This is a genomic window from Pseudomonas sp. YQ_5, assembly GCF_043103305.1.
Lineage (GTDB): Bacteria > Pseudomonadota > Gammaproteobacteria > Pseudomonadales > Pseudomonadaceae > Aquipseudomonas > Aquipseudomonas putida_Y.
The window spans coordinates 1-40,958 of the sequence record NZ_JBICJS010000013.1 but is presented as its reverse complement, the minus strand read 5'-3'; the positions used below and the strand labels follow the sequence as shown (position 1 = coordinate 40,958).

At 62.2% G+C, this 40,958-nt stretch carries 37 protein-coding genes and 1 tRNA gene; 22 read left to right on the top strand and 16 right to left on the bottom strand.

Annotated elements, in window-relative coordinates; all coding sequences use genetic code 11:
• Positions 1–419 precede the first annotated feature (419 nt).
• Both ACF8EA_RS02700 and ACF8EA_RS02695 read left to right on the top strand, forming a co-directional pair.
• Positions 420–662 (top strand): hypothetical protein, encoded by a 243-nt coding sequence (locus tag ACF8EA_RS02700; RefSeq protein WP_021782622.1) that lies wholly within the window; start codon positions 420–422, stop codon positions 660–662.
• Positions 663–760: 98 nt separating this feature from the next.
• Positions 761–836 (top strand) — tRNA-Thr (locus tag ACF8EA_RS02695).
• A 328-nt stretch (positions 837–1,164) separates the two neighbouring features.
• Here the strand turns inward: ACF8EA_RS02695 and ACF8EA_RS02690 are convergent.
• The 3 genes from ACF8EA_RS02690 to ACF8EA_RS02680 all read right to left on the bottom strand — a co-directional run bounded on the left by ACF8EA_RS02690 (position 1,165) and on the right by ACF8EA_RS02680 (position 3,569).
• Positions 1,165–1,617, bottom strand: coding sequence for a DUF2442 domain-containing protein (locus ACF8EA_RS02690; RefSeq protein WP_103443315.1), 453 nt, complete (start codon positions 1,615–1,617; stop codon positions 1,165–1,167).
• Positions 1,605–1,835, bottom strand: coding sequence for a DUF4160 domain-containing protein (locus ACF8EA_RS02685; protein ID WP_081237919.1), 231 nt, complete (start codon positions 1,833–1,835; stop codon positions 1,605–1,607). The genes ACF8EA_RS02690 and ACF8EA_RS02685 overlap by 13 nt, the downstream gene beginning before the upstream one ends.
• A 123-nt stretch (positions 1,836–1,958) precedes the next feature.
• Positions 1,959–3,569, bottom strand: coding sequence for a diguanylate cyclase domain-containing protein (locus ACF8EA_RS02680; protein ID WP_392521061.1), 1,611 nt, complete (start codon positions 3,567–3,569; stop codon positions 1,959–1,961).
• A gap of 182 nt (positions 3,570–3,751) precedes the next feature.
• Between ACF8EA_RS02680 and ACF8EA_RS02675 the strand changes: the two genes are divergently transcribed.
• Positions 3,752–3,958 carry a DUF3079 domain-containing protein gene (locus tag ACF8EA_RS02675; RefSeq protein WP_103443313.1) on the top strand — a complete coding sequence of 69 codons (207 nt, stop codon included), beginning with the start codon at positions 3,752–3,754 and terminating at the stop codon, positions 3,956–3,958.
• 166 nt (positions 3,959–4,124) lie between these two features.
• On the opposite strand, the gene ACF8EA_RS02670 is transcribed toward ACF8EA_RS02675, so the two are convergent.
• Positions 4,125–6,422, bottom strand: a complete 2,298-nt coding sequence (locus ACF8EA_RS02670; RefSeq protein ID WP_392521060.1) for a TonB-dependent siderophore receptor — start codon at positions 6,420–6,422, stop codon at positions 4,125–4,127.
• Between the two features lie 140 nt (positions 6,423–6,562).
• Between ACF8EA_RS02670 and ACF8EA_RS02665 the strand changes: the two genes are divergently transcribed.
• The 3 genes from ACF8EA_RS02665 (at position 6,563) to ACF8EA_RS02655 (ending at position 10,429) form a co-directional block, all read left to right on the top strand.
• Positions 6,563–7,282 (top strand): response regulator, encoded by a 720-nt coding sequence (locus ACF8EA_RS02665; RefSeq protein WP_392521059.1) that lies wholly within the window; start codon positions 6,563–6,565, stop codon positions 7,280–7,282.
• Position 7,283: 1 nt separating this feature from the next.
• Positions 7,284–8,651 (top strand): ATP-binding protein, encoded by a 1,368-nt coding sequence (locus tag ACF8EA_RS02660; RefSeq protein ID WP_392521058.1) that lies wholly within the window; start codon positions 7,284–7,286, stop codon positions 8,649–8,651.
• Positions 8,652–8,758: 107 nt separating this feature from the next.
• On the top strand, positions 8,759–10,429 hold the full coding sequence (locus tag ACF8EA_RS02655; protein ID WP_021782615.1) for an FMN-binding glutamate synthase family protein: 1,671 nt from the start codon (positions 8,759–8,761) through the stop codon (positions 10,427–10,429).
• 91 nt (positions 10,430–10,520) lie between these two features.
• On the opposite strand, the gene ACF8EA_RS02650 is transcribed toward ACF8EA_RS02655, so the two are convergent.
• Positions 10,521–11,840: an OprD family porin gene (locus tag ACF8EA_RS02650; protein ID WP_021782614.1), complete on the bottom strand. Its 1,320-nt coding sequence runs from the start codon at positions 11,838–11,840 to the stop codon at positions 10,521–10,523.
• Between the two features lie 474 nt (positions 11,841–12,314).
• Between ACF8EA_RS02650 and ACF8EA_RS02645 the strand changes: the two genes are divergently transcribed.
• Entirely contained in the window at positions 12,315–14,384 is a 2,070-nt protein-coding gene (locus ACF8EA_RS02645) for a TonB-dependent receptor (RefSeq protein WP_392521057.1), read from the top strand.
• Between the two features lie 66 nt (positions 14,385–14,450).
• Here ACF8EA_RS02645 and ACF8EA_RS02640 read toward each other — a convergent pair whose 3' ends face one another.
• Both ACF8EA_RS02640 and aguA read right to left on the bottom strand, forming a co-directional pair.
• Entirely contained in the window at positions 14,451–14,648 is a 198-nt protein-coding gene (locus ACF8EA_RS02640; RefSeq protein ID WP_080671093.1) for a hypothetical protein, read from the bottom strand.
• Positions 14,649–14,841: 193 nt separating this feature from the next.
• The gene (gene aguA, locus ACF8EA_RS02635) at positions 14,842–15,948 is read right to left on the bottom strand and encodes an agmatine deiminase (protein WP_274148569.1); all 1,107 of its coding nucleotides are present in this window, start codon (positions 15,946–15,948) and stop codon (positions 14,842–14,844) included.
• A gap of 277 nt (positions 15,949–16,225) precedes the next feature.
• On the opposite strand from aguA, the gene rfbC reads away from it, so the two are divergent.
• Genes rfbC through ACF8EA_RS02615 form a run of 4 tightly spaced genes read left to right on the top strand, consistent with a single transcriptional unit; the run spans position 16,226 to position 20,486 of the window.
• The gene (rfbC, locus tag ACF8EA_RS02630) at positions 16,226–16,771 is read left to right on the top strand and encodes a dTDP-4-dehydrorhamnose 3,5-epimerase (protein WP_021782612.1); all 546 of its coding nucleotides are present in this window, start codon (positions 16,226–16,228) and stop codon (positions 16,769–16,771) included.
• 42 nt (positions 16,772–16,813) lie between these two features.
• Positions 16,814–18,628 (top strand): ATP-binding protein, encoded by a 1,815-nt coding sequence (locus ACF8EA_RS02625; RefSeq protein ID WP_021782611.1) that lies wholly within the window; start codon positions 16,814–16,816, stop codon positions 18,626–18,628.
• Positions 18,625–20,031 carry a sigma-54 dependent transcriptional regulator gene (locus tag ACF8EA_RS02620; RefSeq protein ID WP_103443309.1) on the top strand — a complete coding sequence of 469 codons (1,407 nt, stop codon included), beginning with the start codon at positions 18,625–18,627 and terminating at the stop codon, positions 20,029–20,031. Before ACF8EA_RS02625 ends, ACF8EA_RS02620 begins: the two co-directional genes overlap by 4 nt.
• Entirely contained in the window at positions 20,031–20,486 is a 456-nt protein-coding gene (locus ACF8EA_RS02615; RefSeq protein ID WP_392521056.1) for a YiiD C-terminal domain-containing protein, read from the top strand. The genes ACF8EA_RS02620 and ACF8EA_RS02615 overlap by 1 nt, the downstream gene beginning before the upstream one ends.
• A gap of 160 nt (positions 20,487–20,646) precedes the next feature.
• Here ACF8EA_RS02615 and cysQ read toward each other — a convergent pair whose 3' ends face one another.
• Together cysQ and nudE are read right to left on the bottom strand one after the other, a co-directional pair.
• Positions 20,647–21,465: a 3'(2'),5'-bisphosphate nucleotidase CysQ gene (cysQ, locus tag ACF8EA_RS02610; RefSeq protein ID WP_103443307.1), complete on the bottom strand. Its 819-nt coding sequence runs from the start codon at positions 21,463–21,465 to the stop codon at positions 20,647–20,649.
• A complete protein-coding gene (gene nudE, locus ACF8EA_RS02605) occupies positions 21,462–22,028 on the bottom strand; it encodes an ADP compounds hydrolase NudE (RefSeq protein ID WP_003255794.1) in 567 nt (188 codons plus the stop codon). Before nudE ends, cysQ begins: the two co-directional genes overlap by 4 nt.
• Positions 22,029–22,092: 64 nt before the next feature.
• On the opposite strand from nudE, the gene yrfG reads away from it, so the two are divergent.
• Entirely contained in the window at positions 22,093–22,755 is a 663-nt protein-coding gene (gene yrfG, locus ACF8EA_RS02600; protein WP_103443306.1) for a GMP/IMP nucleotidase, read from the top strand.
• A gap of 99 nt (positions 22,756–22,854) precedes the next feature.
• On the opposite strand, the gene lysM is transcribed toward yrfG, so the two are convergent.
• Positions 22,855–23,295, bottom strand: coding sequence for a peptidoglycan-binding protein LysM (lysM, locus tag ACF8EA_RS02595; protein ID WP_021782607.1), 441 nt, complete (start codon positions 23,293–23,295; stop codon positions 22,855–22,857).
• A gap of 173 nt (positions 23,296–23,468) precedes the next feature.
• Between lysM and fdhD the strand changes: the two genes are divergently transcribed.
• The 3 genes from fdhD to ACF8EA_RS02580 all read left to right on the top strand — a co-directional run bounded on the left by fdhD (position 23,469) and on the right by ACF8EA_RS02580 (position 27,326).
• The gene (fdhD, locus tag ACF8EA_RS02590; protein ID WP_021782606.1) at positions 23,469–24,299 is read left to right on the top strand and encodes a formate dehydrogenase accessory sulfurtransferase FdhD; all 831 of its coding nucleotides are present in this window, start codon (positions 23,469–23,471) and stop codon (positions 24,297–24,299) included.
• A 5-nt stretch (positions 24,300–24,304) separates the two neighbouring features.
• Complete coding sequence (locus tag ACF8EA_RS02585) at positions 24,305–26,650, top strand: FdhF/YdeP family oxidoreductase (protein ID WP_021782605.1); 2,346 nt, start codon at positions 24,305–24,307, stop codon at positions 26,648–26,650.
• 196 nt (positions 26,651–26,846) lie between these two features.
• A complete protein-coding gene (locus tag ACF8EA_RS02580) occupies positions 26,847–27,326 on the top strand; it encodes a glycine zipper domain-containing protein (protein ID WP_392521055.1) in 480 nt (159 codons plus the stop codon).
• 53 nt (positions 27,327–27,379) lie between these two features.
• On the opposite strand, the gene ACF8EA_RS02575 is transcribed toward ACF8EA_RS02580, so the two are convergent.
• The 3 genes from ACF8EA_RS02575 to hslO form a co-directional block, all read right to left on the bottom strand.
• On the bottom strand, positions 27,380–27,820 hold the full coding sequence (locus ACF8EA_RS02575; protein ID WP_176683646.1) for a thioesterase family protein: 441 nt from the start codon (positions 27,818–27,820) through the stop codon (positions 27,380–27,382).
• Positions 27,821–27,974: 154 nt separating this feature from the next.
• Positions 27,975–29,516 (bottom strand): phosphoenolpyruvate carboxykinase, encoded by a 1,542-nt coding sequence (locus tag ACF8EA_RS02570; protein ID WP_003255806.1) that lies wholly within the window; start codon positions 29,514–29,516, stop codon positions 27,975–27,977.
• A 179-nt stretch (positions 29,517–29,695) separates the two neighbouring features.
• Positions 29,696–30,595, bottom strand: a complete 900-nt coding sequence (hslO, locus tag ACF8EA_RS02565; protein WP_103443305.1) for an Hsp33 family molecular chaperone HslO — start codon at positions 30,593–30,595, stop codon at positions 29,696–29,698.
• 119 nt (positions 30,596–30,714) lie between these two features.
• Between hslO and ACF8EA_RS02560 the strand changes: the two genes are divergently transcribed.
• Positions 30,715–31,509: a phosphatase PAP2 family protein gene (locus tag ACF8EA_RS02560; RefSeq protein WP_392521054.1), complete on the top strand. Its 795-nt coding sequence runs from the start codon at positions 30,715–30,717 to the stop codon at positions 31,507–31,509.
• 27 nt (positions 31,510–31,536) lie between these two features.
• On the opposite strand, the gene ACF8EA_RS02555 is transcribed toward ACF8EA_RS02560, so the two are convergent.
• A complete protein-coding gene (locus ACF8EA_RS02555; RefSeq protein WP_021782600.1) occupies positions 31,537–31,938 on the bottom strand; it encodes an RNA-binding S4 domain-containing protein in 402 nt (133 codons plus the stop codon).
• A gap of 109 nt (positions 31,939–32,047) precedes the next feature.
• Here ACF8EA_RS02555 and ACF8EA_RS02550 point away from each other — a divergent pair, with 109 nt between their 5' ends.
• Positions 32,048–32,530, top strand: a complete 483-nt coding sequence (locus ACF8EA_RS02550) for an ATP-dependent zinc protease (protein ID WP_028697326.1) — start codon at positions 32,048–32,050, stop codon at positions 32,528–32,530.
• The gene (gene rimK / locus ACF8EA_RS02545) at positions 32,527–33,432 is read left to right on the top strand and encodes a 30S ribosomal protein S6--L-glutamate ligase (RefSeq protein ID WP_021782598.1); all 906 of its coding nucleotides are present in this window, start codon (positions 32,527–32,529) and stop codon (positions 33,430–33,432) included. The genes ACF8EA_RS02550 and rimK overlap by 4 nt, the downstream gene beginning before the upstream one ends.
• A gap of 90 nt (positions 33,433–33,522) precedes the next feature.
• Here the strand turns inward: rimK and ACF8EA_RS02540 are convergent, their stop codons facing one another.
• Together ACF8EA_RS02540 and ompR are read right to left on the bottom strand one after the other, a co-directional pair.
• Positions 33,523–34,836: an ATP-binding protein gene (locus ACF8EA_RS02540; RefSeq protein WP_021782597.1), complete on the bottom strand. Its 1,314-nt coding sequence runs from the start codon at positions 34,834–34,836 to the stop codon at positions 33,523–33,525.
• A 13-nt stretch (positions 34,837–34,849) separates the two neighbouring features.
• Positions 34,850–35,590, bottom strand: a complete 741-nt coding sequence (gene ompR, locus ACF8EA_RS02535) for a two-component system response regulator OmpR (RefSeq protein ID WP_012270052.1) — start codon at positions 35,588–35,590, stop codon at positions 34,850–34,852.
• A gap of 217 nt (positions 35,591–35,807) precedes the next feature.
• Here ompR and ACF8EA_RS02530 point away from each other — a divergent pair, with 217 nt between their 5' ends.
• The 4 genes from ACF8EA_RS02530 (at position 35,808) to ACF8EA_RS02515 (ending at position 40,878) form a co-directional block, all read left to right on the top strand.
• A complete protein-coding gene (locus tag ACF8EA_RS02530; protein ID WP_021782596.1) occupies positions 35,808–38,132 on the top strand; it encodes a Tex family protein in 2,325 nt (774 codons plus the stop codon).
• Positions 38,132–38,515, top strand: coding sequence for a PaaI family thioesterase (locus ACF8EA_RS02525; protein WP_021782595.1), 384 nt, complete (start codon positions 38,132–38,134; stop codon positions 38,513–38,515). The genes ACF8EA_RS02530 and ACF8EA_RS02525 overlap by 1 nt, the downstream gene beginning before the upstream one ends.
• 153 nt (positions 38,516–38,668) lie before the next feature.
• Positions 38,669–40,246, top strand: a complete 1,578-nt coding sequence (gene gshA / locus ACF8EA_RS02520; RefSeq protein WP_392521053.1) for a glutamate--cysteine ligase — start codon at positions 38,669–38,671, stop codon at positions 40,244–40,246.
• Complete coding sequence (locus tag ACF8EA_RS02515) at positions 40,246–40,878, top strand: TetR/AcrR family transcriptional regulator (protein ID WP_392521052.1); 633 nt, start codon at positions 40,246–40,248, stop codon at positions 40,876–40,878. The genes gshA and ACF8EA_RS02515 overlap by 1 nt, the downstream gene beginning before the upstream one ends.
• The last annotated feature ends 80 nt before the right edge of the window (positions 40,879–40,958 follow it).

The following is a 40,958-nucleotide window of genomic DNA, read 5'->3' as shown; positions in this document are numbered from 1 at the left end:
GGCCAGACCAAGGTCTGCCCGCGCACAGTCGCCATTACGCAGCCGATACGTTCAAAGTCGAGTTCTCACACCCGGTCGCCAGAGCGACCCGAAAACGGTATCCGTGAGCCACTTCCCCGACAACAGCGTTACTTCGGCGGCGCGCGTAGGATACTTCCGAAGCATCCAAACCCTGAAGCTTTTGACCCCATGGTTCAGAATTGCCTTACACAGATAACCCGGCTTACCCGGCCCCCTGTAGGAGCGGGTTCACCCGCGAAGAGGCCATGCCAGGCAACACAAGGCTAATGCTCCACCGCCGCAACGGTGTATCATCCACCCCCCAAATCATTAAAAAGTGACGTCGCGCGCTGCCCGCCAGCCCCGCGGCCTTCTGGCGTTGCGCCAGAACCGACAATGGACCAACGGACCTGACCATCGTGACCCGAGCCAAACTCCTCGCCCTGTTGACCTTCGCCCTGACCGGCTGTGCCGGCGGCACCTCGCCCAACCCCAGCAGCAACCTGGACTGGAACCACCCCGGCATGCAACTGGGCGGCGACAACGGCCTGCCCCTGCGCACCGAAAGCCCCTGCCGCAAGCGCGGCTGCGACAACGACAAGCTGTTCTTCAACCCGGGCAAAAGCGAGCCTAGCGTCACCACCATGCACCGCGGCTGGTAGGAAAATTCTTCTTTTGGGCCGGTGACTTAGGTCTTTTGCGAACATTCGCAAGGAAGTGGTTTACAGGCGCCAAACGATCGCTATAATGACGCCCCATTGCCGGTATAGCTCAGATGGTAGAGCAACTGACTTGTAATCAGTAGGTCCCGGGTTCGATTCCTGGTGCCGGCACCATACGCAGTATCAAAAAAGGCTCACCGAAAGGTGGGCCTTTTTTGTTTTCGGCTAGGAGGTATGACTCAAATGGCGCCCCCCCAGCCTTGCGCAAGACGCTGTGCATTCAGCTTGCTCACGCTACGGGGCAACCGCCGCGGCGACTCGGCCGTAGAGCTGCCTCAACAATCCCATAGCGCTCTTCCAGGCTGCACCGTCGCGCATAGTAAAAGATTCAAAAGCACACCGCGTCTTCTGTAGGAACGGCCTTGTGTAGCGATGGGCCGCAAAGTGGCCCCCGGCAATCTCAGGCCAGAATAGCGAAAGCTCATGCCCTCAAAAAGCCCTGTCAGGCGGCTTTCTGCTCCAAACTCTCCCAACCTAGGCAAGCCAGCGCCAATGTGCGTGGTACCGCTTCACGACCACTGCTGTAGCGGCTGATGCTGCGGGCGCTGACTCCCAGCGCTTCGGCTGCCTGGTCGAGCGTCATCCGGTGCCGCAAACGCCAGCGAATGAAAACTCGGGTGTTTTCATCAGGTGCGTTTTGGGCAAGCGCATCCAGTAGCAGGGTGTCCGCACCAATCTGAATATCCAGCGCTGGCCACTCCACCGACCATCCTCCGTCGCCCAATACGACGCCTTCAAACGCTTTGCGCTTGGACAGTGGCGCCAAGCCAGGATACGTCTTGAGCGCATCGCTCATATCCAGGGTGAAATGCTGACCATTGGTAAAGGTAAGCTCAAGGCTAGCGCCCGATCGGGGCTGTACACCCTTCAGACGGGGACGTTTCATCGATGCCATTTCATCCACTCCTTCAACAAATCGGCCTGATTGGCCGCGACCCAGGCCAGGGCTTCTTGCACCACTTTCGCAGGTGCCCTGCCTTGGCTAACAGTCACAGATTCCAGACTGATCACCACATCCACCCCACCGCCCGTAAGGTGAACGTGGGGTGGTAGATGATCCCTTTCCCTTAGCTCGATGCGGTACTTATCGCGAAATCGGTATTTGGTAGACATGGCAGGATCGTATCGCCAATTTGGCGATACAGCAACCAACCGGCTGTGAAGTTACCCAGAGACCGCTCCCCGAAAGGTGGGCATTTTCGGTATTCAGTGCCGTTATGCTCGCCCTCCCCCCTCTCAAACCCTCCGCAACCCCCGCCGCACCTCTTTATCGGCATACATCAACTGATCCGCCGCTTTAAGCGCGGCCTGCAGCGAAGTCGCAGCGGGATCAACACTCGTAATACCAAAACTCGCACCCGCGTAATCGAACCGGCAGTCGTCAAACTCGTAGCTACCAATCAGCAGCGGCACCAGCCGTCTGCGCATCGCTGCGGCAGTTTTGGCCATTTCGTCCGGGTTGATCGAAGCGGTCAAGCCGATCACAACGAACTCGTCACCACCCCAGCGCCCAAGTTCATCTGTTGCCCGCAACCCGCCCTGCAAGCGCCGGCTGCCTTCGATCAGGAACTTGTCCCCCACCTCATGCCCGTAGGTGTCGTTGATCGCCTTGAATTCGTCGAGGTCGATAAACGCCACCAGCACCCCCTGCCCCGTTCGCTTCGCCAACGCGAAATGCCGATGCAAGGCAGCCAGGATCGCACGCCGGTTCTTCAACCCGGTCAGCGCGTCATAGTTGGCTGCATAGCGTTCTTCCTGGCGGCGCAATAGCATCTGCCCGGCCACACGGCTGGAGAGCAAGATCAAGATCAACCCGAGCGCCGCCACAGAGGCTCCGGTCCAGTAGTACTGCTGACGCATCGGCTGCAGGTGATCAAGCTTTGCCAGCGTCAGCAGCTGATATTGCGCGTCGTTCAGGGGCTGGCGATGCACCAGATAAGGGTGCCCGCCAATAAGCCATTGATCGGCCTGAGCCGCAGCTGCCACTGCGCGGATATCCATGGGCTCGCCCGGCTCTTCGTCGCCATCCAGAGGCCTGCGGATATCGGGCGGGAGCAGTGCCGCCACGTTACGCAGCATGAAGGGTTCGCTGGACGCGGTGGTCACGCGCCCCTGACGGTTCACAATCAAGGCAATGTGACGCCCTGTCAGGTAAAGGGCGATGTCCGGGGCATCGAACTTGACCGTGACAGAGCCGAGTGGCTTGCCGTCAGCATCGTCGATGCGGCTGGCTACGAAATAGGAGGGGGTTTTGTTCAGGCGGGCAATGCCGAACATTTCACCACTGCCGGTGCGCAATGCGTCGAGGAGGTAGGCCCTGCCCGTATAGATCTGGCCAACGATGCTGAATGACTCCGCCCAGTTGCTGGCCGTCACCGTATCGTCTGAGAGGTTGTTCATGTAGATACGGGCATAGTGAAGATCGCTGGCCAATCTATCCATGAAATCACCCACGCTTCGCACCAGCGGGTCACGGGTGAATTTCGAAGCGCGCTCCTCACGCGTGAGTGCCGCGAAGCCAGGCGGATCATGGCGATATCGGGCAGCGAGTTGGATCACCTCGCTTTGACGAGCCACCATGTTGGCCACGCTGGCCATCTCGGTGAACAGGCGGTCTACCACACGCCCCGTAATCTGGGCTTCGTATTCGGCGCCTGCCGCCAGGTTGTCGAGTTCTTCTGCCGTAAGGCGCTGCGCTATCCACCCGCCCAGGCTTGCCACAAGTGCCAACCAGACGACCACAATGCCCAGCGTCACCCGGCGCACGATGGATGGAATGTCCCTGCGTTGCCGCCGTTGCGGCGGATCGTAACTCACGCCGCGCTTGCCGGTTGAATGGTGCCCCAAAGCAACTCCTTTTGCGCGATACAGCAAGGTGCATCATCGACCCTGCGATACCCCGCCAAGGCGAGGCTCGAAAGATTGTAAAACATTCACCTCAGTTGATCGCCAATGGATTGATGGCGGTCAAACGACGGGCTGGGCGAGGGGTTTACGTTCAGATCAGGTAGCCCTGAGGGAGGTTGAGCATGGCCAAGAGATTCCCCACAAACCCTCGCCACCCCGAGCGTATCTGCTGGGGTTGCGACCTTTACTGCCCTGCCAAGGCGCTAGCCTGTGGCAATGGCGCAGACCGGACCATGCATCCGGTGGAGCTGTTTGGCGAGGATTGGAATAGCTTCGAGGGCCAGCTGGAGAAGCCGGTTGATCCAGGGCAAGCGGTTGAGCCTAGGTAAGAAAGGGCCGCTTGGCGGCCCAGCGCAGGCCTTGAACCCAGCGCTGGCTCTGTGGGACCGGGCTTGCCCGCGAAGCTGGCGAAGCGGGTGCAGGCACCGGCTGCGCCGGTGTTCGCGGGAGAACCCGCTCCTACAGGTACAGCGCCAGGCCTTGTGGAAGAGCTGATCAGAACGCGGTGCTTACCGTCAACGACAGGTTACGCGGGTCGCCATAAATCGCCCCGGCATAGAACCCGTACTGGCTGTAGTAGTGCTTGTCGAACAGGTTGTTGGCGTTGAGGCTGACGCTGGTCTCATCGGTCAACTGGTACTTGGCCATGGCATTCCAGATGGCATAACCGGACCAGTTCACGTCAGTGGCACCATTGCTCACACCGTTGGTGGGCTGACCAGCCGGGCTGGAGATGGCGCGGATGTTGCTCTGCGCAGTCACGCCGGCGCCCAGGGTCAGGCGGTCGAGCGGGCCGCTCAGGCGGTAGGTGGTAGAGGCCTTGAACAAGTGCGACGGGTCGCTGCGGCCGTCGCTGTCGACGCGGCGGAAGTGCAGGTAGGTGTAACCGGCGTAGACGTTCCAGTTGGGGGTCAGGGCGCCTGCGACTTCCAGGTCGATACCGTCGGTTTCCTGCCCGGAACCGGCCTTGTAGGCGCTGCCGCCGGTCGGGGTGGTCAGGTCGCCGTCCAGCACGGCCTTGTTTTCCTGCTTGGTGCGGAAGTACGCCGCCGAGGCGTTCAGGCGGCCATCGAACCACTCACCCTTGATACCGGTTTCGTAGCTCTGCCCACGAATCGGTTCGACCTTGCTGCCGCTGCTGGTTTCAGAGGTTTGCGGGGTAAAGATGTCGGTGTAGCTGGCGTATACCGAGTAGTTGTCATTGAGGTCATACACCGCGCCCAGGTAGGGGGTGACGATGCCGTTTTCTTCCTGGCTGCTGCGCTCGCCGGCCACACTGCGGGTGACCGAGGAATAGTTGCTGGTGCGCACGCCAACGATCACCGACAACGGGTCGGTGATGCTCAGGCGGGTGGCGGCGTACATGCCTTGCAGGCGGGTGGTGGTCTTGCTGTGAAGGCCGGTGCGCGAGGCGATGAGGTCGTAGTCGTCATCCACGCCATTGTGCCAGTCGGTCACCGGGAAGCCGTTGTTGGCGCGGAACTGGCAACCCAGTGCAGGCGCGCTGGCCATGCCGTCGCCGACCATGGTGCAGGTGTACTGGGGCGACCAGCCGACGGTGCGGCTGTCGTTGTAGCCGACCATGGCCTGGTGAGTGCGGCCGAACAGCTGGAACGGGCCAGACAGGTCGATCTGCGCCGATTGCTGGGTGGTGTCGCTGGAGCTGTGCAAACCGTTCAGTACGGCGCCGCTGCCGTCCTGGTCCCAATAGCCGCCGTAGCTGCCGCGCCCTGCCGAGTTTACCTTGGCAAGGCCCCGGTGGTTCAGGGCTTCGGTGGTGGCCTGGGCGGCTTTCAGGTCCAGGGTCCAGTCGTTGTCGAAGCGGTGCTCTAGCGAACCGAACGCCGTGCGGGTGGTGTATTCGCCAAAGCTCCAGCTGGGTACCAGGTTGGTGCTGCGCGGCAAGTCGGTCTTGCTGCCGTCGCGGTACCAGATCGGGATGTTCGCGCCCCAGCCGCCGCCCACAACCTTGTTGTACTCATACTGATAACCGGCGCCCAGGGTGGTGGCGTCGTCCAGGTCGAACTCGAAATTGGCCAACGCGGCGCGGGAGCGCTCGGACTGGTTGTCACGGAAGGAGTTGGCATCCTGTTGGGTCATCACGAAGCGCGAACGCAGGCGGCCATCTTCGGACAGAGGCAGGTTCAAGTCAGCCCCCAGACGACGCTTGTCCCAACTGCCGTAAGTGGCATAAGCACTGCCGCCGAAGGTTTTGGTCGGTGCCTTGCGGATCAGATTGACGGTGGCCGAGGGGTCGCCGGTGCCGCCCAGCAGGCCGTTGGCACCGCGCACGATGTCGATGCGTTCGTACAGGTCCATGTTCAGCGCATTGCCGCTGCCACTGAAATCGGAACCGCCCTGGGTCTGCAGGCCATCGACCTTCCAGTTGCTGATCGAGTAACCACGGGCGCGGTAGTCGGTACGCCCACCCACCTCGGACTTGTTGGCTGTTACGCCTGGGGTGGTTCCCAGTGCCTGCTCGATGGTGTGGATGTCGCGGTCATCCATCTGCTGGCGGGTGATGGTGGTAACCGATTGCGGCGTCTGCCGTGGTGTCAGTGCCAGGCCTGTAGAGCTACGAGTGCTCTCGACCGTGTAGCCCAACTGGCCGGCCTCGTCGGCAGGCAGTAATGCGCTGTCTTCGATCTGCGTGGCGTCCAGTACAAGGGGTTTGCCGTCGGCAGCCATTGCCCCACCGCTGATGGCGACGGCAACGCAGAAGGCCAGCGGCTGGAGGCGACTACCACTTTGACTGAAGGGGGTGAACGCTGTCGGGATGCTCTTGGGATTCATTTGGGAAGGCTTCGTATTTGCAGATGATTTTTTGTTAGGATTCTAGGGATCAGCCCTCCGGGCTCCAGACCCGACATGTACGGGGATGTAATTGAACGTAACGAGCGCCACCGGCCCTCACCTAACAGGTGTTTTTCTGCATGAGCACGACCCTGCTGGTTGTCGATGATGACGACGAGATCCGCGAACTTCTTTGTGATTACCTGACCGATGCAGGCTACAACGTGCTGGCCGCAGCCGACGGTGAACAGATGCGCGACCAGCTGGCCCGGCACAAAGTTGAGCTGGTGGTGCTCGACCTGATGTTGCCGGGTGAGGACGGCCTTAGCCTGTGCAGGCAGTTGCAGGCCACCCCCGGGTTGGCGGTGATCATGCTGTCAGCCAAGGGCAGCACGCTGGACCGCATCATCGGCCTGGAGGTGGGCGCCGACGACTATCTGGCCAAGCCCTTCGAACCACGCGAACTGATCGCCCGGATCAAAGCCGTACTGCGTCGTCCGCAACGCCTGGGCACCTGTGCCGAAGAATCCGAGCTGGACGCCCAGCTGTTCGCAGGCTTTCGTCTGGAACACGTCAAGCGCCTGCTCACCCGCCCGGATGGCGAGACCCTGACCCTGCCGCGCTCCGACTACCGCGTGCTGCGCGAACTGCTGGAAGCCAACAACCGTGTGGTCTCCCGTGACCAACTGACCCGCAGCGCGTTCGGCCGCGACCACCTGCCCGACGACCGTTCGGTGGACATGTGCGTCAGCCGCCTGCGCCAGCAACTGCGCCGGGCACCGGCGGGGGCCGCGCAAATCCTGACCATCCGCAACGAAGGCTATCTGCTGAGTATCGCCAGCCTCACGGCCGGGGCCTGACATGCGCTGGTTTCACCGGCTGTGGCCACGCACCTTGTTTGGTCAACTGCTGCTGATCATGGTCAGTGGCACGCTGGTGATCCAGTTGATGTCGAGCAGCATCTGGTTCGATGTGCGTTTCGCCCAGGCGCTAGAGGTGCCCGTGCGACTGGTTGCTGCACGCAGCGCCCCCCTGATTGCCCAGATCGACTGCCACGGCGGTACATTGCAGACGCCAGCCCACTACCAGCTTCGCTGCGTCGAAAGCCTGCCTGGGCAAGAGCATGACAAGCGCCCTGGGCGCAGGCGGGTCGAGCTGTTGCTGCAGCAGGCCCTGAAGTACGAACTGGGGCATGCCCAGGACGTGCGCCTGATGAACGTTCAACTCACCGACGAACTGGGCCAACCGATCGTCTGGCGCAGCCTGTTCGGCCTGCGCACGGCCCAGGCGCATATCCAGTTCGCGCTGCCGCTGGCCGATGGGCACTGGCTGACCATTGCGGGCCAGGAACTGCAGGGCTGGAGCGGCGAGTCGGCCTGGGTGCTGATCAGCGATTACCTGCTGCGGGTGTATGCGCTGCGTATTGTCGCCGTGTTGCTGGTGTGCCTGATTGCGGTGCGCCTGTGCCTGCGCCCGTTGCATCGCCTGGCCGATGCTGCGCGCGGGCTGGGCAGTAACCTCGAACAGCCTCCCCTGGCACTGGATGGCCCGGAAGAAGTACGCCAGGCGGCGCAGGCGTTCAACGCGATGCAGCAGCGGCTGATTGCCATGGTCAACGACAAGGCCTACTTCCTGGCCGCCGTGTCCCACGACCTGCGTACCCCACTGACCCGCATGCGCCTGCGCCTGGAGCGATTACCCGATGACGAACACCGCCAGCGCCTGCGGCAGAACATCACGCAGATGGACGATATGATCGGTCAGGTTCTGGATTACCTGCGTGCCGGAGAGCAGCAGAATTTGCAGCAGGTGGACCTGGACCGGCTGGTGACGCGCCAGTGTGCGGACCTGGCTACTGACCAGGAACCCCTGCCCGTGCACGGCCGGGTCAACAGCCTGCGGGTGGATGCCCTGCTGCTGCAGCGCTGTCTGCAGAACTTGCTGGTCAATGCGTTGCGTTATGCCAAGGATGTTTCCGTCACGCTGGAGCGAACGACCACAGGGGTGTTCATCCACATCGACGACCGCGGGCCGGGGATTGCGCCAGCGCTGCTGACGACCATTACCGACCCGTTCGTGCGCGGTGAGGGGTCGCGTAACCAGGCATCCGGGGGATATGGGCTGGGGCTGAGCATTGCCCAGCGGATCGCCACCAGCCATGGGGGTGAGCTGATGCTGGCGAACCGAGCGGGCGGCGGGTTACGGGTCAGCCTGCAGCTCCCCGTCTAAAGGCTGATCCAGGGGCCGGCGTGTAACAGTCTTTTACCGATTACCCAGGTTTTCCGTCCCCTGTGTTTGCCTATCCTATGCCCGGTCATCCTGCCTGCGATGGACCCATGAAACACTCTCTTCCCAGCCGCTACGCCTGCTTCGTACTCTGCCTTGTCTTCACCTTCGCCAGCCTGCCCCTGCTGTCCCAGCATGCCTGGCTGTGGCCGGTAACGCTGATCACCGCGCTGCTCAGCCTGGTCGGCCTTAATGACCTGCGTCAAAGCCACCATGCGGTGCGACGCAACTACCCGATCCTGGGCAATATCCGTTACCTGATCGAAACCATCCGCCCGGAAATCCGCCAGTACCTGATCGAAGGTGACGACGACAAGCTGCCGTTCTCCCGTTCGCAACGCTCGCTGGTCTACGCCCGCGCCAAGAACGAAAGCGCCGAGAAAGCGTTCGGCACACTCAACGACGCCTACAAACCTGGTTTCGAGTTCATCAGCCATTCCATGCTACCGGTGGCCACGCCGGACCCTGCCTCGTTCCGCATTGCCATCGGCGGGCCGCAATGCCGAATGCCCTACTCGGCCTCGATCTTCAACATCTCGGCGATGAGTTTCGGCGCCCTCAGCGCCAACGCCATCGCTGCGCTCAATCGCGGCGCGCGCATGGGCCGGTTTGCCCATGACACTGGCGAAGGCAGCATCAGTCCGTACCACCGTGAACACGGCGGCGACCTGATCTGGGAAATTGGCAGCGGCTACTTCGGCTGCCGCACCGAGGACGGTCGTTTCGATCCACAGCGCTTCGCCGAACAGGCCCGTTCGGCACAGGTGAAGATGATCGAGATCAAGCTCAGCCAGGGCGCCAAGCCTGGCCACGGCGGCATTTTACCGGGGCACAAGGTCAGCCCCGAAATTGCCGAGACCCGTGGCGTACGCGCCGGCGAGGACTGCATCTCGCCGGCGGCGCACAGCGCATTCCGCACACCAGTGGAGTTGCTGCATTTCGTAGCCAGCCTGCGCGAGCTTTCGGGCGGCAAGCCCGTGGGCTTCAAGTTCTGCCTGGGCCACCCCTGGGAGTTCATGGGCATTGCCAAGGCCATGCTCGCCACCGGCATCACCCCTGACTTCATCGTTGTCGACGGCAAGGAAGGTGGCACCGGCGCGGCACCTCGCGAGTTCAGCGACAACATGGGCGTGCCAATGCGCGAAGGCCTGATGTTCGTGCACAACACGTTGGTCGGCCTGAACCTGCGCTCCAGCATCCGCATTGGTGCGGCGGGCAAGATCGTCAGCGCCTTCGACATTGCCAGCGTTTTGGCCATCGGCGCTGACTGGGTCAATTCGGCACGCGGTTTCATGTTTGCCATTGGCTGCATTCAGTCGCAGAGCTGCCACACCAACAAGTGCCCGACCGGCGTGGCCACCCAAGACCCTCTGCGCCAGCGTGCCCTGGTGGTGCCAGACAAAGCCGAGCGGGTGGCCAGCTTCCACCGCAACACATTGCACGCGCTGGCCGAGATGTTGGCTGCCGCAGGCCTTGAGCACCCTTCGGAGCTCAGGCCCAAACACCTGGCACGGCGCATCAGCCCCAGCGAAATAGGGTTGTTTTCGGACTTGCACACATTCCTCAAGCCGGGGGAGCTACTCAGTGGCTCGATCGAAAGCGAGTTTTATGCACGGATGTGGCGGATGGCGCGTAGCGACAGCTTTGCACCGGAGACGGGGGACACTGCAACACGAACTGTGGCATCAAGACTGCGCCACGAAGAGACTGAACCTGCATGACAAACATGACTGGGGCTGCCCTGCAGCCCTTCGCGGGCGTGCCCGCGAAGGGCCGCAGCGCGGCCCCAGCTTTCATGCAAAGAACTGCGGATCAGAAGATGCTGATCGGGTACTCGACGAATACGCGGACTTCGTTGCCGTCGTCGTTGTAACCGTTCTGCTGCACGGCGTTGTTGGTACGCAAGAACGAGCTACGCAGTTTGATGGACAGGTCCTTGGCCGGGCCGTCCTGCACCACGTAACGGATCTGGTTGAAGATCTCGCGCTCTTTACCTTCGCCGAAGCCTTGCGGGTTGGCGACGTTACGGGTGTTGATGTTGTCACCCACCACGTAGGCCAGCTTGTAGGTCAGGCCCGGAATGCCATAGGCACCGAAGTCCAGGCCGTAGCCCAGCTGCCAGGAGCGCTCGTCTTCGGCGTTGAAGTCGGACCAGTACGAGTTGGCCAGGTAGATGGTGGAACCACCGTCACCCTGACGGCCTGCGTTCTGATACCCGCCGTAGTTATAGCCAGTGCTACCGGTGCTGCGCTGGTGGGCGATTGTGAACGAGTGCGGGCCATAGGCGTAAGTGGCCGCCAGGCTCCAAATTGTGTTGGAGTCACCGGTCAGCTCGGCAGCCTTGACATGCTTGTTGTTGATGTCCGACTTGTAGCCGTTGAAGTCCAGGGTCAGGGACTGGTCGCTGGCGATCGGGAAGACGTAGTTCAAGCCCAGGTAGTGCTTCTTCATAACGTCTTCGTTGTCGGCGGTGTACAGCGAAGCGGTGAAGTTGTCGGTGAACTTGTAGCTGGCACCGAAGACGTTGATCGACTTCAGGCCACCACCATCACGGCGCTCGGCGCTCTTGCGCGCTTCCTGGGTGAAGCGACCAGCGTTCAGTTCCAGACCCTGGATCTCTTTGGAGGTGATCAGGGTACCGGTGAAGCTTTCTGGCAACAGACGTGCATCGTCGTACTGCAGCACTGGCAGTGCTGGCATCTGGTCACCGTACTTAAGCACGGTGTTGGAAATGCGGAATTTCACTGCAGCACCACCACGGGCCAGGTTATGCGGCGAACTGGCGTTGCCTTCGGCATTGGTGGTTTCGTGCGGTTTGAAGAAGTCGACGCCGCCGCCACCGTTGTGACCTTTGCCGCCATCCAGGCGCACGGCGTACAGGCCAAATGCGTCAACGCCGACGCCAACGGTGCCCTGGGTGAAGCCGGAGGAGAAGTTGGCGATGAACGCCTGGCCCCATTCGATCTGGTCGTCGGTGCCATGCTTCTTGTCACGGTTGATGTAGGCGTTGCGCAGAAGGACGTTGGCGTGGCTGTCCTCGATGAAACCCTTGCTGTCAGCCTGGTCATTGGCCTGAGCCTGGGTCGCGGCGATCATCGCCAGGGCGACCAGGCTGATCCTGGTTTTCAACATGTTGTTTTCCTTATTTCTTAATCAAAAACGCGCTGCAATATGACGCCAGGAACCAACGCCCCTTCGTAGGTTCGACGCTATGCGGATCCAGCCGGGCGGGCCAACCGGTAAGTTCACGGCGGCCCTTGGCAGCAGCCTGGCCAATACCATGGCCAGCAGGCGTTGGCCGAATCCTAGCCGCGCGAGATTACAAATGTCAAAAAGTCGTGAAATACAGGTTGATATAACCAAGAAATTCGGCGTATCCGGTGCATTTTCATGCAGGTTTGCGCTATCAGCGGGCAATTTATCTTGTGTAGGAAATTGCCTTTTGATCAAACGGACAATTTCCTGTGAGCAGGCAAAGCGTGGCCGCAGAGCCTGTTACAAAAAGATACATATGTAAAGACAACCCTTTACAAATACCCAAGCAAGAGCAAATAGCAAGCATTACCATTCGCACCTTATTTTCAACTGCCCGGTCTGAATGTGCCCATGCTTGTACCCTGCCGCCTTTCACCCCTGACGCTCGGCCTGTCGCTGCTTTTCAGCGCCAGCCTGGCCAGTGCCGCCACCACCACGCTGCCGGAGTCGTCGGTTACCGCCGACAGCGAGCGCGAGAAGGACAACCCGCGGGTCAAGGAGGTGAGCACCGCAACCCGCACTTCGACGCCTGTGCGTTATGTGCCGCAGGCCATCGATACGGTGAAAACCGCCAATGTGCTGGACTACGGCAGCAACACGCTGGGCAAGGCACTGGAGGGCATCCCAAACGTCAGCAGCAGCGCCGACACTCGTTTTGACAGCGTACGCATCCGCGGCTTCGAGGCCAGCAACGACTTCTACCTGGACGGTATCCGCGACGACAGCCAGTACATCCGCGACTTGCACAACATCGAGCGGGTCGAGGTGTTGAAGGGGCCGGCAGCGGTGCTGTATGGCCGTGGTAGCCAGGGCGGCATCATCAACAGGGTCAGCAAGGCAGCGGAGCCGGGTCGCCGCTCGACCATCGAAGCACAGGCCGGCAGCGAAGACCTGCGCAGCCTGTATGCCGACCTCAGCGCCGACCCCAGCGACACGGTCAGCCTACGCCTGAACATGGGCAACCAGGACAACAACAGCTTCCGCGATGGTATCGACGGCAGCCGCCAACTGTTCGCCCCGTCGCTCAGCTGGCAGATCACCCCCGACCTGAACTGGCTGGTGCAGTATGAATACAGCCGCTACAACCGCACGCCCGACCGTGGCATTCCTGGGGTCAATGGTCGCCCCGCCGACGTCAGCCGCGGCACCACCTACGGCGACCAGCGCGACTACATCGATGATCGCGCCCAGTCGCTGCGTTCGCGGCTGAACTACCAGTTGAACGAAACCTGGCAACTGCGCCACACCCTGGGCCTGTTCAAACTCGACAGCGAGTTCGACAACACCTATGTCACGGGCTACGACGCCGGCACCAATACCTTGACCCGCCAACGCTGGCAGCAGGACCTGAACACCCGCAACCTGTTCAACAACCTGGAGGCCGAGGGCGACTTCGACACCTTGGGCCTTGAACACAAGCTGCTGCTGGGCCTGGAGTTCGGCAACCAGCGGCGCGACCCGTTGCTGTACAGCGCTGGCAGACAGGACCTGCCAGGCCTGGGCAAACCCAGCCAGCCGCACAATGGTGCGTTGGCGGTATCAAGCAACAACCACACCGTGGTCGACAGCCGCGGGGTTTATCTGCAGGACCAGATTCGCCTGAACGATCAGTGGCAGGTTCTCGCCGGCGTGCGCTTTGACCAGTTCGAAGTGGAAACCACCAACAAGGATGGCTTGCGCGAACCGCAGGACAGCAACAGCACCAGCCCACGCCTGGGCGTGGTCTACACGCCATGGCGCGACCATTCGTTCTACGCCTCGTGGAGCAAAACTTTCTCACCGGTGGGTGGCGGCTTGATCGGCATCACCCCAGGGGCACAGGGCAACACCAATAAAACCGACCCGGAAGAGACCCGGCAGAAAGAAATAGGCGTAAAGAGCGACTGGTTGGACCAGCGCCTGACCACCACCCTGGCTATCTACGAGCTGGAACTTTACAACCGCCGCACCCGCGACCCGAACGACCCGAACATCATCTTGCTCAGCGGCATGCAGCGTTCACGCGGCATCGAGCTGACTGCCACCGGCAACATCGTCGGCAACTGGTATGTACGCGGCGGCATTGGCCTGCAGGATGCGACCATCGTCAAGGACAAGAACGGCCAGGAAGGCAACCGCATCAATGACGTGGCCAGGCGCAATGGCAGCCTGTTCGTGACCTGGAAGCCAGAACTGGGCTGGTACGCCGAAACCGGGCTGACACTGGTGGGCGAGCGTTATGCGGACAACCAGAACACCACGTTGTTGCCGGGGTACGGCCGCTGGGATGCGCTGGCGGGCTACCGTACGCATGACTGGGATGTGCGGGCGGCGTTGAGCAACATTGCCGACAAGACCTATTACAGCTCGGCGACCAGTGCGGCGCAGATCCAGGTGGGCGATCCGCGTAGCCTTGTGGTGACGGGTAGCTACAGCTTCTGATCTTTGTTGACTGTACCTGCCTCTTAGCGGGCAAGCCCGCGGAGAGGCAGGTACAGGTGCAATCGATCAGTGCCACACCGCCATCAGCGCCTGCATCTCTGCTTCACTGATCAACCCTTGGGGGTATCGCCCGGCAAGCAGACGTCGTGGGTCGGTCGTCCTGACCCTGATGCTTCCATGGTGTTTCAACCACTTCGCCACAAGCCTGAGCGATTGGCGATCAACTGCCGATGGGCGCAAAGCCGACTCACTTGCTGCGTTCATGTCTACACGTACTCCCTGGCCCGTGAGTGGCTAATTTACGTAGTTATTGTTACAGATCCGAGGCGCGGCCTGGCCGTGCAATCTCTCTATCTGTTTGAAAAACAATACAAAACGTATGCCAGCTCGGCGCCCGGGCGTCGCCCGCGCAAAAAAGAGGCCCGTCACACGACGGGCCTCTTTATTCATCACGCGTTCAGCGCTTGATCGGCGCCGGCTGCTGTTGGGTCAGGCAGTGAATGTTGCCGCCACCCAAAAGCAGCTCGCGGCCCGGGATCATCACCACCTCGTGGTCGGGGAAGATCCTTGCCAGGATCGCTCTGGCTTCGGCATCTGCCGGGTCGTCGAAGCTTGGGGCAATAATGCCACCGTTGACGATCAGGAAGTTCACATACGAGCCCGCCAGGCGCACCGATGGGTCACGCTCCTGGCTGCCGGCGACCTGATCGACACCGGCGCACTCTTCGGAAGTGGCGAACAGCGGCCCCGGGATCGGCATCTTGTGCACGATGAACTCGCGACCCTTGGCGTCGCGGGTGTTCTTCAGCACGTCCATGGCCGCGTGGCAGCGCGCATAATTGGGGTCGTTGGAATCATCGGTCCAAGCCAGTAACACTTCGCCCGGGCGCACGTAACAGCAGAAATTGTCGACATGGCCGTCGGTTTCATCGTTGTACAAGCCATCCGGCAGCCACACCACGGTGTCAACTGCCAAGTGATCGCGCAGCACCGCTTCGATCTGCTCGCGGCTCAGGTGCGGGTTGCGGTTGCGATTGAGCAGGCATTCCTCAGTGGTGATAACGGTGCCTTCGCCGTCTACGTGGATCGAACCCCCTTCAAGCACAAAGCCTTCGGTCTGGTAGCGCTGGCAGCGCTCCATTTCCAGCACCTTGGCGGCCAGTTCCTCGTCGCGGTTCCAGGGTGCGTACAGGCCACCATCAAAGCCGCCCCAGGCATTGAAGCCCCAATCTACACCGCGCACTTCGCCATGGTCATTGATGACGAAGGTCGGGCCGGTGTCACGCACCCACGCATCGTCGTTGCTGATTTCAACCACACGAATGTTCGGCTGGTCGAGTTGGCGTCGAGCGTTTTCGTACTGGCCGGCGGAGACTGCGACGGTCACAGGTTCGAAACGGGCAATGGCCTTGGCCAGGGTTACGTGGGCAGCCTGCGCCGGCTTGCCGCCCAGGCGCCAGTTGTCCGGGCGCTCCGGCCAGACCATCCATACCTGAGTTTGCGGGGCCCACTCGGCGGGCATGTGGAAACCATCGGCACGGGGCGTGGAGTTGAGGGTTTTCATGGGTGACCTCTGTGATGGCCCTGAGCCGGGTGTGCTGGGGCGTTTGTCAATTTATAACCGATATATATCGATATTTAAAGCCTGATAATCTAAGATTTTGCTGCCTAAAGGCAAATTTAAATCGATAACAATCGGCAATCGTTAGGGCTGGTCTGGTTAAAGGAACTGCCTGCCGTCTACCATAGCCATCCCTTATGCATCCTGTTACAGCTACGCGCGGAAATTTCCGGCAAGGCCGACTAGGGTCAATACTTGAGCGACGGGCCAGCGAGCCGCTATGAACATCATCCCTACAGCAATACCTGAAGTACTGATCATCGAGCCAAAGGTGTTCGCTGACAGCCGTGGTTTCTTCTTCGAGGCATTCAATGCCCGTGAGTTCTCACAGCAAACCGGCGTGAACGTGGAGTTCGTTCAGGACAACCACTCGCGTTCCATCAAGGGCGTGCTCCGTGGGCTGCACTACCAGGTGGCAAACACCCAGGGCAAGCTGGTGCGCGTGGTGCACGGGGAAATCCGCGATATCGCCGTGGACGTGCGCAAAAGCTCGCCAACATTCGGCAAATGGGTCGCGGTGCACCTGTCGGCCGACAACCATCGCCAGCTGTGGATTCCACCTGGCTTCGCCCACGGTTTTGCGGTGATGAGTGAATCGGCCGAGTTCCTTTACAAGACCACCGACTACTACAACCCGGGTGCTGACCGCTGTATACGCTGGGACGACCCCCAGCTGGACATCGACTGGGGGCTGCAGCAGCCACCGCTGTTATCGGACAAGGACAAGGTGGGCCTGACATTGGCAGAGGCGGAACTGCTGCCTTAACTAGCGCATAATTGCGTCAGACTTTTCTGGCGCATTTACGTGATGATTGCAAAACCCACGCCCCCACGCCGTCCCCGCTGGCGCAGCCTGGCCCTGCTGGCGCTGAGCCTGGCTCCATTGCTGTGGCCCCTGCATCACTTGGCCGAGCGCTATTACCAGGATGAGCTGGCCTCGCAGAACCGCCAGACACTCGACCTGTATGTCGCCAACCTGCTCGGCACCCTGCACCGCTACGAGACCTTGCCGCAAATTCTCGGCGACCTGCCGGCGCTGCGTGGCGTGCTGGCCGACCCGTTCCGCCTGGAAGCGGTAACCAACGCCAACCGCCTGCTCAAGGACATCGTGCAACAGACCGGTGCCGAGGTGATGTACCTGATGGACGTCAGCGGCAACACCTTGGCCGCCTCGAACTGGGACAAGCACGACACCTTCGTCGGGCGAAACTTCGCCTTCCGCCCCTACTTCAACGAAGCCATGGCCGGCCACCTGGGCCGCTTCTTCGGCCAGGGCACCACCTCGGCCAAGCGCGGCTACTTCTTTGCCGCGGCCGTGCGGGACCGCGAGCGAATCGTCGGTGTGCTGGTGGTCAAGGTCGATCTCGACCACACCGAAACCCTGTGGGGTCGTACGCCCGAACAGCTGTTGCTGACCGATCACAATGGGGTGGTCATCCTGACTTCGCGGCCCGACTGGCGCTTCCGTGCTACCCGTACGCTGACCGACGCCGAGCGCCAGGCCATCATCGCCATCCAGCCCTATCCGACCCAGGCCCCACAGCCACTGGTTCTCAACCCGCAGGCCTGGATCACCCAGACCCGCGACATCAAGGAAACCGGCTGGCAAGTCAGCATCCTCGCCCCGCGCACGCTGGTTGATCGCTCGGTGCAGACGGTAATGGCCATAGGTGCCGGTACGCTGCTGGTACTGATGCTGCTGGCCGGTCTGGTGATGCAGCGGCGACGCCATTACATCGACCGCATCGACTTCGAAGCCCGTGGCCGCCAGGAACTGGAAAAGCGCGTGGCCGAACGTACCGCCGACCTTGAAGGCCTGAACACTCGCCTGAAAAATGCCGTGCTGGAGCGCGAAAACGCTCAGCAGGAGGCAGTGCGTGCGCAGGACGAACTGGTGCAGGCCGGCAAGCTGTCGGTGCTCGGCACCATGTCGGCCAGTATCAGCCATGAGCTGAACCAGCCTCTGGCCGCCATCCGCAGCTACGCGGAGAACGCCGAGATCCTGCTCGACCACCAACGTACCGAAGACGCCCGCGGCAACCTCAAGCTGATCGGCGAACTGACAGGGCGCATGGCCTCGATCATTGCCCACTTGCGTGCCTTCGCCCGTCGTGACCGCCATGCCCCAGAGAGCGTGGCCCTGCAGCCGGCCCTGGACGATGCCCTGGCGCTGCTGGCCAAGCGCCGCCGGGCGATGGCCGTAGAGCTGATCCGCGACCTGCCGGAAGCCACCTTGTGGGTACAGGCCGGCGAAACCCGCCTGCGCCAGGTGCTAGGCAACCTGCTGGCCAATGCCCTCGACGCCCTGACCGAAAAAGCCAATCCGCGTCGCCTGTGGCTAAGTGCCGAGCAGCGTGATGACTGCGTCTACCTGTACATCCGTGACAATGGCCCCGGTTTCAGCCGCCAGGCTCTGGAGCATGCCAAGGAGCCGTTCTTCACCACCAAGACCCGTACACAGGGCCTGGGCCTGGGCCTGGCCATCTGTGAAAGCCTGATGCGCGCCCTGGGCGGTGAACTGCTGCTGGCCAACCACCCGGAAGGTGGCGCAATGCTGACCCTCCAGCTGCGTGTGGCCGCGTCTGGCGCTACTTTGCCCAATTCGGAGGACCCCTCGGCATGACCACCGAGACACTGATCGACAGCCGAGCCCAGGTCATCCTGGTGGACGATGACCCCCACCTGCGCCAAGCCTTGAGCCAGACCCTGGACCTGGCCGGGCTCAAGGTAGTCGCCCTGGCCGAAGCTCAAGGCCTGGCCGAGCGTATCGAGGCCGACTGGCCAGGCGTGGTGGTCAGCGACATCCGCATGCCGGGCATCGATGGCCTGCAGTTGCTGGAACAACTGCACGGCCGTGACAGCGAGCTGCCGGTGCTGCTGATTACCGGCCATGGCGATGTGCCGCTGGCGGTGCAGGCGATGCGCGCCGGGGCTTATGACTTCCTGGAAAAACCCTTTGCCACAGACGCCCTGCTCGACAGCGTACGCCGCGCCCTGGCCTTGCGCCGGCTGGTGCTGGACAACCGTAGCCTGCGTCTGGCTCTGAGCGACCGCCAGCAACTGGCAACCCGCCTGGTCGGCCATTCACCGGCCATGCTGCGCCTGCGCGAGCAGATCGGCGCCTTGGCCGGCACCCGTGCCGATGTGTTGATTCTGGGCGAGACCGGCGCTGGCAAAGAGGTGGTGGCTCGCGCCCTTCACGACCTGTCCAGCCGCAGCGAAGGGCCGTTCGTGGCGATCAACGCCGGCGCGCTGGCCGAGTCGGTGGTCGAGAGCGAGCTGTTCGGCCACGAGCCCGGTGCGTTTACCGGCGCGCAGAAGCGCCGTATCGGCAAGTTCGAATTTGCCAACGGCGGCACGCTGTTCCTCGACGAAATCGAGAGCATGAGCCTGGATGTGCAAGTGAAGTTGCTGCGCATGCTGCAGGAGCGGGTGGTCGAACGCCTGGGCGGCAACCAGTTGATCCCGCTGGATATCCGCATCATAGCCGCCACCAAGGAAGACCTGCGTCAGTCTGCCGACCAAGGGCGATTCCGCGCGGACCTGTATTACCGCCTGAACGTGGCGCCGCTGCGTATTCCGCCACTGCGCGAACGCGGGGACGACATATTGGTGTTGTTCCAGCATTTCGCCGATGCTGCCAGCCAACGCCATGGCCTGTCGCCGCATGCGCTGCAGCCAGCGCAACGCGCCCTGCTGCTGCGTCATGACTGGCCAGGTAACGTCCGCGAGCTACAGAACGCCGCCGAGCGTTTCGCCCTTGGCCTGGAACTGGCACTGGATGGCCAGGCACCCTCGGCAGCAGCACCGGCAGCTCCCATGCTGAGCGGCAACCTCAGCGAGCAGGTCGAGCAGTTCGAACGTTCGCTGATCGCTGCCGAACTGGCCCAGCCACACAGCTCCATGCGGAGCCTGGCCGAAGCACTGGGTATCCCCCGCAAAACCCTGCATGACAAGCTGCGCAAGCACGGCTTGAACTTCGACGGCGGTAGCGGCGGGCATGATGATCAAGAGGACAACCGTTAATGAGCACCGATAGTCAGTACCTGCAGTCCGTACTGCACAGCGACATCCCCCTGACCCGCGAAATGGGCCTGGAAGTGATCGATTGGCAGCAGCACACCCTGCGCCTGCAACTGCCGCTGGCGGCCAACGTCAACCACAAAAGCACCATGTTCGGTGGCAGCCTGTACTGCGCAGCAGTGCTGGTGGGTTGGGGCTGGCTGCACCTGCGCCTGCGTGAACTGGGGATCGATGAGGGGCATATCGTCATCCAGGAAGGACAGATCAGCTACCCGTTGCCAGTGACCGGCACGGCAGTGGCGCGTTGTGCAGCGCCCGACGAAAAGACCTGGGAGCGATTCCTGGCCCTGTACCAGCGGCGTGGGCGGGCACGGTTGACGTTGGAGACCACGGTGAGCAATGACGGCAGTGACGAGCCGGCGGTGAGGTTCAGCGGCCAGTACGTCTTGCACCGCTAGCCCAGCAGCCGCTGAAAGCAACCGCGCTGCACAAACCCCAAAGGCTGGCGCAAAACCTGTTGGAGCGGGCAGGCCCGCGAACACCGGCGAAGCCGGTGCCCCGCACCGCGGTGCATGCTTCCCGGGCTCGCCCGCTCCCACAGGGTAGGCTGAGACTCCGTCAAATCAGGTTCAGGAAGGCCTGGCGCCATGCAGCATTGGCGGGCAATGCCAGGAAATACGGGTTAAGCAACGACTCGCGCGGCGGATACCGGAATGGCAAGCCATCCAGCCCGATCACCTCGCCGCAGGCCCCTTCCACCACGCCCTGCGCCGCTGCAGTATCCCACTGCGAAGTCGGCGCCAGGCGCGGATAACAATCGGCGCTGCCCTCGGCCAACAGGCAGAACTTCAACGAGCTGCCGATATTTGCCAGCTCCAGCTCTCCCACCGCAGCCCCAAGCCCGGACAACAGCGCTTCCTGTTCCGCGCTGGAGTGCCGACGGCTGGCAACCACGGTAAAACGCTCGCCCTCCGGTGGTGCGATGCGTACCTGGATCGGCTGGGCGGCTTCGCCAGCATCAGCACGCCAGGCACCCAGGCCGCGCCCACCGAAGTAGCAGCGCCCATTGGTCGGCATCGACACTACGCCAAACACCACTTCGCCGTTCTCGACCAGGGCGATGTTGACTGTGAATTCCTCACTGCCAGCAATGAACTCCTTGGTGCCATCCAGCGGGTCGACCAGCCACCAGCGGCTCCAGCGTTGGCGCTCGGCCAGCGGAATATTGCAGTCCTCTTCGGACAGCACCGGAATCTGTGGCGCCAGCGCCAGCAGGCCATCGGCAATTACCCGGTGTGCCGCCAGGTCGGCGGCGGTAACCGGCGAATCGTCGGCCTTGCTGGTCACCGCGACATCGGCGCGCCAGAATGGCAGGATTGCCTCGCCTGCCGTCAGCGCCAGCTTGACCACTTCGTGCATCAGTTGCAGGTCGTTCATAGCTCCAGCAGCCCCCGCTGAATCAGCAGGTCACGGGCCAGGTACAGCGCCGCCAAGGCGCGCCCCTCGGTGAACTGCGGATGCATGGCCAAGGCCGACAATTCACGCAGGTTGACCTTGTCGACCCGCATCGGCTCGGGCTCATCGCCTTCCAGGCGCTCTTCGTACAGGTCGCTGGCCAGCACCACCTGAATCTTCTGGCTCATGTAGCCCGGTGACAACGACAGTTCCGTCAGGTGCTCCAGCTGGCGTGCGCCAAAACCGGCTTCTTCCTTGAGCTCCCGGTCGGCTGCCGCCAGCACGTCTTCGCCCGGCTCGATCAGGCCCTTGGGCAACGACAGCTCGTATTCATCCGTGCCCCCGCAGTATTCCTCCACCAGCACGGCGTGCTCGGCATCGAGCATGGCCACGATCATCACCGCGCCGTAGCCGTTACCCCGGCCCACCAGGCGCTCATAGGTGCGCTCGGCGCCATTGCTGAAGCGCAACTGTACGGCTTCGACGCGGAACAGCCGGCTGCTGGCGACAATTTCGCGGCTGAGTACGGTGGGTTTCTGGCGCATGGGGCGGCTCCTTGGCGTGAACGGGTTACTATACCGTGGCTTGCCGACTGATCGAGAGTTTCCCATGCCTGTTCTTCCCTGGTCTGCCATCGATACCGTCCTGCTGGACATGGATGGCACCCTGCTCGACCTGCATTACGACAACCGCTTCTGGCTGGACCACCTGCCTCAGCGCTATGCCGAGCTGCACGGTGTAAGCCGGGCCATGGCGGAAATGGAGCTGCAACCGCTGTTCGAACGCAATGCCGGCACATTGAACTGGTACTGCCTGGACTTCTGGAGCCGCGAGCTACGCCTGCCCATTCGCGAGCTGAAGCGGGAAATTGCCGACCTGATTGCCCTGCGCCCGGATGCCGATACCTTCCTGGCGGCGATTCGCCAGGCCGGCAAGCGTGTAGTGATGATCACCAATGCCCACCGAGACTCGCTGTCGCTGAAGCTGGAACGGGTGGAGCTGGCACCGTACTTCGAGCGGCTGATCAGCTCGCATGACTATGGCTACCCGAAAGAAAGCCCGCAGTTCTGGGATGCCTTGCAGGCGGATATCGGCTTCGAGCCGGGGCGCAGCCTGTTCATCGACGACACGCTGGCGATTCTGCGCAGTGCACGGCGTTTTGGTGTGGGGCACTTGCTGGCGGTGCGCCAGCCCGATAGCCAGGCACAACCACGAGATACCGAAGAGTTTGCAGCGGTCGAGGATTACCGGGCGTTACTGGAAGGCCTGTGAGGCCCCATTCGCGGGCATGCCCGCTTCCCACATTCACTGCTGGCGCTGTAGCTGTGGGAGCGGGCGCGCCCGCGAAGAGGCCTGCACAGACTTTAGCGATCAGTCAGGAATACGCAGCACCTGCCCTGGATAGATCTTGTCCGGGTGCTTGAGCATCGGCTTGTTGGCCTCGAAAATCTTGTTGTACTGGCCGGCATTGCCATACACGACCATGGCAATGGCTGAAAGTGTGTCGCCCGATTTCACAGTGACGAACCTTGCCGCCTGGACTATCGGCCCGGTCACGGTGATCTGGTCCTCGACACTGGCCACGCCACTGATGTTGCCCGCCGCCAGAATGATCTTCTCCTTCTCTTCCTGGCTGGCCACTTCACCCTTGAGGATGATCTTGTCTCCTTCTACAGTGGCGCTAATGTTCGGGTTGCCCAGGCCGACAGCTTCCACGTGTTTCTTAAGCTGCTCTTCGGCATTGGCGTTGCCAGGGGTCAGCAGGTCGATCAACTTCTCGCCGGCTTCCTTCACGAAACTGAACAGGCTCATTGCGCTCTCCTTGTTGACGAAACCTCGGACACAGGAGTCTAGGCCAGCTTTACCACTCTCGCCCTGTGCGACCAATCGACGCGGTCTATCAAGGCATAGACCCTAGCGATTAGACGCCGCCGGCCCGCGCGCCTAGGCTTGTGCTATCAGAAAGCCGCCGGTATTCAGCCCCGATGAACAGCAAGCCTCCGGTCTGCGCGGCCTCATCGCCTTTGTCCATGCCAGCCGCCAGCAACACCTACGATTACGTCCAGCTCAGCGATGCCAAACGCGACAGCACCCCGCTGGCCGAGGAAGTGGCCCTGGCCATTGTCTATAACGGCCTCAACCAGGCGGTGATGCTGGTAAGCCCTACCGATCTGGAAGACTTCGCCGTCGGTTTCAGTGTCGGCAGCGGCATTGTCGAAGGCACCGCAGAAATCTACGACCTCAAGCTTTCCGGCAGCGGCGCGGCAATGTACGCCGACCTGGAAATTTCCAGCCGGGCGTTCTGGAATCTGAAAAACCAGCGCCGCCAACTGGCCGGCACCAGTGGTTGCGGCCTGTGCGGGGTCGAAGCCCTGGAGCAGGCGCTGCCAGATCTGGCCGTGTTGCCGGGTGCGCCCCTGCCCCCGGCCCAGTGGCTGGTCGGCCTGCGCGAGCGCATCGACGCCTTCCAGCCACTGGGCCAGCATTGCGGCGCCGTGCATGCAGCACTGTTCATGGACCGCCAAGGCGAACTGCTGCTTGGCCGCGAAGACATCGGCCGGCACAACGCCCTCGACAAACTGATCGGCGCCCTGCTGCGACAGCGCATCGACAGCCAGGGCGGCCTGGCGATCGTCACCAGTCGCTGCAGCCTGGAGCTGATCCAGAAGGTGCTGCGTGCCGGCATCCAGACCCTGGTCAGCCTGTCTGCGCCCACCGGCCTTGCCCTGCAATGGGCGCGCAAACACAACCTCAACCTTATCCACTTGCCCAAGCACAGTGCACCGCGGGTCTACAGCCCAGCGGCGGAGTCGTAACAGTCGTGACCTCGTACCAACCTCTTCCGAACAACGCCCCAACCTCCCCCCCTCGCTACAAGCCCTACCACGGCCCCGCCGGCGGTTGGGGCGCACTGCGTAGCGTGGCCAAGGCCTGGGTCGGCAGCGATAACGCGCTGAAGAACATTCGCGCCCTGCTCAAGACCAACCAGAGCGGCGGTTTCGACTGCCCCGGCTGCGCCTGGGGTGATTCGCCAGAAAGCGGCATGGTCAAGTTCTGCGAGAACGGCGCCAAGGCGGTGAACTGGGAAGCTACCAAGCGCCGTGTCGATGCTGCCTTTTTTGCCCGTTACAGTGTCACCTCGCTGCTGCAGCAGAGCGACTATTGGCTGGAGTACCAAGGGCGCCTGACCGAACCGATGGTCTACGACGCATCAAGCGACCGTTACCTGCCGATCAGCTGGGATGCCGCCTTCGCCCTGATCGCCCGCGAGCTGAACAAGCTGGCCAACCCTGACCAGGCCGAGTTCTATACCTCGGGACGTGCCAGCAACGAAGCGGCATACCTGTACCAACTGTTCGTGCGCGCCTACGGCACCAACAACTTCCCTGACTGCTCGAACATGTGCCATGAGGCCAGCGGCGTGGCATTGGGGCAAAGCGTCGGGGTCGGCAAGGGCACTGTCACCTTCGACGACTTCGAGCACGCCGACTCCATTTTTGTCTGGGGCCAGAACCCCGGCACCAACCACCCGCGCATGCTCGACCCATTGCGCGATGCGGTAAAACGTGGCGCCCAGGTGGTGTGCATCAACCCGCTCAAGGAGCGTGGTCTGGAGCGCTTCCAGCACCCCCAGAACCCACTGGAAATGCTGACCAACAGTGACCGCCCGACCAACACCGCTTTTTTCCGCCCAGCCCTGGGTGGCGATATGGCGATGCTGCGCGGCATGGCCAAGTTCGTCCTGCAATGGGAACGTGAAGCCCAGGCCAACGGCGAACCGGCCGTGTTCGATCACGCCTTCATCGCCGAACATGGCCATGGTGTCGACGAGTACCTGGCCGTAGTGGACGCCACGCCGTGGTCGCACATCCAGGCACAGTCCGGCCTCACCTTGGCCGACATCGAACTGGCCGCACGCATGTACTGCCGGGGCAAGCGGGTGATCATGTGCTGGGCGATGGGCATCACCCAACACCGTCATTCGGTGCCGACCATTCAGGAAATCGTCAACCTGCAGATGCTGCGCGGCAACATCGGCGCGCCCGGGGCCGGCCTGTGCCCGGTGCGTGGCCACAGCAACGTGCAGGGCGACCGCACCATGGGCATCAACGAGCGCCCGCCAGAAGCGCTGCTGGATGCCATCGAAAAGCGCTTTGGTTTCCCCGTGCCGCGGCGCAATGGCCACAATACCGTCGAAGCCATTCACGCGATGCTCGATGGCCGGGCCAAGGTTTTCATCGGTCTGGGCGGCAACTTCGCCCAGGCCACACCCGACACTGAGCGTACCGCCCAGGCGCTGCGCAACTGCGAGCTGACCGTGCACATCAGCACCAAGCTCAACCGTAGCCACCTGGTCCATGGCAAGCAGGCACTGATCCTGCCGTGCCTGGGCCGCACCGACATCGACCTGCAGGCCGACGGGCCGCAGGCAGTCACGGTGGAAGACTCGTTCAGCATGGTCCACGCCTCCAACGGCCAACTCAAGCCGCTGTCGACGCAAATGCGCTCGGAGCCTGCGGTGATCGCCGGCATTGCCGCCGCCACGCTGGGCAAACAACCGGTGGACTGGCACTGGCTGGTGGCCGACTACGACCGTATCCGCGACCTGATCGGCGATACCATTGCCGGTTTCAGCGGCTTTAACCAGCGACTGCGTCACCCGGGGGGCTTCTATCTGGGCAACAGCGCGGCCAGCCGCGAATGGGAAACCAGCACCGGCCGCGCCAACTTCAAGGCCAACCTGCTGCCCGACACGCTGCTTGACGAACGCGTACGCGCCAGCGGCCAGTTGCCAGACCTGATCATGCAGTCGATGCGCTCGCACGATCAGTACAACACCACTATCTACGGCCTGGACGACCGCTACCGCGGCGTGCGCGGCCAGCGCGAGGTGCTGTTCGCCAACGAAGCCGACATCATCCGCCTGGGCTTCCAGCCGGGGCAGAAGGTCGACATCGTTTCGTTGTGGGGGGATGAGCATGTGCGCCGGGTGCAAGGCTTTACCCTGCTGGCCTTCGACATCCCTGCCGGGCAGGCCGCGGCGTATTACCCGGAGGTGAACCCGCTGGTGCCGCTAGAGAGCATTGGCGTTGGTAGCCATACGCCAACATCGAAGTTCATTGCCATCAAGCTGGAGCGCGCGCGCGACGACGGGCGCATCCTGTAAAAATGAAAAAAGCCCTGTTCCGTGGCGGTTCAGGGCTTTGTCATAAGGGTCTCAGACAGCCTGAAAACGATAAAGTTTCATAGTAAATACAGCTAGTTAGAGAATTGTGTACAACTCGTGTTACTCGTCGGATTTCCGTTGCCAGCCACGCCTCTTAGCCTCAAATTCGCCTCGTCATCCCTATGAGGCTCTCTCGATGAAGAAGTACTCCTCGATTCTGTTGTTGTCTTTCAGCTTGCTCAGCGGCGTTGCCATGGCAGGCGGCACCACCGAAGCCGGCATTGGCGGCGCATTGGGTGGGGTACTGGGCTCAGTGGTGGGCAACTCCATCGGTGGCAGCACCGGTGGCGCCATTGGTGCCGGTCTGGGCGGTGCGGCAGGCGGCGCCTTGGGCGCCGACAAGCGCCAGCGCGGTGAAGCCGCTATCGGCGGCGCGCTGGGTGCTGCCGGCGGTAACGTGGTGGGTCGCTCGGTGGGTGGCACCACCGGTAGCTACATTGGCGCAGCAGCTGGCGGTGGTGCCGGTGGTGCACTGGGTAACTACATGGGCAACAAGGCCGACGAAGACGAGCGCCATGAGAATCGCCGCTACCGTCGCGACTACGACGGCCGTCGTCACTGGGACCGTGGCCACCACTACGGCCACCGCAAGCACAAGCGCCACTGGCGCGACTGACGCCTGAGGGCCCTGCCCCGGCAACAAAACCCCGCCCCTGCCAGCGGGTTTTTTTATGCCTGTCGCTCCAGCACAAGGCCGGACAGGATCACCTGCAGCGCCTCTGGCAACGCCACAGGCCGGCCGCTGGCGCGCTCGATGAACACCTGCACCACCGTGCCTGCCGCGCACGCGTCCGGCTCGCCCGGACGGTACAGCGCCAGCCGGTACTCAACCGTGCTGCCCGCCAGGCGCGTCACTCCCAGCCCCACCTCCAACAAGTCCGGGAAGCCCGGCAGCGCGTAAAAATCCGCAGCCGAACTGACCACGAAGGCGGCCAGTTCACCGTGTCGCAGGTCCAGTTCGGCCTGCTCGACGAGAAACGCCTGTATCGCGGTTTCGAAGAAGCCGTGCACCGTTGCACCGGCGATGTGGCCGTTCAGGTCGTTGTCCTGGGGGCGGGTGAGGATCGGGTGGAAGTGGGAGAAGGCAGTGCGCTGAGGGGCTTCGGTCATCTGGCTGACTCTTGTCTTCGCAATGGATGCTGACAGTGAAACAGAAAAACCTGACTTTCGCTGCTTATGCGGGCCCCTTCGTGGGCAAACCGCTCCTGCAAACTACAAAAAAGCCGCCCTCTGGGGCGGCTTTCTCGTTGCGGCTGAGCTCAGCTTACAGCTGCGGGCCAGCGGCTTTGATGGCGTCGGAAACTTCGAACTTCTTGAAGTTTTCGATGAACAGCTTGGCCAGGCCTTTGGCAGCCTCGTCGTAGGCCGCTTTGTCAGCCCAGTTGGTGCGCGGGTTGAGCAGTTCGGTTTCAACGCCCGGAACGGCCTTCGGCACGTCCAGGTTGATGATGTCCAGGTGCTCGGTTTCGGCACCGACCAGTGCGCCGCTCTGGATCGCAGCGATCACGGCACGGGTGGTGGGGATGCTGAAGCGCTTGCCAACGCCGTAGCCACCACCAGTCCAGCCGGTGTTGACCAGGTAGACCTTGGAGTTGAAACCGTTGATGCGCTTGATCAGCAGCTCGGCGTACTCGCCAGCCGGACGCGGGAAGAACGGTGCGCCGAAGCAGGTGGAGAAGGTCGACTTGATGCCGCCGCCCGAGCCCATTTCAGTGGAACCGACCAGCGCGGTGTAACCGGACAGGAAGTGGTAGGCCGCCTGCTCGTTGTTCAGGATCGAAACCGGAGGCAGAACACCTGTCAGGTCGCAGGTGAGGAAGATCACTGCGTTAGGCTCGCCGCCCAGGTTCGCTTCCGAACGCTTGGCAACGTGCTCCAGCGGGTAGGCCGCACGGCTGTTCTGGGTCAGGCTGACATCGGTGTAGTCAGCGTGCTTGTTGGCGTCGAGAACGACGTTTTCCAGTACTGCGCCGTGCTTGATGGCTTTCCAGATGACCGGTTCGTTCTTCTCGGACAGGTCGATGCACTTGGCGTAGCAGCCGCCTTCCATGTTGAAGACAACGCCTTCGCCCCAACCGTGCTCGTCGTCACCGATCAGGTAACGGCTTTCGTCAGCCGAAAGGGTGGTCTTGCCAGTGCCGGACAGGCCGAAGAACAAGGTCACATCGCCTTCTTCGCCGATGTTGGCCGCGCAGTGCATAGGCAGTACGTCGGCAGCCGGCAGCAGGAAGTTTTGCACCGAGAACATGGCTTTCTTCATTTCACCGGCGTAGCGCATGCCAGCGATCAGCACTTTCTTCTGGGCGAAGTTGATGATCACGCAACCATCGGAGTTGGTGCCATCACGCTCTGGTTCGCACACGAAGTTGGCGACGTTGAGGATCTGCCACTGGTCGCGGCCAGCCGGGTTGAACTGCTCCGGGTTGATGAACAGGCAACGACCGAACAGGTTCTGCCAGGCAGTCTGGGTGGTCATCTTCACCGGCAGGTAGTGCTCGGCTGCAGCCCCTACGTGAACATAGGAAACGAAGTGATCCTGTGCGTTGTTGAACGCCTCGACGCGAGCCCACAGGGCATCGAACTTGTCAGCCGGGAACTTGCGGTTGATCGGGCCCCAGGAAATGGCGTCTTGGGTGGAAGGTTCTTCGACGATGAAACGGTCAGCCGGCGAACGGCCAGTACGGTGACCAGTCTCCACGACCAGTGCGCCAGTATCGGCTAGTACGCCTTCACCGCGTTGCAGCGCTTCTTTTACCAGCTCATCGACGCTCAGGTCGGTGTACACGGTGTTGTTGGCTTGCGTCATGAGATACCCCATCCGGCCCGAGGCCGAGTGCTCCAAACGTTTTGTAGTTGTCTTGAAAAAACTACTACAGCGAAAAAAGTGGCCGGATTATGCCAGAAACGCCCAAAAAAAGTAGGCCCCTCCTGTCAGAACTGCGCTTTTGCGCAATTCGGCAGGAGATTGTCCTGTGCTTTAACGTTTCAGTGACGAGTTTCTGAGGCCACGTCAGTGCCGCCACCCGCAAACAGTTGCGCCACGTCGCTGGCATCGAAGAAGTAGCGCTCGTTGCAGAACTGGCAATCGATCTCTACCGTCCCGCCACACTCTTCGACCAGCGCCTTGGCGTCGTGCTCGCCCAGACTGACCAGCGCATTGCCGGAGCGTTCCCGCGAACAACTGCAATTGAAGCGCAGCGGCTGGATATCGAACAGGCGCACGGCATCTTCGTGGTACAGGCGGTGCAGCAGGGTTTCGTTGCCCTCTGTCCACTCTTCAGGCTTGAGCGTCTTGGCCAGGGCCACTACGTGCTGCCAGCTGTCTTCGCGTTCTTCATCATCCGGCTGGCGATCACGCGGCAGTTGCTGCAGCAATAGCCCGCGTGCCTTGCCGCCTTCGGCATTGAGCCAGAAACGGGTATTGAGCTGCTGTGACTGAACGAAGTAGTTGGTGAAACATTCCGACAGGTTGGCGCCATCGAGGTCGACGGTCCCCTGGTAGCGCTGGCCCTTGACCGGGTCGATGGTCAGGGTCAGGTGGCCGTCGGGCATCAGCTGCGACAGGGTGGCACCGGCCGGAATTTGGTCCGCTTCATAGCGGGCCATGCCGCGGATTTCGCGGTCGCTGGAACACTCCACCATCAGCAGCGGAATCGGCCCAGCCGAACGCGCCTGCAGAATCAGCAGGCCATCGAACTTCATCGCCCCCACCAGCAAGGCAGTGGCGGCCATCAACTCACCGAGCAGCACCTTGACCGGCTGGGGGTACTCATGACGCGCCAACACTGCGGCGTAGCTGTCATCGAGAGACACCCACTCGCCGCGCACATCGCGCTCGTCGAAGATGAAACGTTGGGTGAAATCGGTATCAGGCAATTCGCTCATAGGTTTTGGCTATCTGAAAATGATGACAAAATGGTTACAAGGGTTGTCGCGAACCTGCGAGAGCCCATGACAGAGCGCTCACACGGCGCTCCGATTTCTGTTTGCAATAGAGGTATTTTATGGACAATCGACCACTGTTCCAAGCAAGGTGGTCCTGGGGGCCGCTGGCAGCCTGTACGCTGCTTCCCATCGCTCTACTGTGTTTCTGGTTATGGCCCCTTGGCCAGATCCTGTGCCTGACTTTCGACGAATGGCTGTTCCGCAGCCTGAACGCGCCGCTGGCCGATAGCACCACCTGGCGCTACATCTGGACCATCGGCAGCCTGCGCCCGTTCGACATCGTCGTCGGCCTGATCCTGCTGGCTGTGCTCATTCGTGGTGACTGGGTGTTCAAGGCCGCTCAGGTTCGCCAGGCATTTTTCGGCTTTCTGGTCACGCTACTCCTCTTAGTGGTGATTCGCGCGCTGTTTTCCAAGTGGGTGGATGCAGCCGGGTGGCAACACAAGAGCCCATCGATGATCTTCGACGACGTCGTGCACCTGAGTGACTATTACCCGAACCTGGAGGCTGCCTGGGAACTCAAGGACCGTTCCAGCAAGAGTTTCCCGGGTGATCACGCCTCGGTGCTGCTGATCTGGGCGCTGTTCATGAGCGTGTTCAGCCGCGGCCTTTTGCAGTACCTGGTTGTCTGGGGGTTGGCGCTGCTGTTCATGCTGCCGCGCCTGGTAGCAGGTGCCCACTGGGGGCAGGACGACTACATCGGCGGCTTGCTGATGGCGGTGCTGGCGCTGGGCTGGAGCTACTACACGCCGCTGGCGGCCAAAGGCAGCGAGGCGTTGATGCGCTGGACAGCGCCGTTGTTCAAGCTGCTGTCCACGCTACCGCTGGTCGGGCGAATGGCGGTGCTCCGTTAGGTGCCTGGGGCTGCACGGCAGCCCCATTCAATCGTAACTTCCATGCAGCTGGTGGATCTGCCGACGCTGCTTCTTGGTCGGCCGGCCATCGGTGGTCACACCCATGGCCCCGGCCTTACGCATCTCAGCGGCCTGTTCACGGCGACGCACACTTTCTTCGGTTTCCTCGTACAACGTCTGCGCCTCCGGGGCACCACGACGCACCATCGACAGCGCCTTCACCACCACGGTGCGCTCATCGAACCCGGTACGCAGTACGAACTCGTCGCCCACCCGCGGCTCCTTGCCTGGCTTGCAACGCTCGCCCCGGCAATGCACCTTGCCACTCTCGATCGCCGCCTTGGCCAGCGCTCGGGTCTTGTAGAAGCGCGCCGCCCACAGCCATTTGTCCAGGCGAACCTTGTCGTCGTCTTCGGCTTTTTGTGCCATCCCGTTACCTCGGATTCTGTCTTTCATCGAACTGTACTACCTTCACATACGGATGCAAAAAGTCCCCGCCGTGCTTAAAGTTCACCACCTCATTCGCAGGGTGCGCTTCGTGAAGACATTTGACCATTTGACTGTGATCGGCCTGCGCGAGTGGGTCGCCTTGCCTGACCTCGGCGTGGCCGGGCTGCGCGCCAAGATCGACACCGGTGCCAGCACGTCGAGCCTGCATGCCACCGAGGTGGAACCCTTCGAGCGCGACGGCCAGCCCTGGGTTCGCTTCACTGCGCACCTGGGCTCGGTGGTGCAGTTGCGTCACCGCCGGTGCGAGGCACCGCTGGTGACCATGAAGACCATCAAGAGCTCCAACGGCCACGCCCAGACTCGCTACGTCATCCGCACGTCATTGGCGCTGGGTGATGGTGTGTGGGAGGTGGAGTTCACCCTGGCCTGCCGCAAGAGCATGCGCTACCGCCTGTTGCTTGGCTCCAAGGCCTTGATACACGGCCAGCTGGTGGTCAACCCCGGCCTGAAGTACGTACAAGACAAACCGGCCTTCCCGGCCACCCTTTCCCCTGTCACAGGTGCTGCATGAAGATCGCTGTGCTGTCGCGCAATCCGCGTCTGTATTCCACCCGCCGCCTGGTCGAAGCCGGTACCCAGCGTGGCCACGAAATGGTGGTGATCGATACCCTGCGGGCCTACATGAACATTGCCAGCCACAAGCCGCAGATCCACTACCGTGGCAAGCCGCTGGAAGGCTTCGATGCAGTGATCCCGCGCATAGGTGCTTCGGTTACGTTCTATGGCTGCGCGGTGCTGCGCCAGTTCGAAATGATGGGCGTATACCCGCTCAACGAGTCGGTCGCCATTGCCCGCTCGCGCGACAAGCTGCGCTCGTTGCAGCTGTTGTCGCGGCGCGGCATCGGCCTGCCGATCACTGGTTTCGCCCACTCGCCGGACGACATCCCCGACCTGATCCAGATGGTCAACGGTGCCCCGCTGGTGATCAAGGTACTGGAAGGCACCCAGGGCATTGGCGTGGTGTTGTGCGAAACCCCCCAGGCGGCCGAGTCGGTGATCGAAGCGTTCATGGGCCTCAAGCAGGACATCATGGTTCAGGAGTACATCAAGGAAGCCGGTGGCGCAGATATTCGATGCTTCGTGGTAGGCGATAAGGTAATTGCCTCAATGAAGCGTCAGGCAAAGCCGGGCGAGTTCCGCTCCAACCTGCATCGGGGTGGCGTCGCCAGCCTGATAAAAATCACCCCTGAAGAGCGCATCACCGCCATTCGGGCGGCCAAGGTGATGGGCTTGAGCGTGGCGGGTGTGGATATCCTGCGTTCCAACCACGGGCCGTTGGTGATGGAGGTAAACTCGTCGCCGGGGCTGGAGGGCATTGAAGTCACCACCGGCAAGAACGTCGCCGGGATGATCATCGAGCACCTGGAGAAGAATGGCGGGCCCAATCAGACCCGGACCAAGGGCAAAGGCTGATTCAAGCCTGTACCGGCCTCTTCGCGGCTGAAGCCCCACAGGTACTGCACAAACCCTGTAGGGCTTTAGTCGCGAAGAGGCCGGTGAGCCTCACACAGCATTACGCGGCAGCAGCAGCCCCAGCGGCAACCTGACCCGCGCCTCGATCCCGCCGCCAGACCTGTTGCGCAACTCCACATTCCCGCCATGTTGCGCAGCAATCCGCTTGACGATCGCCAGCCCCAGCCCGGTGCCCTTGCCACCCCGCGCCCGGTCACCACGAATGAACGGGTTGAAGATGGTTTCAAGTTCCGACTCGTCGATACCGGTGCCGCGGTCCAGCACGCTGAGCACCACATACGGCGCACTCTCGTCACCCGACACATAGGCAGCCACCTCGACCCCCTTGCCAGCATGGTGCAGGGCGTTGCCGATCAGGTTGCCCAGCATGCGCTTGAGCGAAACCCGGCGCAGCGGGAACGGTGGAATTGGCTCCAGGCACAGGCGCACGCGCTCTTCTGGCTGGTTGTACGGAGCCACCACCTCACGCACCAGATCAGCAAGGTCGACCTCTTCCACCGGCTCGTCACGGCCATCGCGGATGAAGGCCAGGAACTGGTCGAGGATCGCGTCCATGTCCTCGATATCGCGAACCATGTCATCGCTCAGCTCGTTGTCGCTGTTCAGCAACGACAGCGACAGGCGCAGCCGCGTCAGTGGTGTGCGCAAGTCGTGGGAAACCCCGGCCAGCATCAGCTCGCGCTCACGCCCGGCCTGCTCGACATCCTCGGCCATCTGGTTGAACGCCTTGTACACCTCGGTCATCTCGCTGGGAGTATCGCTGATCGGCAGGCGCACACTGCGCCCCTGGCCAAGCTGGCGGGCGGCGAACACCAGGCGCTTGAGCGGCTGGTTCAACTGGCGCACAAAAATCCACGCCGAGGCGGTGGACAACAAACCAATGGCCAGGAACCAGCCCAGCACGTTCCAGATCTTCTGCCCGCGCAATGGGTGCGGGTACAGCGGCACCTTCAGCCAACCTGGGCCAAGGCTTGGCGCATTGACCCACAACGCCGGAGGCGCATGAATGCGCAACCGCACCTCGGTGTCTTCACCCAACTCGGCCTGCATCTGCCGTTGGTAGATTTCACTGTAAGGCCAATGCTGCTCACCTTCGGGCACACCCGAGCCGGTCACCCGGATAAGGCCTGCCGCCTCGGCGATCTTTTCGCGGTTTTCTTCGTCAGCGGCCCAATAGGCACGCAAGGTCAGCGCTACACCATGGCTGTACTGACGGTCGACCAGCACGTCCTCGTTCATCAGCAGGTAGACCAGGGTCAGCGCCTTGGAGAACAGAACGACGATCAACACCAGCCACAGGGTGCGGGCGAAGAAACTTTGCGGAAACCAGAGCGGTGTTTTCATCGACGTCCAGGCATCATTTTCCGGCGTTTCCGTCCGGTACAAACACGTAGCCCACGCCCCAGACGGTCTGGATGTAACGCGGCTTGGACGGGTCCGGCTCGATCATGCGACGCAGGCGCGAAATCTGCACGTCGATGGAGCGCTCCAGCGCGTCCCATTCGCGGCCGCGCGCCAGGTTCATCAGTTTGTCGCGGGTCAACGGCTCGCGGGCGTGCATCACCAGGGCCTTGAGCACAGCGAACTCACCAGTGGTAAGCATGTGCACTTCGTCGCCACGCTTGAGCTCGCGGGTGGCCAGCGACAGCTCATAGTCGCCGAAGGTGACCGACTCGTCTTCGCTGCCCGGCGCTCCCGGCACGCTCGGCGCCTGGCGGCGCAGCACAGCCTTGACACGGGCCATCAGCTCGTCCGGGTTGAACGGTTTGCCCAGGTAGTCATCGGCGCCCAGCTCCAGGCCCTTGATGCGGCTGAGCTCGTCGCCCTTGGCGGTCAGCATGATGATCGGGATCTGGTTGTTCTGCTGGCGCAGGCGCTTGCACGCGGACAGGCCGTCCTCACCTGGCAACATCAGGTCGAGCACCACCAGGTTGAACACCTCGCGCTGCAGCAGGCGGTCCATCTGCTCGGTGTTGGGCACTGCACGGGCACGGTAGCCCTTGCTGGTGAAGAAACGTTCCAGCAGGCTGCTCAGCCCCGGATCGTCGTCGACGATGAGAATCTTGTCACCTTCAGCGGTGTTTGGCGTGCCGGTCATGAATAACTCCTCTGATATCGCCGCGCATTATGGCGTAGCCATTGCTGCACGTTGCGTGAGCATTGTTAGCAGATTTTTCCCCCGGCGCCAGTTCCGGCTGGCCGGGCGCCATCACCGCAAGCCGTTTGCGATGGGTATAATGCGCGGCTTTCATCCAGCGCCGCCGGGCAAAAGGCCCACAGGCGACCCCCGTATTCACAAATGTCAGGTGGTTTACATGGACAGCATCAACAGCCGTATCGCCGAGGAACTGGGCGTACGCCCGCAGCAGGTCGAGGCGGCCGTGAGCCTGTTGGACGAAGGCTCGACCGTGCCCTTCATCGCCCGCTATCGCAAGGAAGTGACCGGTAGCCTTGACGACACTCAGTTGCGCCACCTGGAAGAGCGCCTGCGTTACCTGCGCGAACTCGACGAGCGCCGCGCCAGCATCCTTTCCAGCATCGAGGAACAGGGCAAGCTGACCCCGGAACTGGCCCGCGAGATCAAGCTGGCCGACACCAAGACCCGCCTCGAAGACCTGTACCTGCCGTACAAGCAGAAGCGCCGCACCAAGGGCCAGATCGCCCTGGAAGCCGGCCTTGGCGAACTGGCCGATGGCCTGTTCAACGACCCGACCCTGGCCCCGGAAAGCGAAGCCGCACGCTTCGTCAACGCCGAAAAGGGCGTGGCCGACGTCAAGGCCGCGCTGGAAGGCGCCAAGTACATCCTGATGGAGCGCTTTGCCGAAGACGCCGCCCTGCTCGACAAGCTGCGCAGCTACCTCAAGCAGGAGGCCGTGCTCAGCGCCCGCGTCGTGGCTGGCAAGGAAGAAGAAGGTGCCAAGTTCCGCGACTACTTCGCTCATGACGAGCTGCTGCGTACTGCGCCGTCGCACCGTGCCCTGGCGATCTTCCGCGGGCGCAACGAAGGCGTGTTGAGCGTCTCGCTGAAGGTAGGCGAAGAACTGCCCGGCACCCTGCACCCGTGCGAGCTGATGATCGGCAACCACGTCGGTATCGAAAACCGCAGCCGACCGGCCGACAAGTGGCTGGGTGAAGTGGTGCGCTGGACCTGGAAGGTCAAGCTGTACACCCACCTGGAAACCGATCTGTTCGGCGAGCTGCGCGACAATGCCGAAGGCGAGGCGATCAACGTGTTCGCCCACAACCTGCACGACCTGTTGCTGGCCGCACCGGCCGGCCCGCGCGCCACCCTGGGCTTCGACCCGGGCCTGCGCACCGGCTGCAAGATCGCCGTGGTCGACGCAACCGGCAAGCTGCTGGACCACACCACGGTCTACCCGCACGCGCCGAAGAACGACTGGGACCGCACCATTTCCATCATGGCCGCACTGTGCGCCAAACACTCGGTGGAACTGATCGCCATCGGCAACGGCACCGCCAGCCGCGAAAGCGACAAGCTGGTGGCCGAGCTGGTCAAGAAATATCCAGCCCTGAAAATCACCAAGATCATGGTCTCCGAAGCCGGTGCTTCGGTGTACTCGGCATCGGAACTGGCCGCCCGCGAGTTCCCGGACCTGGACGTGTCGATACGCGGCGCCGTGTCGATCGCCCGTCGCCTGCAGGATCCGCTGGCCGAACTGGTGAAGATCGACCCGAAATCCATTGGTGTCGGCCAGTACCAGCACGACGTCTCCCAGCTGAAACTGGCACGTGGCCTGGACGCGGTAGTCGAGGACTGTGTGAACGCCGTGGGCGTGGACGTGAACACCGCTTCGGTGGCGCTGCTGACACGCATCTCCGGCCTCAATGCCACGCTGGCACAGAACATCGTCGCCCACCGCGATGCCAATGGTCCGTTTGCCACCCGTGCAGCGCTGAAAAAGGTCAGCCGCCTGGGTGAGAAAACCTTCGAGCAGGCCGCCGGCTTCCTGCGCGTGATGAACGGCGACAACCCGCTGGACGCCTCTGCGGTGCACCCTGAGGCTTACCCGCTGGTGCAGCGCATTGCCGCCGATACCGACCGCGACATCCGCTCGCTGATTGGTGACAGCAGCTTCCTCAAGCGCCTGGACCCGAAAAAGTTCACCGACGAGACCTTCGGCCTGCCAACCGTCACCGACATTCTGCAAGAGCTGGACAAGCCCGGCCGCGACCCACGTCCGGAATTCAAGACCGCCACCTTCCAGGACGGCGTCGAAGACCTCAAGGACCTGGAACCGGGCATGATCCTCGAAGGCGTGGTGACCAACGTTACCAACTTCGGTGCCTTCGTCGACATCGGTGTGCACCAGGACGGCCTGGTGCATATCTCGGCGCTGTCGGAGAAGTTCGTCAAAGACCCGCGTGAAGCGGTCAAGGCCGGCGATGTGGTCAAGGTGAAGGTCATGGAAGTGGACATCCCGCGCAAGCGCGTCGGCCTGTCCATGCGCATGAGCGACACCCCGGGCGAGAAGGTCGAAGGCAACCGCGGTGGCAACCGTGGCAATGGCGGCAATCGCCAGCAGCAGGCACCGCGTCAGCGCGAAACCGCCACTGCCGCCCCGGCCAACAACGCCATGGCAGCCCTGTTCGCCAACGCAAAGCAGTTGAAGAAGAAGTAATGGACGTACCACGTGAATACGTCGAAAGCGCCTTCAGCCAGCTTCTGGGCTGCCGCCTGCAACACCTGGACACCGGTGTTGCCGAGGTAGCCCTGGCGCTCGAGCCACATTTGCGCAACCGTGGCCAGAAGCTGCACGGCGGGGCGATCTTCAGCCTGGTGGATATCGCCATGGGCCTGGCCTGCTCGGCCAGCCATGGCTTTGACCAGCAAAGCGTCACCATCGAGTGCAAGATCAACTACATGCGTGCCGTCAGCGACGGCGAAGTGCTGTGTACCGCCCGCGTGCTGCACGCCGGGCGGCGCACGCTGGTGGTCGACGCCGACGTAGTCCAGGGCGACAAGCTGGTGGCCAAAGCGCAAGGAACCTTCGCGGTTCTCTAGCTCACCAAGCAGTATCTGCGGTATTTTCAGCAGTGCGCTGGCACTGCTGGAACCGCGTAAACCAGGCGACAACGCCAGTTCCTTTCTTCCTACCCTTGTAGACCGTTATCTCTACCCCCATATTGGGGCGACTGACGCGTGAAGGAATACATCTTGAGCGACCTCCTCAACCGCCGCCTGAGCCTGCTCGGCGCCAATCTCCCCCTGCTCAAGCAGTGCCTGCACGGTATTGAGCGCGAATGCCTGCGCGTGACCGACGAAGGTCGCCTGGCCCAGACCCCGCATCCGGAAGCTCTGGGATCGGCGCTGACCAACGAGCAGATCACCACCGATTATTCAGAGTCGCTGCTGGAGTTCATCACCCCGGCGCTGGCCGACCCGGCCAAGGTGCTCGAAAGCCTCGAAGAGACCCACCGTTTCGTCTACAGCAAGCTGGGCGACGAATACCTGTGGAGCCCGTCGATGCCGTGCACGCTGCCGGCCGAGGAGGACATCCCGATCGCCGAGTACGGCAGCTCGAACATCGGCAAGCTCAAACACGTCTACCGCAAGGGCCTGGCCCTGCGTTACGGCCGTACCATGCAGTGTATTGCCGGTATCCATTACAACTTCTCGCTGCCCGAAGCGCTTTGGCCATTGCTGCGCGAAGACGAAGGCAGTACGGAAAATGACCGCGACTACCAGTCGTCGGCCTACATCGCGCTGATTCGTAACTTCCGCCGCTACAGCTGGCTGCTGATGTACCTGTTCGGCGCCTCGCCGGCACTGGACAAAGGCTTCCTGCGTGGCCGCCCGCACCAGCTTGAAGAGCTGGATGCCGAAACCCTGTTCCTGCCCTACGCCACCAGCCTGCGCATGAGCGACCTGGGTTACCAGAGCAACGCCCAGGCCGGTCTTACGCCCTGCTACAACAACCTGGCCAGCTACACCGACAGCCTGCGCAAGGCCGTTGGCACGCCCTACCCGCCGTACGTTGAAGTCGGCACACATGTGGATGGCGAGTGGGTTCAGCTGAACACCAATATTCTGCAGATCGAAAACGAGTACTACTCGAACATTCGCCCCAAGCGGGTCACCTACTCCGGCGAACGGCCGATCCAGGCCCTGACTTCGCGCGGTGTGCAGTATGTGGAAGTGCGTTGCCTGGACATCAATCCGTTCCTGCCGGTTGGTATCGACCTGACCGAGGCGCGCTTCCTCGACGCATTCCTGCTGTTCTGCGCGCTGGAAGACAGCCCGCAACTGGACAACGGCGAATGCGGCCAGTGCACCAGCAACTTCCTGACCGTGGTCAAGGAAGGTCGTCGTCCGGGCCTGGAATTGCACCGCCATGGCCAGCCGATCAGCCTGAAGGACTGGGCCAGCGAGCTGATCGAGCGTATCCGCGAGTTGGCCAACCTGCTCGATCAGGCGCAAGGCTCTGATGAGCACGCCAAGGCCCTGGATGCCCAGCAGGCCAAGGTCGACGACACCTCACTGACCCCATCGGCCCAGGTGCTGGCACGCATGACCGAGCATGACGAGAGCTTCGTCCAGTTCTCGCTGCGCCAGAGCCGTGTACACGCCGAGACTTTCCGCGAACAACCACTGAGCAACGAGAAACAGCAGGCATTCGAGACGCTGGCCCGCGAGTCGCTCGCCAGACAGTCCGAGCTGGAACAGGAAGAAGTCGGCGACTTCGACCTGTTCGTCGGCGCCTACCAGGCCAGCATTCTGGCAATCAGCAGTTGATGAACCGCACCACCACCCCGCGCAAACCGCGCGCCAGCAGCCAGGCCAGGATCGAGGCGATCCTGGCGGCTGCGCGTGAGCTGTTGGCCGAGCAAGGGGTGGCGGCGCTCTCTATCTACAGCGTGGCCGACCGGGCGCAGATTCCACCGTCGTCGGTGTATCACTTCTTCGCCAGTGTGCCGGCCTTGCTGGAGGCGCTTACTGCGGATGTACACCGGGCGTTTCGCGAAGCCCTGAGCGCACCGATCGACAGCAGCGCGTTCAGCACCTGGCACGAGCTGTCACGGCTGATCGAAGAACGCATGCTTGATATCTATAACGAGGATGCGGCAGCGCGGCAGTTGATCCTGGCGCAGCATGGCCTGAGCGAGGTGGTGCAGGCCGACCGGCAGCACGACATGGAACTGGGCAACTTGATGCACAAGTTGTTCGACCAGCATTTTCACCTGCCGGTGATGCCACTGGATGTGGATGTGTTTGCCCTGGGCATGGAATTGAGCGACCGGGTGTATGCACGGTCGGTGCAGTTGCACGAGGCGATCACCCCGCGCATGGCCGAGGAAGGCAAGCGGGTGTTCGAGGCGTATCTGGGGTTGTATCTGCCGCCGTATCTGGCCAAGCGTTCCAGCTGAGAAATCTGGGGCCGCTTGGCGGCCCTTCGCGGGCACGCCCGCTCCCACAGAGCCCGCGCGCACCCTGGAGCTTGCGAAGT

Coding starts and splice junctions, on each gene's coding strand:
- ACF8EA_RS02685 (WP_081237919.1), bottom strand. CDS start 1,835: ATGTCTACCAAATACCGATTTCGCGATAAGTACCGCATCGAGCTAAGG.
- yrfG (WP_103443306.1), top strand. CDS start 22,093: ATGCCTGTTCTTCCCTGGTCTGCCATCGATACCGTCCTGCTGGACATG.
- ACF8EA_RS02650 (WP_021782614.1), bottom strand. CDS start 11,840: ATGTTGAAAACCAGGATCAGCCTGGTCGCCCTGGCGATGATCGCCGCG.
- ACF8EA_RS02575 (WP_176683646.1), bottom strand. CDS start 27,820: ATGACCGAAGCCCCTCAGCGCACTGCCTTCTCCCACTTCCACCCGATC.
- hslO (WP_103443305.1), bottom strand. CDS start 30,595: ATGAGCGAATTGCCTGATACCGATTTCACCCAACGTTTCATCTTCGAC.
- ACF8EA_RS02670 (WP_392521060.1), bottom strand. CDS start 6,422: ATGAATCCCAAGAGCATCCCGACAGCGTTCACCCCCTTCAGTCAAAGT.
- ACF8EA_RS02645 (WP_392521057.1), top strand. CDS start 12,315: ATGCTTGTACCCTGCCGCCTTTCACCCCTGACGCTCGGCCTGTCGCTG.
- ACF8EA_RS02675 (WP_103443313.1), top strand. CDS start 3,752: ATGGCCAAGAGATTCCCCACAAACCCTCGCCACCCCGAGCGTATCTGC.
- aguA (WP_274148569.1), bottom strand. CDS start 15,948: ATGAAAACCCTCAACTCCACGCCCCGTGCCGATGGTTTCCACATGCCC.
- ACF8EA_RS02620 (WP_103443309.1), top strand. CDS start 18,625: ATGACCACCGAGACACTGATCGACAGCCGAGCCCAGGTCATCCTGGTG.
- ACF8EA_RS02660 (WP_392521058.1), top strand. CDS start 7,284: ATGCGCTGGTTTCACCGGCTGTGGCCACGCACCTTGTTTGGTCAACTG.
- ACF8EA_RS02640 (WP_080671093.1), bottom strand. CDS start 14,648: ATGAACGCAGCAAGTGAGTCGGCTTTGCGCCCATCGGCAGTTGATCGC.
- ACF8EA_RS02525 (WP_021782595.1), top strand. CDS start 38,132: ATGGACGTACCACGTGAATACGTCGAAAGCGCCTTCAGCCAGCTTCTG.
- ACF8EA_RS02655 (WP_021782615.1), top strand. CDS start 8,759: ATGAAACACTCTCTTCCCAGCCGCTACGCCTGCTTCGTACTCTGCCTT.
- ACF8EA_RS02570 (WP_003255806.1), bottom strand. CDS start 29,516: ATGACGCAAGCCAACAACACCGTGTACACCGACCTGAGCGTCGATGAG.
- ACF8EA_RS02580 (WP_392521055.1), top strand. CDS start 26,847: ATGAAGAAGTACTCCTCGATTCTGTTGTTGTCTTTCAGCTTGCTCAGC.
- ACF8EA_RS02615 (WP_392521056.1), top strand. CDS start 20,031: ATGAGCACCGATAGTCAGTACCTGCAGTCCGTACTGCACAGCGACATC.
- nudE (WP_003255794.1), bottom strand. CDS start 22,028: ATGCGCCAGAAACCCACCGTACTCAGCCGCGAAATTGTCGCCAGCAGC.
- ACF8EA_RS02625 (WP_021782611.1), top strand. CDS start 16,814: ATGATTGCAAAACCCACGCCCCCACGCCGTCCCCGCTGGCGCAGCCTG.
- ACF8EA_RS02690 (WP_103443315.1), bottom strand. CDS start 1,617: ATGGCATCGATGAAACGTCCCCGTCTGAAGGGTGTACAGCCCCGATCG.
- ACF8EA_RS02555 (WP_021782600.1), bottom strand. CDS start 31,938: ATGGCACAAAAAGCCGAAGACGACGACAAGGTTCGCCTGGACAAATGG.
- ACF8EA_RS02530 (WP_021782596.1), top strand. CDS start 35,808: ATGGACAGCATCAACAGCCGTATCGCCGAGGAACTGGGCGTACGCCCG.
- cysQ (WP_103443307.1), bottom strand. CDS start 21,465: ATGAACGACCTGCAACTGATGCACGAAGTGGTCAAGCTGGCGCTGACG.
- ompR (WP_012270052.1), bottom strand. CDS start 35,590: ATGACCGGCACGCCAAACACCGCTGAAGGTGACAAGATTCTCATCGTC.
- ACF8EA_RS02560 (WP_392521054.1), top strand. CDS start 30,715: ATGGACAATCGACCACTGTTCCAAGCAAGGTGGTCCTGGGGGCCGCTG.
- rfbC (WP_021782612.1), top strand. CDS start 16,226: ATGAACATCATCCCTACAGCAATACCTGAAGTACTGATCATCGAGCCA.
- fdhD (WP_021782606.1), top strand. CDS start 23,469: ATGAACAGCAAGCCTCCGGTCTGCGCGGCCTCATCGCCTTTGTCCATG.
- ACF8EA_RS02665 (WP_392521059.1), top strand. CDS start 6,563: ATGAGCACGACCCTGCTGGTTGTCGATGATGACGACGAGATCCGCGAA.
- ACF8EA_RS02515 (WP_392521052.1), top strand. CDS start 40,246: ATGAACCGCACCACCACCCCGCGCAAACCGCGCGCCAGCAGCCAGGCC.
- lysM (WP_021782607.1), bottom strand. CDS start 23,295: ATGAGCCTGTTCAGTTTCGTGAAGGAAGCCGGCGAGAAGTTGATCGAC.
- ACF8EA_RS02540 (WP_021782597.1), bottom strand. CDS start 34,836: ATGAAAACACCGCTCTGGTTTCCGCAAAGTTTCTTCGCCCGCACCCTG.
- rimK (WP_021782598.1), top strand. CDS start 32,527: ATGAAGATCGCTGTGCTGTCGCGCAATCCGCGTCTGTATTCCACCCGC.